A 57,671-nucleotide genomic window follows, 5' to 3' on the forward strand; every position below is an offset into this window, starting at 1 on the left:
ATATAGCTTCCGAGTAAACTCCCAAGAGGCGCGGCAATCGTTGCTGCGATGGCGTTCCCGGCGTTGAGCATCGCAAGGCCCTTGGGGACTGAGTCTGTTGGAACGAGCCGCATCACGATTGACGTCGACATCGACCAGAAGCCGCCGATCGCGATACCCAATAGAGCTCTGCCGATCATCAGCACGAGATAGTTGGGGGCAAATGTGACGATCGTTCCGGATACCAACAGGATCAATGAGAACGACAAAAGTACCAGACGTCTGTCCAATCGACGGGTCAACCCCGCCACGAAGATGCTGGTGAGGACCGCGAATACGCCCGAGATAGAGATAGCCTGCCCAGCGCGACCCTCCGTGACCCCCAGTTCAGTGGCGATCGGCGAGAGAAGGCTCACGGGCATGAACTCGGAAGCTATAAGGACGGCAACACAGAGGGCCATCGATATGACCGCGCCCCAGGCTGCGATTGGGACCGCGGGATCTGTGGCTTTCGCGCTTGAGGTTTTGATGCCGTCGGCGCCGGCGCGGGAGCGTGTGAGAACTTGCTGGGTCATGACGGCAATATAGGCCAAACGCAGTTCCCGCATTAGTCATTGCAATTCGTTTGGACTTATCGATTTATGACATCAATGAGTCATTTCTGGAGACGAGCATGAAGAGGGAAGATCTTAACGACATGCTTTGGTTTCTGGCGGTCGCGGAGGAACGAAGTTTCACCAAGGCGGCCGCTAAACTCGGCACGTCACAATCGACGATCAGCCATACCATCAAGAAGCTCGAAGCGAGGATGGGATTGCGCCTTTTGACGCGCACTACTCGCAGCGTCGTTCCGACCGAGGCGGGTGAGAGGCTGATCCGTTCACTGGCACCTCGCATAGAAGAGATCGAGACCGAGATCGACGCGCTTATGGAGATTAGGGACAAGCCATCTGGCTATGTGCGGATAACGCTCTCTGATCACGCTTTGCAGAGCGTCGTTTGGCCGAAACTACGCACGGTGCTCAAAAACTACCCCGATATCACGGTCGAGCTCAACAGCGATAACGGCTTCCGGAATATCGTTGAAGAAAAGTTCGATGCAGGCGTGCGGCTTGGCGAAAGTGTCGACAAGGACATGATAGCGGTCCGCATTGGGCCCGATTGGCGACTAGTCGCCGTGGGATCTCAAAAATATTTTGCCACCAAACCTATTCCCCAAACGCCGCAGGATCTCGTCGGTCATGATTGTATCAACCACCGGCAGTCCCACCTGGGCGGGCTATACGCTTGGGAGTTCGAGAAGGACGGCAGGGAGCTACGGGTTCGTGTTGAAGGGCAGCTCACCTTCAATACATCATACGCCATGATCGACGCAACCTTGGAGGGCTACGGCATTGCTTACGTTCCCGAAAACCTCGTGGAGTCGTTGGTCGCAGCCGGAGAGCTGGTGCAGGTTCTTGAGGACTGGACGCCGTTTTTCCCGGGATATTACCTCTATTATCCAAGCCGAAGACAAAATTCACCGGCCTTCAAAGTGGTAGTAGATGCACTACGCGTATAACCCGAGGACAATCCCTGCGCTTCTGTCGTTACAGCGCCGAAAGTCTCGCCTTCTGAAGCTTATCCTTAGGCCAGCCGCGTCTCGCAGCGCCGCGAAGGTAGGACCCGACGACAACTCACCTGCGTTGCGGCGGTGAATTGAAACTGAAGGACGCGATCTACGGGTGGAATTCATGGGGTAGGCAACGATAGCGGTTGAAAATAGCGGTTGAAAGATGAGCAACAGCTCCATGTTGCGTGGCGGCATGCGCATCGCTGCACTGCGAACTCAGCGCTGGCGGTCAAGGCTGTCTCAGGTATTTTAAGCCCCACGAAGCAATGCACCTCCTCCCAGAGGGAAGCCTGACAGAACAGCGGCACTCCTCCTTCCAGCCGTCGTACAATATTTCGAAAAGCCTGGCGCACCTCCTCCCGCGGCAGGCTTTTTCGTTTGAAATCCAATTTCGCCAGCCTTAGGACGCGGACTCATTAGCTGAAGCGATCCATATCCTCGTTGCGGCGAGTTTGAGGCCGGGAAGGTAGTTGTCCGCACGTCTGTCGTATCGTGTTGCCAGACCACGCATCTGTTTGATGCGATTGAAGAAACGCTCCACCAGATTGCGCTGGCGATAGACCCAACGGCTGAAGCTGAAGGTCTGTTTGCGGTTGGCCTTGGCGGGGATGTTTGCCCAGCACTTGCGTTGCTTGGCAAAGTTACGGATCGCGTCGGTGTCATAGGCCTTGTCTGCAAGGAGTGTCGATCCGGGCTGCATATCGCTCAGCAACTTTTCGGCCATGGGAGCACGGCGGCTTGACCCGCGCTCGGTTCCAGCCGAACAGGCAAGCCATCAGCATCGACGAGCGCGTGGATCTTTGTTGTCAGGCCGCCACGCGAACGTCCCATGCAAGGATCGGCAGATCCCCCTTTTTTGCATTGGCACCATGTTGGTGAACGCGGACGCAGGAGGAATCGATCATCACTATGTCGCCGGCATAACGTTTTGAAACAGCAGCCAGAAGGCGATCCCAGACGCCCGCTTTACGCCAGCGCGAGAACCGATTGTAAAGCGTTGTGCGTGGACCATAGCGCTCCGGCACATCACGCCAGGATGAGCCAGTCCGCAAGCGCCATAGGATACCATTGATCACCCGGCGGTCATCTACGCGCTCAATTCCACGGCTGTTGGTCGGCAGCAACGGCGCGATAACCGCCCATTCCTCGTCGGTCAATTCATGACGGCGCATGGCAATCTCCTTTTCTGGAGATTGAATCACACACCAGCACCAACATGAACCCCGTTATGGGGACACGGCCTAGTCCGGCGTCAAAGCAGAGTGCCCTGTTCCACCGGCTCGCCAGATTTCGAAACGATCGTCGATCCATATGGTTCGCGTGAAGAAATGATAAGCGCGTCTTTCGGAAGTGGTCGAGCGAGATGCTTTGCCTCGTCCCACGGCGCCCGCATCCAGACTTCAGTTTCTTCCTTCGTCCGCAGCAGGACCGGCATGGCCTTTTCATGTATCGGTTTCACGAGATCGTTGGCGTCGGTAGTCAGAAAGCCATAGAGGTCGTCGGTCGTGAGTCCGTCCCGAACCTTCCGGACGCTTTTCCATTGCGGCACGTGGATGCCGGCAAAGAACATCAGCGACTTTGCTTCATCGCGGGCAAACCAGGCGTTGGGTACATTGCCACCTTCCTGTTTGCTCGCCGGATCCGGTTCGGCAAAGCTGGTGACAGGGACAAGGCATCGATGCTCCACACCAAACCACCGTTTCCAATGGGGAAGATTAAGGTTCCGAACATTGGTTGTGCCGCGATCGGCCTCCATGCGGATCAGTTCCTCAAGATCGAAGGGCTTGCCCTTGGCCGCGAGTTTCTCGGCCTTGGCCTTGGCGCCTTTCTCAAGCGCGAAGCGGGGGGAGGGCAGTCCCCATCGCGCATGCACCAGCTGCTTCTTGCCGTCAGCTGTGTTGCGGACGATCGGCCCCATCTGGTCGGGGTTCATCTGATAGGCCGGCATTAGATTGATCAGGCTTTCGGCATCCTGGGCCCATTTCGAGACCCAATCCTTGTCTTCCATCCGATAAAGATTACACATGCCGCGCCATCCCCTTCGCTCAGACCGCGGAAACAATCTAGCGGATGCCACTGATTTCGCTAGTCGAGCTTGTAAACATCGGCATTGTCCTGCCGTTCCCGCAAGCCCTTGTAGGAAGCGTGCCGCAATTTGCCGTCTCCGGTCCACGCCCGAAACTCGATCTCGGCGATCAGCGTTGGCTCGACCCAGACGATATCTGCCTTTCCGGCATAGGGCACCGGCGGCAGTTTTCGTTTCCAACGCAGCTTGTCCAGTACCGTACGCAGCCTGATCATCTCGGCCTCTTTGAAGCCTGTGCCGACGTTGCCGACATGGACGAGGTCGTCACCGCGGTATGCGGCAAGCAACAGCGAAGCGAAGCCGGAAGGCGACGCTGTCGATGGCTCATAGCCGACCACCATGAAGGCTTCGCTCTGGACACATTTGACCTTCACCCAATCGCCGGTGCGGCCGGAGCGATAGGGCTGATCGAGGTGCTTGCCGACAATGCCTTCCAGACCGAGGCGGCAGACGTTGTCAAGCAAGGCATTGGGTTCGGCGTCGAGTGTTTCTGACAGACGGATGGCGCCGTCTTTGCCATCGAGCGTGTCCTCGAGAAGATGCCGACGCGATCGGTATTCGACATTTCGCAGGTCATGGCCATCGAGATAGACAAGGTCGAAGGCGTAGAGGATCGCATCAGAAGCTCGATTGCCAGCCGTCTTGCCGCTGGCTCCCAACGACTGCTGCAGCAGCCCGAAATCCGGCCGTCCTTTTTCGTCGAGCACCACCGCCTCGCCATCGATGATCATCGTCGCCGGCCCGAGCGCTCGAGCGGCCTGTTCGATCGCCGGAAACCGATGCGTCCAGTCATGGCCGCCACGCGTGAGGATCCGGATGCCCGTTGGCTCGATGTGGACAGCCAGTCGATAGCCATCCCATTTCAGCTCCCAGCTCCATTGGTCACCGCTTGGCGGACGCGCTTTCAATTGTGCGAGGGCCGGCTCAACGCGATCAGGCATGGGGTCGAACAGAAGCTGCGGCTGCGCCGGGTTGCGCTTCCGACGTGGCTTCGAGCGGATCGGGGCTTCGGTATCGCGAAGAAGCGGCTTTGATCTCGGGGGCTTCGTCATGCCGAGAGTTCAGCACAAAAACCTTAAGAATAGTGTGACGCTGAACGTCTATCCCCGCTATCCACCACTGCGGCGCAACGGGAAGAGGGAACCGATAAAAATCTTGCCTTCGGTTACGTCCTTGAATCCTCTTCGAATCTTCGGCTTTGCTAATGCTGGGATAATATTCCTCAACTCTGTGGTGCTTGACTCTTTCAAGGCATAAGAACAAACAATGAACATATAGCCCGTGCGACATGATGTCGAAACCTTTGAACACGACCTCGAAGGGAGCCGTGAACGATGACTGCTGCCCGCCAGAGGGTGATCTGCGACCTGCGCGACCGCATCGCCTCCATGGAGGGCGGATCCGCGAAGCGGGCCGGAACACTCGCCTTCGGTGTTCCCGAGATCGATGCGGCGCTGCCTGGCGGCGGCCTTGCCTATGGCGCGCTGCATGAGTTCGCCGGCGGTGGCTCGGGCACTGTCGATGGCGCGGCTGCCGCCCTCTGTGTCGCCGGCATTGCCGCGCGAACCAAAGGGCCCGTCGTCTGGTGCCTGACGCGACCTGATCTGTTCTTTCCGGCTCTGGCGCAGGTTGGCCTCCATCCCGACCGTGTGATCTTCGTGGAATCCGATCGGGAAGAGGATGTGCTCGCCAATATGGAGGAGGGGCTGTCCTTCGGCGGTCTCGGCGCTGTCGTCGGCGAGCTCGTTCGCCTGCCGATGGTCAGTTCCCGTCGGCTGCAGTTGGCGGCCGAGCGAACCGGCACGATGGCGCTCGCGGTCCGACGATGGCGGCGACAGACGGAGGCGAATGATTTTGGCCAGCCCACGGCCTCGACGACAAGATGGCGGGTGAGCGTTATGCCATCAGAAGAGCTGCCGGTACCCGGAGTGGGAAGGGCTCAATGGTTTCTGGAATTGATGCGCGTGAAAGCGGGTGAGTGTGCTGAGTTTCTCGTGAGGGCGTGCGATGACAAGGGTCGTCTCGATCTATCTTCCGGATCTGCCGACGGATCGCATTCGTCGCGCCGATCCGTCTATTCCGCCTGAACAGCCGATCGCCGTGATCGCGAAAAGCGGATCGAAGCGATGGGTGTCGGCCGCCGACCCGACTGCAAAAAAGGCGGGTGTCCACGTCGGCATGCCGGCCGCAAAGGCGCAGTCGCTGTTTCGCGGCCTGATGCTCATCGATGCCGATCCTGCAGCGGACGCCGCGGCCCTTGAACGCATCACGCTCTGGGCGCTGACGATCTATTCGCCAATCGTTGCGGTGGACGGAAGCGACGGCATCGTCATGGATACCGAAGGTGCCGACCATCTGCAGGGCGGCGAGCTTCCCATGGTGACGAAAATCGCCAACCAGTTCCTGGCAAGAAAACTGACCGCCCGTGTGGCGGTCGCCGACAGCTGGGGAGCTGCCCACGCTTGCGCCCGCGCGGTCAATCGTGAGACGATCGTCATTCTACCCGGCGAGACCGTGCGTGCCGTCGAAAAGCTGCCGATATCGCTGCTGCGCCTGCCGGCAAAGACTGTCTCTGACCTGCGAATCCTCGGTTTCCAAACGATCGGCGAGGTTGCCAACGCGCCACGCGCGCCGTTGACGCTTCGTTTCGGTCCGGAGGTCGGCCGCCGCCTTGACCAGATGCTCTGTCGTGTTGCCGAGCCGATCGAGCCGATCCGCACGCCTGAGCTGGTTGAAGTCGCCAAAGCCTTTGCCGAACCGATCGGCGCGGCCGAGACGATCAACAAATATGTCGGCCGCCTTGTTGTCCAGCTGGTTGATGAGCTCCAGAAGCGCGGGCTGGGCGTGCGCCGAGCCGATCTCGTTGTTGAGACAGTCGACGGCACGAGACAGGCGATCCGCGCGGGAACAGCCAAACCTGCCCGCGATGTTGCCTGGCTGAAAAAACTGTTTCGGGACCGGACAGAAAAGATCGAGCCGGGCTTCGGGATCGAAAAGCTCACGCTCGTCGCGGTCATGGCCGAGCCATTGGAGCAGGCGCAGAAAGCGTCCGCTCTGGTCGAGGATGACGTTACCGACGTCACGCCGCTCATCGATATCTATGGAAATCGCGGCCAGCGTGTTTATCGGGTCGCACCGGTTGCCTCCGACGTACCGGAACGCTCCGTCCAGAGGATCAGTCCTGCTGCCGATCCGGTCGCAGTGACCTGGGTCAGTCATTGGCGCCGGCCAGTCCGGCTGCTGGCCCGGCCGGAAGTGATCGAGGCGATTGCGCTGATGCCGGACCGGCCGCCGGTTTCGATCGTCTGGCGTGGCAAGCGCCGCAAGATCAAGCGTGCTGATGGCCCGGAACGTATTTTTGGAGAATGGTGGCAGCGCGACGCCGAAATGGAGGCGGTGCGCGACTACTTTGTCATCGAGGATGCGGCGGGCGAGCGCCTCTGGGTTTTTCGCTCCGGCGATGGCGTCGATCCGGATACCGGTTCCCACCGCTGGTTCTGCCATGGGATTTTCGCATGAGTTACGCCGAGCTGCAGGTTACGACGCATTTTTCTTTCCTGCGCGGGGCATCGTCGGCGCAGGAACTGTTCGAAACCGCAAAGGCTCTGGGTATCCAGGCGCTTGGCATTGTCGATCGCAATTCACTGGCGGGGATCGTCCGGGCGCTCGAAGCATCCCGCGCCACCGGTCTGCGCCTGGTCGTCGGCTGCCGGCTCGATCTCGCGGATGGAATGTCCGTGCTGGTCTATCCGATGGATCGAGCCGCCTATTCGCGTCTGACGCGGCTGATCACGCTTGGCAAATCGCGTGGCGGCAAGAACAACTGCATCCTGCACTGGGACGACGTTATCGCATACGCGGAAGGGATGATCGGCGTTCTCGTGCCGGATCTTCCGGACGATACTTGCGCGGTGCAGCTGCGCAAGATGGCGCATGTTTTCGGCGACCGCGCCTATGTGTCGCTGTGCCTGCGCCGGCGACCCAACGACCAGATGCGGCTGCATGAGATCTCCAACATGGCGGCACGCTTCAAGGTGAAGACCGTCGTCACCAACGACGTTCTGTTTCATGAGCCTGGCCGGCGCCAGTTGCAGGACATCGTTACCTGCATCAGGCACAACACCACGATCGACGATGTCGGCTTCGAGCGTGAACGCCATGCCGATCGGTATCTGAAGCCGCCGGAAGAAATGGAACGCCTGTTTCCGCGATATCCGGAAGCGCTGGCCCGGACCACGGAGATCGTGCGCCGGTGCAAATTTTCGCTGGAGGAGCTGACCTACCAATATCCGGAGGAGGCGATTGTGCCGGGCAAGGATGCCCAGGCGTCGCTTGAGCATTACGTCTGGGAGTGCGTACCCGATCGCTATCCGGAAGGACTGCCCCCGGATGTCTTGAAGATCGTGCGCCACGAACTCGATCTCATCCGCACCATGAAATACGCCCCTTACTTCCTGACGGTGTTTTCGATCGTCCGCTTCGCCCGGAGCCAGGGCATCCTCTGCCAAGGCAGGGGATCGGCGGCCAACAGCGCCGTCTGCTATATCCTCGGCATCACCTCGATCGATCCGTCGACCAATGATCTCCTGTTCGAGCGCTTCGTCAGCCAGGAGCGTGACGAACCGCCGGATATCGACGTCGATTTCGAACACGAGCGGCGGGAAGAGGTGATCCAATGGATCTACCAGACCTACACGAGAGACAAGGCCGCTCTTTGCGCGACCGTCACCCGCTACCGCGCCAAGGGTGCGATCCGCGATGTCGGCAAGGCGCTCGGCGTGCCGGAAGACGTGATCAAGGCGCTGTCGTCGGGCATGTGGTCCTGGTCGGAGGAAGTCCCTGATCGCAACATCCGAGAACTTAATCTTAATCCTGACGACCGGCGTCTGGCGCTCACCCTGAAACTGGCGCAGCAGCTGATGGGCGCCCCGCGCCACCTCGGTCAGCATCCAGGGGGCTTTGTCCTCACCCATGACCGGCTGGACGATCTCGTGCCGATCGAGCCGGCGACGATGAAGGACCGGCAGATCATCGAATGGGACAAGGACGATGTCGAGGCGCTGAAGTTCATGAAGGTGGATGTGCTGGCATTGGGCATGCTGACCTGCATGGCAAAGGCTTTCGATCTTATCCGCGAACACAAGGATGAGGATCTCGATCTGTCGAAGATCGAGCAGGAGGATGCCGCGACATACGCCATGATCCGCAAGGCTGACACGCTCGGCACCTTCCAGATTGAAAGCCGGGCGCAGATGGCGATGCTGCCGCGCCTGAAACCCCGCACCTTCTATGATCTGGTCGTGCAGGTGGCGATCGTGCGGCCCGGACCGATCCAGGGCGACATGGTGCATCCCTATCTTCGCCGCCGTGAAGGGAAAGAGCCGGTAGAGTATCCGACGCCTGAGCTTGAGGCGGTGCTCGGCAAGACGCTCGGCGTGCCGCTGTTTCAGGAGAGCGCCATGCGGGTGGCGATGGTCTGTGCCGGTTTTACCGGCGGTGAGGCCGACCAGTTGCGCAAGTCGATGGCCACCTTCAAGTTCACCGGCGGCGTTTCACGCTTCAAGGACAAGCTGGTGTCGGGCATGGTGAGGAATGGCTACTCGCCTGAGTTTGCCGAGAAAACGTTCTCACAGCTCGAAGGTTTTGGCTCCTACGGCTTTCCGGAAAGCCATGCAGCCTCCTTCGCGCTGATCGCCTACGCCTCGAACTACATCAAGTGCCATTACCCGGATGTCTTTTGCGCTGCGCTTTTGAACAGTCAGCCCATGGGCTTTTATGCTCCAGCCCAGATCGTCGGCGATGCGATCAAGCATAGCGTCGAGGTACGGCCGGTCTGTGTCAACCACTCGCGCTGGGACTGTACGCTGGAGCAGATCGGCAGCAGCGATCGGCATGCTGTCCGGCTCGGTTTTCGGCAGATCAAGGGACTGGCGGTCGCGGATGCGGCCCGGGTCGTGACGGCTCGGATGAACAGCCCTTTCGCGTCGGTCGATGACATGTGGCGCCGGTCCAATGTTCCGACGGAAGCACTTGTTCAGCTTGCAGAGGCCGATGCGTTCCTGCCATCGCTCAAACTCGAACGGCGCGATGCCCTCTGGGCCATCAAGGCGCTTCGCGATGAGCCATTGCCCTTGTTTGCAGCCGCGGCCGAACGCGAGATGGCGGCTATTGCTGAGCAGCAAGAGCCGGAGGTGGCGCTGCGGCAAATGACGGACGGGCACAATGTCATCGAGGATTACAGCCATACTGGGCTGACGCTGAGACAGCATCCGGTTGGCTTCCTGCGCAAGGATCTGTCGGAGCGCAATATCATAACCTGTGCCGAGGCGATGAATTCTAGGGACGGGCGGTGGGTCTATACGGCCGGGCTTGTCCTGGTGCGGCAAAAGCCCGGATCGGCCAAGGGCGTCATGTTCATCACCATCGAGGACGAAACGGGTCCGGCCAATCTCGTCGTCTGGCCGTCATTGTTTGAGAAGCGTCGGCGGGTCGTGCTGGGATCCTCGATGATGGCGATCCACGGCCGGATCCAGCGGGAAGGGGAGGTCGTGCATCTCGTGGCACAGCAACTGTTCGACCTTTCAGCGGACCTCGTCGATCTGGCTGATCGGGATAGCGAGTTCAAGCTTCCAACCGGGCGCGGCGACGAGTTTGCACACGGCGGCGGGCCGGATTCACGCGACAGGCCAAAGCCGATTGTCCCCCGCGACATGTTCACACCTGATCTTCATATCGATACGCTGAAGGTGAAGAGCCGGAATTTTCAATGAGTTTGACTGTTCAGACGGGGCTGCTGCTTCACACCTTTTGTAAGTGCGAGGCTGAGGCCGACAGCGCTTAGGCGCAAGGGGACCCTGGAACGGACATGTCCTTCAATCATCGCAGCGAGTGCCGATGCGGGAAATATGCGTGAAGAAATCTTCTGCGGCAGACATGCGAGCCGGTCAACAAGCGCTGGAGACGACGGCTAAGCATTTATGGACCATCGCTTCGTCACTTGGCTGGTTTGGATCGAAAGAACGAGTCAGAATGATCGCCCTTGCGAATAACTCAAAAATTACAGTGTTCGCAGCGGCCATAATTATCAGAAAAGCGAAGCGTCTATAGCTTCAATGTCCGGTGCTTTAGTGCGTCCGTGATCTCAATTCTTGCCACCCCGATCAGGGCTTCCATCGCAGCGCGAGCCGCTTCGGGATTTCTCAGGCGGATTGCATCGAGCACCGCATGATGTTTCTCCAGCGCTTGTTCGTGCGATTGGCTCGCTCGATTGGTAAGGCGGAAGCTGGCTAGGAGCGCTGCTCGGATTGCACTTCCGAATTGCCGGTAGACCCAGTTGCCGCTCGCATTGATAATCGCTGTATGAAAGTCCAGATCGGCGCGGCTCCATTCTTCATTATCCCGGGCATTGGCCTCGACCATGTCTTCATAGGCTTGAGCGATACGCGCGAGTTGTTTGGCAGTCGCTTTTGTCGCCGCGTGCGCAGCAGCGGCCGGCTCCAATAACTGTCTCGCGTCAATCAGCGATGAGTAGAAATTCTCGTCGCCGCCGACTGACAACATTACGTCCAAGACGAGCGGATCCAGATAATTCCAATTCTCTCGCGACAATACGACCGTTCCTGCTCTCGTGCGTGATCTTATCATGCCAAGGGCAGCCAGGTACTGCATTGTTTCGCGCAGACTGGTGCGACTGACACCGAATTTATCTGTCAAATCTGCTTCGTTCGGAAGTGTGGATCCCTCGGGGATTTCACCAGACACGATCTGCTCGACGAACTTCGAAAGCAGCGCCTCGCGAACGGTCCGTTTGCCGCGTCCGGCAATTTCGTCACTGCTTTCGGACAGTCTCCGTTCGCTTCTCATCAGTCCTCCGAAGTCCCCAATCAAGCCGTTCTGTCTGTGCTCTAAATAAATTTCCGATTGTTGTCAGGAGATATGTATGTCCACTTTTTAGCACGAACTCCAGCAAAAACACATTTATGGGAAAATAAATCGTATTTATATTGACATTGATATGACAGTGCATATGCTTTTGGTAGCTGGATGCGATATCTCGTGTCTTCGAAATCAACGGTTAATGGGAGGAGGGAGCAATGAAGCTCATCAAATATGCAGCTATTATTGCGTTGAGTACATTCAGTACAACGTTCGTCACGCCAACATTTGCTCAGGATAAAGACCTCAAGGTCGGCGCCATCTACATGGACGCCCAAGGTTTTTACGCTGGCGTTCGCAAGGGCATCCAAGATGGCGCGTCCGATGCGGGCCGCAAACTCGATGTTGTGGAGACGAACGCACAGGGCGACGCCAGCAAGGAATCCTCCTTTATCGATACGTTGATTTCATCCGGCGTCCAGGCAATCATCGTCTCGCCGGTGTCAGCCGACGGGTCTTCGCGTGCAATCCGCCGTGCACATGACGCAGGCATTCCGGTCGTCTGCTACAACACATGTCTTAACGACGCTGACATGAAGGAATACATTTCCGCATACGCCGTCGGCGACCCCTATGATTTCGGCCACAAGCTCGGTGACGCCGCGGCAGACTACTTCGTCGCGGCAAAAATCGAGGCGCCGAAGATCGGTGTGTTGAACTGCGAGTTTGTTGAAGTCTGCGTCACGCGTCGTAAGGGCTTCGAGGAAGCACTGAAGGCAAAGGTGCCCGGCGCTCACATCGTTGCGAACCAGGAGGGCGCGACGCTCGACAAGGCCGTTTCGGTCGCTGCCACGATGCTGACCTCCAACCCTGAGATCAACGCGTTCTTCGGCGAGGCCGGAGGCGCGACACTCGGTGCTGCTCGTGCGGTCAAGAGCCAAGGCAAGACCGGGAAAGTTGTCGTGTTCGGTGGCGATATGACGACCGAAATCGCGCAGGAGCTGGCTGACTTCAGCGTTATCAAGGCTGTCGTCGACATCTCCGGTCAGGGTCTTGGAAGGCTTGCTCTCGCGCAGGCGATCAAGTCTATCGACGGCCAGCCACCTAAAGGTATTAAGGTGGCTTACGACATTGACCTCTACAAATCTTCCGATGACGGCAAGGCATGGCTTAAAGCACATGCTGACGGCATTCCGTGACGTCTCCTCCCGATGACGAAAACCGAGGCCGCCGGGAAACCGGCGGCATCTTTTCGAAGGTGGAAAAAGAATGACACAAATATTGCGTGCAGGAGAGCTTCCGTCATGGTCGGTCGCGTTCGTTGAAGGCTGCACTCGCCAGTACCCGGGGGTTCTTGCTCTTGACAACGCGACCTTTAAAGTCGCGGCCGGCGAGGTGAGGGCACTTCTCGGTAAGAACGGCGCGGGGAAGTCGACGTTGATCCGGCTCCTGACAGGCGCGGAAATCCCCGATAGCGGTACCGTTAAGATCGATGGCGAGGAGTTGCGGCATTCCGGCTCCAGCCGCGCACAGGATGCCTTCCAGAAAGGCGTCCGCGTTGTCTACCAAGAACTCAGCCTCGTCCCGGGCATGACGCTGGCTGAAAACCTTTTCCTGGGCCGCTGGCCTCGAAAAAACGGTGTTCTCCATTATTCACAGATGGAAGCCGAGGCATCCGCAGCCATGGGGCGTCTCGGTCTTGATCGCGCTCCCAATGCACTGGTGGCGAGCCTTAGCCCAGCCGAGCGGCAGCTCCTGGAGATCGCCCGCGTCCTCCTTGGCAAGCCCAAGCTTGTGATCCTTGATGAACCGACCAGCTCGTTGGCTGCCGCCGAGGCCGAGAGGGTAATGGCCGCCGTGACGCGCATCGCTTCCGAGGGCATCGCGGTTATCTATGTTAGCCACCGAATGAACGAGATCCGCCAGATTGCCCATTCTGCGACGATCATGCGAGACGGCCGCATTATCGATACTGTCGACGTGAAGGGTGCCGACACCCGGGAGATTGTCCGACTAATGCTCGGAGTGGAAGGGTCGAAGGCGGCGACACTCGAAAACCGGACGCGGGATAAGACGGTCCTGGAGGTTCGCGAGGTGGCTCTGGCTCCGAAGCTCAATTCCGTTTCCTTTCAGTTGAAGGCAGGGGAGGTTCTTGGTATCGCCGGCCTCCTTGGCTCAGGGCGCACGGAACTGCTTCAGGCCATTATGGGCGTACGCACGCCAGATCTTGGCGAAGTCCAGGTCGATGGACGTGCAGTTAAGCCGGGCGCGTACAAGCAGATGATTTCCAGGGGTTTTGGCTACACGCCTGAAAGCCGAAAGGAAGAGGGCATTGTTCCACTTCTTGGGGTGGACGAAAACACGCTTTCGACCAACTTTGCCGGCGTGAGCAAGCGCGGCATCCTGTCGTCGAAAATGATGGCGGATGCGACGCGCAAGATTGTGCAGCGCTTGCATATCAAAACAGCTGAGACGAGCACCCCGATCGGCACCCTGTCGGGTGGCAATCAGCAAAAAGTTGTCATTGGCCGGTGGGTCTATGCAAACAGCCGCGTTCTCCTGCTCGACGAACCGACGCGCGGCGTCGACGTCGAAGCCAAGGCACAGATCTACGCAATTATTCGCCAGCTTGCCGCGGAAGGGCGTAGCATCATCTTCGTATCAAGCGAGATCGAGGAGCTGCCGCTTGTCTGTGACAGGGTTCTCGTTCTCCGCGACGGCACCCTCCACGAAGAATTCAAATCACCAAACATCGATCAGGACGCCTTGATGGCAGCCTGCATCGCCGGTCACTGAGGGAGACAGCAGATGTCGCTCGATCACGCTGCTAAGCCAGCATCCACTGCAGGGACCCGGTCCCGGTTTTCATTCACACAGCACATGAACGAGCTGAGCCTTTTTGTTGCTATCATCGTGCTCTACGTTGTTTTCACATCGACCGCGAATGGCTTCCTGTCCTTTAACAACCAGATCAATATTCTTCGGGATGCGGCTACCATTGGTATTGCCGCGTGGGCCGCAACGCTCATCATCATTGCCGGTGAGATCGACGTTAGCGTCGGACCGATGGTCGCTTTCATTTCAGTCATTCTTGCTTTCTTCCTCCAGTGGGGATTGCCAACGCCCATAGCCTTTGCCCTGGCAATTGTCGTCGGCGCTCTTCTGGGATCCATTGCCGGTGTACTCAGAGCTTACTGTGACGTGCCGTCTTTTGTTGCCACACTCGGGCTTTGGAGTGCTCTACGCGGCACTGCTCTGTTCGTTACCGACGCGCTGCCGGTGTCGATCGGTCGCAACGACGTCCTGGATGCCCTCGACCGCTCGTTCCTCGGAATCCCCCCTGCGGCGATCGTCATGCTCGTTTTCTTCGTGGTGTTCACCTTCATCAGTCGCAAGACGGCCTTCGGGCGGTCGGTGTTTGCGATCGGCGGTAATTCGCATGCAGCTTTTCTGAGCGGCATCAGCGTCTCCAAGATCCGCGTATCTCTCTTCGCGATTGCCGGAGCTATGGCTGCGATCTCAGGCATTTTGCTAGTCTCGCGCCTCGGTTCAGGTAATGCCACCGCTGCCACGGGCCTCGAATTCGACGTCATCGCCGCCGTTGTCGTGGGCGGCACGTCGTTGTCCGGCGGACGGGGATCGATGCTGGGAACACTTCTCGGCGTTCTTGTCATCACGCTCATTGGAAATGGCCTGGTGCTGCTCGGTATCAACCCGTTCTTCCAGCAAGTCGTAAGAGGCCTGATCATCGTGATCGCAGTGCTCGCCAACATCCAGGCGATCAAGCGCAGCATGTCACGCAATCGAGGCTGACGACATGGCGATCATCACGCTCGAAAAGAAAGATCTTATGCTCCGTGTCTCGACCCGGGGCGGTGTGATCTTGGCCTTTTCCTGGAACGCACACGGTCAGCCGGTTCCTCTACTGCGACCGTCTGCCAACGACGACGTCGATGCTCTCGGTTCTAGCTGCTATCCACTCGTACCCTTCGGCAACCGTGTCCGCGGCAACGAGTTTGAATTCGGCGGGAAAACGTACCGGTTCACAGCCAACACCTTATGGGATCCTCACTACCTGCACGGAGAGGGCTGGGATTCAAGGTGGACAGTGTCAAATTGGTCCGAGGACGAGCTCGAGATGAGCTTCGCCCACAAAGGTGGCCACACACCTTACATCTACCGGGCCGACCAGCACTTTCGCCTGGTTGACGGCGGAGTGGAGCTTCGCCTGACTGTCGAAAACACAGGGGAAGAGCCGCTTCCGTTTGGGCTTGGTTGGCACCCGTATTTCCCGGTGACGCCGGCAACAACCCTATTTGCGCCGGCACGGAAATTCTGGACGGAAGTGGAAGGTTGGCTGCCGGGCGAAGCGCAAGAGATACCTCCGGACCTGAACTTCGGTGAGCCTATCGGTCTTCCTGACCGATGGGTAAATAATGGCTTTCAGGATTGGTCGGGAGAGGCGGTCATCAGCTGGCCGGAGAGACAGACACAATTGCAGCTCACCGCTGACCCAGTATTCAAGCATGCTTTCGTTTTCGTGTCTGACACAACCTTCGACCCAGATTTCCAGCGGGATTACTTCTGCTTCGAGCCGATGACCCATCTCGCCAATGGTCATAACTTGCCCGATCTTGGCGACCTCAAAGTCCTGGCCCCAGGTCAGTCTCTATCCGGCAGCATTAGAATGCGCCCCAGCACCCTATAAACTGGAGTTCAGAATGTCTGCGAAAGACCGGTACGACTACATCATCGTCGGCGGAGGAAGTTCAGCCTGCGTCGTCGCGGCCAAGCTCGTCACGGGGGGCAAGGCGAGGGTGCTCTTGCTGGAGCGTGGGCCTGCCAAAGCCAATCCGATCATGAGCTTCCCAGCCGGATACATGAAGTTCCTGGCGAAGGACACCTATCTGGCAATGCACCAGACCAAACCGCAGCCCCAGCTAAACGGACGAGGGCCGATCGTGCCTCAAGGCAAGGTTCTTGGCGGCGGCAGTACCGTCAATGCAATGGTCTACATGCGCGGGCAGGCGGCGGACTTCGATCTCTGGAATGAGATCGCGACCTCGGAAGGTTTAAACGATCCAGCGTGGTCCTATGCAGACCTCCTGCCTCATTTTAAAGCCCAAGAGGACAATGACCATCTAGCTGGCGAATTCCACGGCGTCGGCGGACCGCTAAAGATCTCACATCTCGGTCACACGAGTCCTATGACACGGACTTTTGTGAAAACATTGCAAGAAATGGGAATTCCGTACAACCCCGATTTCAACGGGGCTCGACAGTTCGGTGTCGGCTTCATGCAGCATACCATCGACTGGAAAACCAGACGACGCTCTAGTGCCGTTGACGCGTTTCTCGCTCCAGTCATGAACAATCCGCTCCTGACGGTCGAGACCGGGGCAACCGTCGCCGCCATCAATATGGAGGGCGATCGCGCCGTCGGTGTCGCCTACGTTCAAAACGGCAATCGAAAGACAGCTAACGCTGGCGAAGTCATTCTCGCAGCAGGGGCGTATCAAACCCCAAAGCTGCTGATGATCTCCGGTATCGGTCCGGAAGATGAGCTGACCAAGCATGATATCGCGAAGAGGGTCGTCGTCGCTGGCGTTGGGAAGAACCTCCAGGATCACTATGAGTGCCCAGTGGTCGCCACCACCAAGGGCTCATATGGCTACTACGGCGCCGATCGTGGCTGGCCGATGATCAAGGCAGGCTTGCAGTACCTCGCCTTCGAATCCGGACCGGTATCGACCACGGGCGTGGAGACATGCGCATTCTACGATCCGGACGGAAACAACGACCGTCCGACGATCCAGATGTTCTGCGTGCCCACGGTCTATCTGGACCGTGATGTCATGGGCACCGAACCCGGCGATGGCGTAACCATCAATTCACTCCTGCTTCGTCCCAAGGCGAGAGGCTCAGTAACGTTGGCATCGAAAGATCCTTTCGAAAACCCGATCGTCGACACGCAGATTTTCGGGCACCCGGATGACCTTCGACTGACGATGGCGGGCTTCCGCTTCGCACGCACGGTCCTCGAAGCATCGCCATTATGTGAGCTCATCGACAAGGAGATATTTCCCGGCGCTGACGTCACCGGCGATGAGGCTATCGCCGCGCATTGCAAGCGCACGGTGAAGACGGGCTACCATCCGGTCGGTACCTGTAAGCTGGGGCGCGACAGCGATCCGGAGGCCGTCCTCGATACAAGCCTTCGTGTTCGCGGGACGCGAGGGCTGCGCGTCGTCGACGCGTCGCTCATGCCAACAATCGTCAGCGGCAATACCAACGCCGCCGTCATGGCTGCAGCGAGCAAAGCCGCTGATCTCATTCTCGCATAAAGGATGTGTCCCATGAAGATCACCAAGCTAACGACCTACATCGTTCCGCCGCGCTGGCTGTTTCTGAAAGTCGAGACGGACGAGGGAGTGGTCGGCTGGGGCGAGCCGGTCGTGGAGGGTAGGGCGCTGACGGTGGAAGCTGCGGTCCATGAACTCGCTGATTATTTGGTCGGCAAAGACCCTTTTCTTATCGAAGACCATTGGACTGTGATGTATCGCGGCGGTTTCTACCGAGGCGGCGCCATCCACATGTCCGCTCTCTCAGGGATCGACCAGGCGCTTTGGGACATCAAGGGCAAAGCACTTGGCCAGCCTGTTCACTCGCTACTTGGCGGCCAAGTTCGTGACCGCATCAAGGTCTATAGCTGGATCGGCGGCGACCGCCCGTCCGATGTAGCAGCGAATGCGAAAGACGTTGTTGCCAAAGGCTTCAAAGCCGTCAAGATGAACGGAGCCGAAGAGCTTCAGATCGTCGATTCCCACGCGAAGATCGATGCGATCCTCGCGAATGTCGCCGCTGTCCGGGAAGCCGTCGGTCCGCACATCGGGATCGGCACCGATTTTCATGGTCGAGTGCATCGGCCGATGGCGAAGGTTTTGGCAAAGGAGCTTGAAGCATTCAAACTGATGTTCATCGAGGAGCCTGTGCTTTCCGAAAACCGGGAAGCGCTGAAGGAGATCGCGAACCATTCTTCGACCCCGATCGCGCTCGGGGAGCGCTTATATTCCAGGTGGGAGTTCAAGTCGGTGCTGGCCGATGGATATGTGGACATCATACAACCGGACCTCAGCCACGCGGGCGGCCTAACCGAGTGCCGGAAGATTGCAAGCATGGCGGAAGCGTATGACGTCGCTCTCGCTCCCCATTGTCCTCTTGGTCCGATTGCGCTCGCCGCTTGCCTCCAAATCGATGCTGTCAGCTATAATGCGTTCATTCAAGAACAGAGCCTCGGCATTCATTACAACGAAAGCAGTGACATCCTGGACTATATCTCCAATAAGGAGGTCTTCAAATATGCCGATGGTTTTGTGGCAATCCCTCAAGGTCCCGGTCTTGGGGTCGAGGTGGACGAGGTTTACGTCAAGCAACGAGCTACTGAAGGGCATCGCTGGCGCAATCCCGTTTGGCGTCATGAAGACGGAAGTTTGGCGGAGTGGTGAGCATGGTTAGACTGAAGGGCAAGCGCGCGTTCATTACCGGTGCGGCACAGGGCATCGGGCTGGCAATCGCCGAGGCTTTTGTTCGCGAAGCGGCTGCCGTTTTTCTTATCGACATGGATGGCGATCTACTTGCCGCCGTGGCCAGAAGGCTTCAGGCACAAGGCGCGATTGTCGGTCATATGACGGCTGACATCACCGACGCGAGGGCGATCAGCGAAGCAGTTGCTCAAGCCGAACGTGAGATTGGGCGGATCAACGCACTGGTCAACAATGCCGGGGTCAACGTCTTTGCCGAGCCGCTGGAAACCAGCGACGAGGAATGGAATCGCTGCTTCGATATCAATCTGAAGGGTGCCTGGAACTGCTCGAAGGCCATCCTGCCAGGACTGATCGGAGAGGGCGGCGGTGCTATCCTGAACATCGCTTCGACCCATGCCTTCACCATTATCCCGCATACCTTTCCCTATCCGCTCGCCAAGCACGCGCTTCTCGGAATGACCAAATCCCTCGGCCTCGAATACGCGTCCAAGAATGTTCGCGTGAATGCGCTGGCGCCGGGCTATGTCGCGACGCAGAAGGTCATCGATTACTGGAACGGTTTTGCCGATCCGGAGGCGGCCAAGGCGGAGACGATGAAGCTGCACCCGGGTGGACGGATCGCCATGCCACAGGAAATCGCGATGGCGGCTGTGTTCATGATCTCCGACGAGTGTCCATTCATCAATGCCACCTGCCTGACGGTCGATGGCGGTCTTAGTGTCCAGCAGCATCCGGCCTGACGGGAGGAAGGGCACTTTGTTGAATCGTGGAGAGCAGAGGCGTTCCCGCAAGGATCCGGTCGTAGGCCGAGGAGCATCGTCGTGCGCCGGTCGCCGAAATTGCGATTGCCACGATACCAGAGGGGAAGCCCCGATGATACCGTTGTGCACGCCAGGCTCGGAGGGACGATGATCTATATCACGCATGACTGGTCGAGGCGATGACCATGGCTGACAAGATCGTCGTGCTGAATAACGGCAAGATCGAACAGATCGGCTCACGGATGACGCTCTACAACCACCTGGCAAATCCCTTCGTGGCGGGATTTATCGGCTCGGCCGAGATGAACCTCTTCGGAGGTGAATTCGCCGAACGCGAGGCATGCAGAACTTATGGTATCCGACCGGAAGACCTCGCACTCTCCAATTCGTTGGGCGCGACGTTGATGGAAGGCTGCATTGTTGAAATGAGGCCCAGCAGAGCGATCGATGAATAAGGAGTCAGACGAAGTTCGTCCAGTCGACACTTAGAGCTATGCTGATCCGACGGACTTTAAGTTCGTCAGTCTCCACGCCGGACTCAATCTGATCGATTTCAAGGGTCGTAAGGCCGCATGTCACAGCGAGATCATCGACACTGTATCCAACGTTCTCACGCGCCTGTTTGAGCGCCTGGCCGATTGTAGTCCCATTCGCAACGCCTATGATCTCGTGGTTTTGCATACCCATTTTCCATCCTCTCGTTGCTGGACGCGGAACGTTTCCGAGTCACTTAGAAGCGCCAAAATTTCCCTCGTCGTTCCGATAGAGTTTTAGCCCATTACTCCGATTGAACGCAACCAATTTATTTGGTAATTACATACGCCTTTGTATAAATCGAACTTCATGTTTATAATTTGGCGACGCCATCTTGGAGGAAGTTATGATTGTTCGCATGGGACTTTTTCGCCGTAAGCCGGAACTCAGCGTACAGGAGTTCAAGAGCTATTGGCGCGGGAAGCACGGCACTCTCGTGAAAAATTCACTCAAGACCCTCGAAGCATATGTACAAAATATAATCACTGACCGTTCGCAAAAGGGCATTGATTATGACCGCGGCAGCCTTGAACTTGACGGTATGTCCCAGTTGTTCTTTCCAACGCTTGCCGCGATGCGGCGGAGCATAGACACGGACACTCTCCAGAAGCTGATGGCTGATGAAGACAACTTCCTGAAGGACCTAATCGTGGTTACGGCCCTGCAAAACACTATCCTTCCAGTCGAAAGGTCCGCCAATAGGGTGAAGCGAATGTCTTTGCTAAAGCGCAGGTCGGGGATCACCGCAGAGGAATTTCAAGATCAGTGGTTCAACCATCACACGCCGCTTGTTAAACGCCTTCCCGGTTTATTAGGCTACCGTCAGAACCTCGTTATTGATTGGCAGGCGGATCGGTTCTCCGACGCGACCATTTCTGACGCAATAGGTTTGGATGGCATCGTTGAGCTCTGGTTTGAGGACGAGGCATCCATCGAGCACGCATTTCAATCGGCCCAGGGAAGAACGGCAATGATGCACGCGAAGGAGTTTATTGGTGAAATTTCGACGTTCGTCGTTGAACCTTTCGAGATCATTCCAGAGCGTGAGATTTCCCGGCACAAGGCGGCCTGACTCGAAAGCGCCTTCGCAATGTATTGGGGTGGAATCCGCTTTGGGAAATTTGAACGACAGCAAATAGCTTCGTTGCCTGATTTCGCTACGGTGAGCCCCTAGGTGGGAATCATTTAGCCTATCAGTTAGTTTGGGACCAAGGAGTTAAATATGACAAGCCTATTTCAACCCTACGACCTATCGGGGATGTCCCTTCCGAACCGTATAGTAATGGCACCTATGACAAGGTCGCGCGCGGCAAATTTGATACCCGATGCGGCGACCGCCCTCTACTATGCTCAACGAGCAAGTGCAGGGTTGATTATTTCTGAGGGCACTCAGATATCACAGGAAGGGCGAGGTTATTTGTTCACACCGGGTATCCATGATGCTGCTCAGATAGACGGGTGGCGATTGGTCACCGATGCTGTTCATATGGCCAAGGGACGCATCTTCGCTCAACTTTGGCATGTGGGGCGCATTTCCCATTTCTCACTCCAGCCGGAACAGGGGCAACCCGTTTCGTCGGCATCTATAGTTGCTGCTAATTCCACCGCGTTCGCGTACGATGAAAATGGAGTTGCGGGTAAACAGGCGTGCTCTGCACCGCGCGCACTTGGGACCGACGAAGTCTCGCGTATTGTGCAGGATTTTGTCCAAGCAGCATTGAATGCAGTGGAAGCCGGTTTCGACGGTGTCGAATTGCATGGCGCGAATGGCTACATTTTCGAACAATTCCTTAGTGGAGCGCTGAATGATCGAACAGACAAATATGGTGGATCGATTGAGAACAGGCTTCGCTTCACCCTGGAAGTCATCGATGCTACGATCGACGCCATTGGCGACCACCGTGTCGGGTTGCGTATCTCACCTTTCGGCCGACTTCACGACATGAGGCCATACGATACGGAAGCAGAGACTTGGTTGGCGCTAATCGGCGAACTGAACCAACGAGCGCTCGCCTACCTACACCTGAGTGACCAGCACACCATTGGAACGTCTGGTCTGCCTGGTATTCCGGCCGATTTCCTAAAACTGATCCGAAAAATGTATGCGGGCACGCTCATAGCTGCCGGTGGCTTTGACAAAGCGACGGGACAGGAAGCGCTGGACGCCGGTCTCCTGGATTTGATCGCCATAGGGCGGCCGTTCATTTCCAATCCAGACTTGGTCGAAAGGCTGGCAAATGACTGGCCGACAACTCCAGCGGAGCGAGAAGCCTATTACGGCACCGGCGTCGAGGGGTATATTGACTATCCGCGTTACAGGCGGGCCTGATGATCTTTGCCGGTGCCGTCCTGGGCGCATCCGAAAGCTTCGGGTCCGCATGACGCGTTCTTTCTATGGCTTTCGCAGCGATTTCGAACTCGAATATCCCAATTGAAATGAGAGCTGACGCGTAGTTTCGAGAAGCATTGGAATATATTCGCTATCAGGTGAATTACTCATAACCGTGTCCAATCCGATCGCGGTTATGGCGCATTGCATCTGGCCCATGTGATCGAAAACGGGAGCTGACAAAGCGTTGATGCCCGGAACCGGAGGTTCATCAATTGTTGCATATCCTGCGGTACGTATGGCTTCAATCTCTGAGCGTGACAAAAACTTCGACTTTCCAACACGTCCCGAGCCCGGTTCGTCTTTGCGTTCGGATCGAATAGCTTCGCGCACCATCCCTTCAGGCATAAATGCTGCGAATGCCCTACCACTTGCTGTTCCCGTCAGTGAGTAGACGGTTCCAACGCGCGTGTTCATGTTCAGTTGGCTGCCGCTCTCCTGAACCTGAATGACTGTCGGACCAAATGAGCCCCAAACTACAAGGGCAACGTTCAGACCGCTTTTTAGTGAAAGATCGGTGGCGGCTTCCCGTGCCATCCTCATGGGGTCGACCGTACGCATGCGAGTTATGCCAAGTTCTAGAGCGAAGGGACCGAGACGATAACGTCCAGCAGCCTCTTCTTGTTCGATGAGTCCGAGTTTCCGGTAGCTGACAAGATAGGCGTGAGCCTGGGCGGGAGCGATCCCTGCTAGGCGAGCCAAATCCTTTAGCATCATTGGCTCTTCCTCCTCGACGAGAACGTTCAGAAGTCTTGCACCGACCTCAATGGACTGGATGCCTCTAGCTTCACTTTTATCTGAAGCATTTACTCGAACGTTCATCTTTGATCCCCGGGTCAAGGCAAATAGATTAAGCGGAGGCAGCGTTGGCTTCGCCCACACTAGAGGTGTTTTCAGACAGTCCCGTCGTAACGGAGAGCAATTTAGTGACCGCAACCGATCCCTCGTCGACAGGCATGTCTTCCGTGCGGCCTATGAGAGTGATAACCAACTCTAGCTTTGATTGCCGGTTGAAGACCGGAGCTGAAACAGCATTAATCCCTGGAATTGGCGTACCGACCGTTTCCGAATAGCCGTATTCCTGAGCTTTTTTTACAGCGAGTTCATACGTCTTTCGAGGCGGAATTTTTCCGAGAGAATGGCTTCTTGTTTGACCGTTCAGTTCCGAATCTACAATTCGGTCCATTCCTTCAGGATTGCTGAACGCGCCAAAGACGATGCCACTTGCTGTTCCCGTCACCGAAAAGAGCGTTCCTTGACGAATGTTCAGAGTCAGAGGCGACCTGCCCTCACTTACTTGCACGATGGTCGGACCGTGCGGTCCCCAGACCACCATCAACACCATGAAACCAAGTTCTTCTGAGAGATGATATATGGCTTGGGACGCAGAATTCAGCAATCCGACTCCACGAATGCGGCCGATACCAAGCCTCAGTGCGAAGTGGCCAAGCTGGTAAAATCCTGACCTGCTGTCCTGCTCGACCAAGCCGATATTCTTGTAACTCGTCAGGTAACCATGACATTGAGCGGGTGCGAGATTGGCCGCTGATGCCAAATCTCTAAGCATCATGGGACCACTCGCGTGCATCAGGGCACTGAGAATTCGTCCGCCAACTTCTATGGATTGAATTCCGCGTGCGTCTCGTGCCACATTGTCCTCCCAGTTGCGACTCTACAAGCTGCCTTGTCCAAAATAATTCAGGTGCTAGTCGCATACCATCACTATCACATTACATATGAACGGAGCGCTTTGGCAATGTTAGATGCCAAGCCACTTTTCGGCGTGACCTTGGGGGGTCGGTGCGATCAACTCGGCATCGGCAGCGACGCCAACAAAAGTTACCACGGTAGGGCGATTGCAGGGGCTTAGCCCAGGCTTAGCGATGTCGACATTCTGATGCTGCTGACGTCAACTTATCGATCTGCGGTATTGCTGCGGCTATCGCTAATGCTTGTTGGGAGCGTTTGACATAGGCGGCCTACGACAGTTTGTCATTAAATTTCAATCCTCACATGGGCGACAGGATTGGCGCCCTAAATCGTCGCTGACTTGGTATCGCGAGAAATTTGTTATTGACAAAAATATTCGGCGATGAATAATCGCCGTTAAGCATTGGGAGGTGCCGAACGATTTTTGCGGCCTTAAGCTGCTGTATCGGCATCGTTTCGGGAGGATTGAAATGACTGACTACATCATCGTTGGCGCTGGCTCTGCGGGTGCGGTACTGGCGAACCGACTGTCCGCCGACCCAGCCGTTGAAGTGACGCTTCTTGAAGCCGGCGACTGGGATAAAAGCCCCTTCATTCATATGCCTGCTGGCTATTTTCGCCTTATGCAGACGCTCCAGCTTGACTGGGGTTACTATACAGTCCCTCAGAAGCATGTGAACAACCGCATTATGCTGGTTCCTCGCGCCAAGAGCGTCGGCGGGTGTACGACGGTGAACGGTATGATTTATACGCGCGGCGATCACACGGACTATGATGGTTGGGCGCAACTTGGCAATCGCGGCTGGGATTACGACAGCATTCTTCCGTACTTTAAGAAAGCTGAAGGCTGGTGCGGGGGTGGCGACCCCAATGTTCACGGTTACGACGGTCCGCTGAAGACGTCTCGTGCCGCTATTTCCAACCCGATCTCTAAGGCCTGGCTCGAAGCTGGCAAGCAGGCTGGGTACAAGTACAACGACGATTTGAACTCGGGCAATCAGGAAGGATTCGGGCCGTGTGATGGCACGCTAGCTGACGGTATCCGATCGAGCGTCTCGCGGTGCTATATCACTCCGATCAAAGATCGTAAGAACCTTACCGTAATTACGAGAGCGCTGGCCTCCAAGATTATTCTTAAGAATGGTCGGGCGGTTGGCGTTGAGTATCTTCAAGGCCGCGAAGTCAAGTCGATTTATGCTGACAAGGAAGTTATTGTATCGGGTGGGGCATTTAATTCTCCCCATCTCCTCCAGATTTCGGGGATCGGCGATCCCGAGCACCTCAAGAAAATCGGCGTCAAAGCCGAACACTCGCTTCCTGGCGTCGGCCAGAACCTCCAAGATCACGTCGGTTGCGGCCTCAAGGTCCGCATTACCAAGCCGCTCTCGGTTCTCAAGTATCTCAAATTCCACCGCCAGGTTCTTGGCGTCGCTCAGTATTTTCTTACAGGAGCTGGCGCGGCCGCTGCGCATGGCGTCGAGGTTATGTCGTTCTTGAAGACTCGTCCAGAAGTCATCGCTCCAGATGTTCAGTGGCACCTGAACATGTGTATGTACAACGATCATGGCCGTGAGATCATCTGGGAAGAGGGCTTTATGCCATACTTCAACCTCTCGCGCCCACAGAGCCGGGGAACCGTCCTCGCCAAGTCGTCTAACCCGCGTGAACTTCCGGCTCTCGACCCGAATTTCTTCTCAGTACCAGACGATCTGCGTGTAATGCGCGATGCGCTTCGCATGTCGCGCGAGATCGTCAATCAAAAAGCGTTCGATGATATCCGAGGCACTGAGTATGCCCCTGGTGCCGATGTTACGAGTGACGAGGGCCTCAACGAATACATCAAAACCCGTTGTGAAAGCGTCTATCACCCTGTCGGCACCTGCAAGATGGGTTCGGACCCGATGGCTGTCGTGGATGACAAGCTTCGCGTTCGGGGTATCGATGGACTTCGCGTCGTCGACGCCTCGGTTATGCCCACCCTTACGAGCGGGAACACCAACGCCCCGACCATCATGATCGGCGAGAAGGCTGCTGACATGATCCGTGCCGCAGCTTCAGGAGCGTCTGCGGAACGCCAGCTGGAGAACGCACACTAATGAGCATGATGACCTCGAAATTGGCACTTTTCTCAGCCGTTTTCGCACTTGCCGCATCGGCGGCGTCCGGAAGCTACGCTCAGTCCGCTCGTGTCGATCAGGGCGCCGACATCAAACCATTGTGCGGCACCAAGCCGATCCGGATCGCGCTGATCGACGGGTACGGTGGCGACACTTGGCGCAAAATCACGCTTGCCGAACTTAAAGACGAAGCGGGCAAGTGCACCAATATCACCGGCATTCAGTACACTGATGCCGGTGGGGACCCTCAGGCGTACAATTCGGCGATCAACTCTTACTCGGCACAAGGCTTCGATATTATCTTGGCCTTCACCGATTTCGGAGACGCCGCGATTCCGGCCTATCGCTCGGCACTCCAAGCCGGGGTAACGATGGTCCCATTCTTCGGCGTTCTCAAGGGAAAGCCGGGCGTCGATTTCGCGGTAAACCCCTATCAGGACTCCATCGCCATCGGTAAGTCATTTGCAGAGTGGGTCGGGAAAGCGCTCAACGGCAAGGGCAACGTTCTGATGCTCGGCGGACCGGCTGGCGCGTCTTCTTCGGCCGACTTCTTAAAGGGCTACAAAGAAGGGTTGAAGGCGTTTCCGGACCTGAAGCTGCTTGACCAAAATTATATCACCACGAACTGGAATCCGGCTGATGCCCAGAAGGCTGCCGCAGGTCTGATCGCAAAGTATTCGCAGATCGACGCAATTGCCTCCGATTTCGGAGTGACGTCTCTTGCAACGATCAAGGCATTCGAACAGGCCGGTGTGAAGGTGCCCGCAATCGCGGCAATCGCGACTAACAATGAGATGAACTGCAAGTACCTTAGTGAGCTGAAGGACGGAAAGGCTTGGCCCTACCTCGCGCTTGACGGTTCGAACGGTGATATTCGGTTCGCTCTTCGCCAAGCACTGGCGTATCACAACAAGATCCAGACGAAGGAGCCGCTAGGCGTAGTCCCTTATGTGTTCGCAGATAGCACACAAGGCGTAAAGCCAAAGTGCAGCGACACCGCGCCTCCCGACGCTGACCTGTCCTCCCTGCTCCCACCGGAGAAGCTGGAAGCGCTCTTCAAGTAATAGATCAGGCTAACGTCTCTCCCGAGACGCCCAATATCCAGATAATAGAAAGGCTGCGTCATGAACTCCATGTTCAAGATTTCCGACCCACTCGCTAGCGTCAGCCAGGAGACAAAGTCGTTTCTGAAGCGCCGCCACCAGCTGTTTTACGGTGGCCAGTTCCATGATCCGAAGGAAGGTCGGCGCCGCGATGTTGTCGACCCAGCTACCGGGAAGGTGATTGCCAACGTTGCCGATGCGGGTAAAGAGGACGTCAACGCGGCCGTCAAGTCGGCACGCGAGGCGTTTGAAAACGGTCCGTGGCGCACGATGAAGCCGAAAGAGCGGGCGAAAATTCTCTACCGTGTAGGCGAGCTCATCGATAAGTATTCGCAGGAACTCGCTGAACTCGACGTTCTCGATGAAGGGTCGCCATTCGGGGTCGTTAAAAACTTCTACATTGCTCTTGCCGCGGATCACTTCCGTTATTTCGCGGGTTGGGCTGATAAGGTCGGTGGCGAAACGCTCAGTGTGAACATGGCTGGCGATTGGCATGCCTATACCCTCCGTGAACCGGTAGGTGTGGTCGGCCAAATTCTTCCATGGAACGTGCCCTTCCTCATGGCAGCCTGGAAGCTTTCGCCCGCCCTTGCAGCCGGCTGCACGGTTATCGTCAAGCCTGCGGAAGACACTCCGCTGTCGGCTCTACGCCTGGCAGAAATCTGCATTGAAGCTGGCATCCCTGAAGGTGTTGTCAACATCGTCACTGGTGACGGCTCGATTGGTGCGGCCATGGTCGATCACCATGACATTGACAAGATCGGCTTTACGGGCAGCACAGCGACCGGCAAGGCCATTGTTCGGGTTGCTGCCGGTAACCTGAAGCGCGTCAGCCTTGAGCTTGGCGGCAAAAGCCCTGTCTTCGTCTTCCCTGATGCCGACATCGAAGCAGCTATCCCAGGTGTAGCAGAGGCCGTGTTCTTGAACAGCGGACAGGCATGCACGGCTGGGTCACGTCTTTACATACATGAAGATGTCTTTGATCGGGTGGTCGAAGGTGTAGCTCGATACGCAGAAGGTCTAAAGCTGGGTCATGGTCTCGACGCTTCAACAAACCTTGGACCGATCATCTCGCAGAAGCAGTATAGCCGCGTAACTAGCTTGCTTCAGAAGGGCATCGATGAAGGCGCGAATATTGTTACCGGTGGCCCGCTTGGAGGGGAGGGCTACTTCGTCAAGCCGACTTTGCTGACGAATATCAATCCCGAGATGACGGTTTATCGTGAAGAAATCTTTGGCCCGGTTATCAGCGCTATGAAGATCACGTCGGATAATATCGATGCGCTCGCTCGCGAGGCCAATAATACGAACTACGGTCTTGGCGCCAGCGTTTGGACAAGGGACTTGGCACGAGCACACAAACTCGCAGCGAAGATCAAGGCGGGTATCGTCTGGATCAACACCCACAATCAGAGCGACGCCAACATGCCTTGGGGCGGCTACAAGGAGTCGGGCTGGGGCCGGGAAATGGGCAAGCCTGCACTCGACCTCTACACCGAGGTAAAGTCGGTCGCGGCCTTCTTGGGCTAACAGCGGCTAGGTTCATTTTTTGGCGTTGAAAATCAATCCCCCGCTCCGCATGGCCAAACATGCGGGGTGGGTTCGTGCGCCCATGTCGTGGCCGCGTGGCGCATTTTCCAACTGGCCTTGGGAGGAGTGATCATGAAGATTAATGGGGTAACGAGGAAGATCGTTCTTGCGGCCGCATCGACGGCGCTTGCTGCAATCGCAGCGGAGACCGCGCTGGCCGATGATTTCGTCTACGTAAATAAGCATGCCGATATCACCAAACTTTGCGGTACGAAACCGTTGCGCGTCGCGCTGGTGGACGGGTATGGGGGCAATTCTTGGCGCAAGACAGCTCTGGCCGAGTTGAAGGACGAGGCTTCGAAGTGCTCCAACATCACCGAGGTCCAGTACACGGACGCGGGAGGCGACGCTCAAACTTACAATTCCGCTATTAACGGCTACACCGCCCAAGGTTTCGATATCATCGTGACTTACACGGACTTCGGCGACGCTGCCCTGCCCGCTTATCGCGCAGCCACGCAGGCAGGTGTCACCATGGCGCCGTACTTCATCAACTTGAAGGGCAAGGTCGGCGTCGATTACTCGGTTAATCCATACGAAGACGCCTTCCGAGCGGGAAAGATGTTTGGCGAATGGGTGGGCAAGTCTGTGGGTGAGGGAAACACGGTCTTCCTTGGTGGTCTCGCAGGATCGGCGTCATCCGTCACCTTTCTGAATGGTTACAAGGAAGGCCTTAAGGACTACCCAAAAATCAAGCTATTGGACGAGAAGTTCATTGTCACCAATTGGAACCCGGCAGATGCGCAGAAGGCGGTATCTGGCTTGATCGCAAAATACCCGAAGATCGATGCAATCGCGTCGGATTACGGTGTGACGAGCCTCGCGGCTGTCAAGGCATATCAAGCAGCTGGTCTGCCGATTCCCGCAATGGCGTTTATTGCGACGAACAACGAGTATTCGTGCGTTTACATGGATGCAAAATCCAGTGGCAAAGCGTGGAAGCAGTTGGCTCTCAGCGGGACTACAGCCGACACGCGGTTCGCTCTCCGCGCTGCGCTTGCTAAGTTGAATGGCATCGCGAACACGGAGCCACGCGCTCTTGTTGCGTTCCCGTTTGCCGACAGTGAGCAGGGTAAGGACCCAGCGTGCAATAAAGACCTGCCGCCGGACGCCGACCTTGGTTCGTCTCTGCCGCAGGATAAGCTGAAGGCGCTTTTCGCGCAGTGATCGTCCCGTCGCTGGTTCTTGGGCCGCCCTAGTCGATTGGGGCGGCCTCCTATAGGTAGCCGCCTGATTGTTCGAAGCTGCGACTGACGGTCACGCTAGATCTCAGCCTTCTTAGTTTCCCCACCTCGCCATTACTCCAGGTGCAGCTCTTGTCTGCCCCTTCGGGCGGGCACTTTGAGTTAGGTGGTCGAGGCGATGCGGTCACGGAAGCTTCTATTGGAAGAAGTGAAGCAGCTTTTGATGCTGGGAAGGATATTCAAAAACCCGCCCAGAGCAGTTAAGCAACCGTGGCTTTTCGGTAGCCACAAAAAAAAGGAACTAGTGCAGTTTCCACCGATCTGCATCAGCCGCTCAGACCTTGAGCGATTAGAGCGAGGCTTACACCGATCAGCATCGTGATAATCAGCAAATTGAACTTTTCGACGCTGACGTATCTCACCAGTTTGCCCCCGGCCCAGCTGGAGATCATTGCGATGGGGATGAACATCGCGATGAGAGGAAGTTCGGACGCGTGAAATTGCCCGAGCGCGACGAACACCGGTAGTTTCATGACGTTAAGGATCGCGAAGAAATAGACACTGGTCCCCACGTACTCGTCGCGACCAAGCCGCAACGGCATTGTATAAAACTGGAATGGCGGCGAGCCTGCATGCGCGATGGTGCTCGTGAAACCAGCGCCAGCGCCGCAGGCAATTCCCAAAGTCGGATTTCCCCTGACTTCCTTGTCAGCAACCATCGGCGCGCCTCTTAAAGTCACAACAAGCTGCCACAGGGCGAATAGGAGGGAAACAACTCCTAGAACTAGCTCGACCACCCACTCGGCAACAGTGGAAGCGAGTAGGTAGGCGGCTATGACACCAACTACGGCCCCTGGCAAAAGCACCGCCAACGATCTTTTATTAAAAATCCGGTGGTACATAAAAACGGCGATAGCGTCCTGGCTTAGCATCACCGGCAACATGAAACTTGCGGCCTCAAGGGGACCCATCACCAACGCCAACATTGGAGTACTGATCATGCCGACGCCAGCGAAACCGCCCTTAGAAAGACCCAAGATGACAATCGCCGTGGTCGCGATGATGTAAAACGACAGGTCTGGATACACGTTACCACGCCCTTCAAGGAAAACTCTAGGAGGGATTGATCGCCTTAGAGGTCGATTGGATCGACCGTGTAGGTAGTGATCTCACCAATGAACTCTTTCGCGTGGGTCATCGTGGTGATGCCCTTGTCCGACCGGAACGCTCTTTCGATTGCCTCGGCGCTTTCGAACCACAACTCGACAATGCCATGAAGCGGCGTCCGGTCGCCACGGGGAGGAGCATCAACGATGAAGTTCTGTCGATAACCCAAGATGCCGGACATACGATTTAGAAGGACCGCGTGGAGACCGAACCATTCACTTCGGAATTGCTCAAGATCTACATCGGTCCTCTTGGTGAGCAGAGACATAAGTTTCACGTATTTGCCTGTGGTTGGCGGCTCGATAACGGTGTTCCTAAAGGCAGTCAGCACGAAAATGTCCGTAAGCTCTCCTTGCGATAGGCCAGCGCCGACATCCATTTCGCCCAGTTCCGCAGCCGTGAAGGCAGCAGACACATCCGCGACCTTGAACTGGGAGATGGCGTCGACTTCCAGGCTTCCGCGCTGGCAACTGATGCCGAGCTGACCACGGCTAGTCGCCAAGTTCACCACTGAACCCGGCAATTGCGGTCTCTCAGCGATTCTTGCGGCAACGGTGTCCTTTGCTTCAGCTGTGGAGTAACCCTCGTTAAAGCGCATCAGACCAAAGACTGAGATCATCTTAGATTCCGTATCAGAAGGTAGTTGCGGTTGAGGTCAGGACCTCAGCACACTCAAAGCGTTCGGAATGTAGCGGATCGTTACGGCGATGATGATCGAGAGTGCCTGAACCAGAAGCTGGACAGCCGTGTCCGCACCCAAGGCGAGAACCATCTGACCTAGCTGCACCATGAAGAGGGCCGCTATGCCGCTTGCGACCACGCTTCCCCTACCACCCGTAAACGGCGTCCCCCCGACAACAACTGCCGCGATGGCAGGCAGAAGATAGTCATTTCCTGCGGTTTGGGAAGCTGAACCGATGAAGCCCGTATATAACATTCCGGCGACGGCAAAGCAGATCGCAGCAATCGCATAGGTTCCAATTTGATAGGGAAGGACAGAGATGCCACCCGCCGCAGCGGCCGCTGGGTTTGCACCGACGGCAACGAAGCGCCGTCCATATACTGTTCGTCTGGTGGCCACGCTGATGAAGATGATGAACACCAGCGCCAAGATGAGGGTCATGGGAACGCCGAGCACCTGATAATGTGAAAACGCTGCCAGCTCCGGCGGCGCAGACATCGGACTGCCGCCTGAAATAGTGCGCACTGCCCCGAGCAGGATCGCATTGACCGCAAGGGTCGTAACGATGGGGGTGATGTTAACCTTGGCAACCAACAAGCCATTCAGAATACCGAACAGGCAAGCGCAGATCAGCGTTAGTGGAACGGCCAGCAACAGTGATCCCGTCATGAAACCGAATTTTGCCAGCAGTAAACCAGAAAGGGTCATGATGCCTGCCAGCGACATGTCGAGACCTCGCTGTTGGATCACGATGGTCTGGCCTACCGCTGCAATTGCGAGAATTGCAGCAAACGGCAACATTGAAGATATTGAGGCAAGGCGAATAGTGCCGGGTGCCACAATCGCGCTAACGATGAAAATCAGGGCTGTTCCACCCCAAATCCAAGTGAATTCATTGAAGGACGTTCTGCGTACGCGCTCGCCGACAGTGATCAACGTCATGGAGTTCTTCTCACGAATAGCTGCCTGGGTCATGCCTGCACCACTTTCTGGCGGCTCTTCGAGTAGAGCGACACTGCTGCAAGAATAAGGAAGCCGAGCAGATAAGACTGCCAAGCCTGATCAAGGCTGAGAAACGATGTAACAGAGTTGACCTGAGTGATGAAGACCGCTCCAAGGAATGCACCAATGAACGAGCCGCGACCACCGAAAAGGCTTGCACCACCAATGACAACGGCGGCGATTGATCCCAGGGTATATCCAATGCCTGCTCGCGGATCACCGATTCCCACCTGAGGCATCATCGAGATCGACGCGATACCAGCGAGGATAGAGCATCCGACATAGGCAAGCAGTCGTGTGGTTGCTGGCCTGATACCGGCAGTTCGAGCTGCTTCCTGGCGAGAACCAAGGCCTCGCAGCGATAGACCAAGAGTTCGGCGATATAGGACAAACTCCAAGATCACTGCTATGACTAAAGCAACAATGAATATAACAGGGAAAATGCCGATCCTCGTTCCAAGGCTCATCATGATGTCGGAGTCTATCATGCCGTCTGGTACGGGGCGAAGGATAAGCGAAACTGCCTGCACTGCCATGAAAGTGGCGAGCGTCACGACCATTGGATGCAATCCCAATGGCTCAACGAGCAGCCAATTGATCAAGCCGACGATCAGCGCAACGAGCAGCAGCAAAGCCCAGCCAATCAAGTGAGATTCCGGACCAAGTTCCTCCAACAGGTAGAAAGATGCGACCACCTGGCATAGGCCCATTAACGGTCCGACCGAGAGGTCGATCCCTCCGACAAGGAGGAGCAACTGTTGTCCGTAGGCGACAAGCGCCAAGGTCGCGACCATCATCATCATTCCCGTCAGACTGCGCGGCGAGATATAAAACGGGTTGTACGAGGCGGCAGCGGCGCCAAGAAATAGAATTGCGGCTGCCACCATTATGAGGGGCGCGCTATTGCCGGCAGCCCATCTCCAGATAGCGCCTACATTTTTATGGTGTCTGTCTCTCTGGCCCGTAGCCTTGAGAACCGATGCAGTGATGTTGTCCTCTGTGACCCTTTCGGCAGAGAGTGTCTCCACGACCCGCCCACGGGAGAAGATCGCCACTTTGTCGCTGAGACCAGCGACTTCTTGTTGATCAGACGAAACGAGAATGATGGCGATGCCTTTAGCGGCAACCTCTCTCAACGTCTTGTAGATTTCCGCGCGTGCGCCAACGTCTACGCCTTGCGTCGGCTCGTCTACGAGCAGAACTTTTGGGTTGGACGCGAGGACGCCTGCGAGCACGACCTTCTGTTGGTTGCCGCCGGACAGAGACCGGATCGGTGTGTCAATATCAGGCGTTTTGACGTTGAAACGCTTGACGGCCTCATTGGCGCGGCGTTCTTCCGAGGAAGCACTAATCAAACCACCGCGTATGTCTTGCCTTGGACTGCGGATCGAGAAGTTCTCGCGCACGGCGAGGTCAGCAAAGATGCCTTCGCGGTGACGATCTCCAGGCAGGTAGGATATCCCGAGATGCATCGCAACTTTGGACGAGGGGATGCGGATTTCCTGACCATTGATGACGATCTTTCCGCTGCCTCGATTGATGCCTGCGAGTGCTCGCATGAACTCGCGCTGACCGTTGGCATCGATACCTGCCAGACCAACGATCTCACCCGCCCGCACCTTTAGCGTGACATCCGCGAAACCAGGTCCAGAAAACTTGTTGGTCTCAAGAATGACCCGACCGTCATGCCACGTCGACTTGGGCGGGAAGGTTCTGTCGAGTGAAGTACCGACGATTAGCGAGACAATCTGGTCTTCGGACAGAGATGAGGCATCGTATGAGCCTTGTCCTTCGCCATCGCGCAGAACGGTGAGGCGATCGGCAATTGCCTGCACTTCTCGGATCCGATGAGAGATGTAGATGACAGATGCCCCGCGAGCCGTCACTTCTCGAATTCGTGTGAACAGGCGTTCGACGTCTTCGGTGGCGAGATGCTCAGTCGGCTCATCGAGAACCAGCAGTTTAGGTTCGCACGCCAAAGCCTTGACGATCTCGACGATGAAGCGCTGCTCTGGATTAAGTGTTGTGATGGGTGCTCGAACGTCGATGGCGACATTGGTGCTCCAGCGCTGGAGTAAGTTCCTAGCCCAGGGATTCAAGTTCGACAGGCGCGGTCTGCGAGCTTCAGGCAGACCCAGAAAGAGGTTCTCCGCAACCGAAAGATCAGGCATCAAGGCGGGCTCTTGACGAACAATCGCTAGACCAAGGTTTCTTGCCTTCTGAGGATCGCCGCGAACCTCTTCGCCGGATATCCAGACGTTTCCGTCTGTTGCCGCAAGAGCGCCGGATGCGATACCCATCAGGGTCGACTTACCCGCGCCGTTCTCGCCGACCAAACCGTGGACTTCGCCGGCGCGAACATCAAACGTAATGCCTTGTAGCGCTCGGACTGCTCCGAAGTGCTTCGCTACATTCTTCATCTGCAAAATGGCGGCGTTGTTGTTCATGATCGCACCTCATTGAAGCCTGTGGCGCACGGGATGGCGACTTCGCGCCCTTTTAGGGTGGAATGGAGCTTCATGAGTTCCTCCCGAATCTCTCCGACGTCCGGTCGTATTCCACGACCGCCTGGCCACGACGTGTGACCATCCTCCGATTTTCATTCTCTAATAATGAAGTAATTTGTCAATATGATATTTCTCGGCGCAGAAGCGATGAGGCCGAGAGGGCTATGGCGACGTAATAAGATGGTGGATTGGTGGCGGCCCAGGTCCCTTGCTACCGTGGGATTGCGCCGTCATTCAATCGCTGAGCTTACAAACACTTAGCGCGATTTCGCGACAGTGATTCGAATGAAGTTGCGGCTTTCTCGATCTCCCGACATTTCCCAGCGCACTTTCACCAGAGAAACGAAGGCGTTGTCGCGCGGGGCCTAACCCTCGATGAATCGCCATTTCTGAGCAATCAGAGACCTGGGATATCTCATTCGGTATTGGCAAAGTCGTTTTATTGTATATAATCAAAAGCGTTCGTGAATATCGAATTTGCGCCGCTGCCACTTAAAATTGCTGGGCGAGGGAGGGAAATATGCTTGATATTCAGGGAGCGGTTGCCGTTGTCACGGGAGCCGCTCAGGGCAACGGTCGAGCTATTGCAATCGGCCTCGCAGCTGCCGGGGCTAAGGTCGCTTGTTGCGACATTCAGGACGACGCTGTCCAGGCGGTGGCCAACGAGATTAAAGCGCAAGATGGCCAAGCAATTGCGGTCTCCTTGGATGTGACTAAAGCGGATAGCTGCGCCGCCGCCGCCGCCAAGATCAACAAAGCTTTTGATCAGCCAGTCAGCGTATTGGTCAACAACGCTGGCATCATTCGTCGAACCGCACCCGACTCGGAGACATTTGTTAGTGACTGGGACGCCGTATTAGCCGTGAATGCGACGGGGGTCATGCACATGGTCCTAGCATTCCTGCCTCAACTCAAACAGACGCGCGGTAGGATAGTAAATCTAGCTTCGATCATGTCCGTTTCGGCAGGCCCGGGACTTACAGCCTACGCTGCTTCGAAGGGTGCTGTCCTGCAGCTAACGAAAGCACTCGCCCACGACCTTTCCAAAGATGGCATACGTGTCAATGCAATTGCGCCAGGCGTCATCGAAACGCCTATGACTGTGACAACTCGCGAAAATCCGGAATCCATCGGCCGGTTCATGGCTCACACGCCCCTTGGCCGTCCGGGTAAGCCGGAAGAGCTGGTGGGGCCGGTATTGTTCTTATCGTCGGCCGCGTCGAGTTACGTGACGGGTGCATTACTGCCTGTCGACGGCGGCTATCTTGCATCTTGATGGAGTATTAAAATGAAGCGTCACGAAGTTGATGTCTTGGTCGTGGGATCGGGGGCTGGTGGCCTCTCCACGGCTGTCGCAGCCGCTCATCGCAGGCTCACCGTCGTTGTAGCAGAAAAAGAGCCTGTATTCGGCGGGACGACTGCCCGGTCAGGTGGCTGGATGTGGATTCCCTGCAATGCGCCAGCACAGCGGGCAGGAGTCCAAGACTCGTTTGACCGCGCTAAGACCTATCTCAAGCACGAAACCGGTGAGTTCTTTGATGAGCGAAAGGTGGATGCTTTTCTGGAGAGCGGCCCGAAGGCCGTCGATTTCTTCGAGAAGGATACGAGCCTGGAGTTCGATCTTGGGCCGACGTTTGCTGACTATCATCCAACCGCTCCAGGCGGTATCGACGGTGGGCGGTCCATTGTGGCGCGTCCCTTTGATGCCCGGCAGCTTGGCAAGAACGTCCAGTACCTGCGGCCGCCGCTTGCGGAAATCACCATCCTTGGCATGATGATCGGCTCGGGGAAAGAATTGCTCCACTTCTTTAACGTCATGAAGTCGCCGATCTCCGCCTTCTACGTCGGTAAGTTGTTTGCAAAATTCCTGCGCGACGTAGCGTTCTATGGCAGGCCCATGCGGCTTACGAACGGCAACGCGTTGATCGGACGCCTTGCGAAGTCGGCGTTCGACAAGGATGTGCCTATCTGGACATCGTCGCCGGTGAAGGAACTTATCCGCGATACCAAAGGACGCGTGATCGGCGCAATCGTGAATCGACCCGACGGTCCCGTTGAGGTGATCGCGCGCAAAGGGGTCGTCCTCGCGGCTGGGGGATTTCCGCAAGACCCTATTCGCCGAAAGCAGCTGATGCCTCATTCGCCATCCGGCTACGAGCACGTATCGCCAGCGCCTCCCGGTAACACCGGCGACGGTCTCCGCATGGGCGAGTCCGTTGGGGCGACCGTTCAAATCGACCTGCCGTTCTCCTCGGCACTCGTACCGATTTCTCGGCCGCTGAAGAGTGACGGGACTCTTGGAACTTTTCCCCACTTCGTTGACCGCTCAAAGCCTGGCGTCATCGCTGTCACCCGATCCGGTAAGCGCTTCGTCAACGAGGCGAACAGCTACCATGACTTTTGCCAAGCAATGATTAAGCGCTGCAGAGAAGAAGGCGGCGAGGGCGCTGAGAATGCGGCGTGGTTCATTGCAGATCATCGGACTTTTAGAAAATATGGACTCGGGTTTGCCAAGCCTGCTCCTGTGCCTTACAAAAAGCTGATAAAGCAGGGCTATCTCCTTTGTGGCAAAACTATCGCCGACCTCGCTCGCCAAATCGGCGCGGACCCGGCCGCGCTGGAAACGACTGTCGCGACCTTTAACACCCACGCTCGGCAGGGCAACGACCCTCAGTTTGGCAAGGGTTCTACCAGCTATAACAGATCGCTAGGTGATCCTCAGCACAAGCCCAACCCCTGCGTTGCGCCCATAGAGAAGGGACCGTTCTACGCTGTCCGCCTCTATGTAGGCGACCTTGGAACGTTTGCTGGACTCAAGACCAATGAGAACGCTCAAGTTCTTGACGATGTTGGAAGGCCTATCGAAGGCCTGTATTCGGCGGGCAACGACGCCGCGTCCATCATGGGTGGCAATTATCCGGGCGGTGGCATCACGCTCGGCCCGGCTCTGACCTTCGGCTATATCGCCGCGCGTCACATGTCGGGCGCAAACTCCTGATCAAAAAGGGAGCATTCCTCGAAAGGAGGGACTCCCAGCATTTTCACGGAAAAGCTACTCTAACGAGGGCATTTGCTGTGCGGATTGGCTTTTAAAGCTTCCGGACGAAACATCAATTATCTGGCTCGCCTCGTCGTCCGCTTCCTTTTGTAGCTCACCGTTTTGATCCGTTCACAGCCTGGATTCATGCAGTTTTCACAGATTACGCCACTGCCGCTTACGCTATGGGCGCTCGTCGCTGACGACGCACGTAGGTGCGACGCGTTGAGGCCGGAGGTGGCCTTTCGGAGGGGTCTGCGCAAATTTTTAGAACCCTCTTGTCTTTCTGCTTCTGCTGTCGCCGGTTAACGCTCACGTCGGCGAGACCAGTTTGCAGCCCGCCGACAGCGACACAAGCGGCGTTGCGATGTTCGCCAGCATTTCAGCGGAGAGCATCTCCAGGCCGCTGCCTCTAAAGAGGGTTCGCGAGGCCACTTTGAGTGAAGCGCCACTGTCGACGGCATAGAGCAGGACAATGATGCAGCTTAGATAACTTTTGATGCCACTTTTCAATCACAGGCAGGTGGCGGTGGTGTGCCGGCGTAATGGTTTTCGTTGAAAGTCAATTCAATAGGCTTTTTTAGCTACATCAACCCCGTGACGCGAGGACATCAGGCCTTTCACCCCTTCCCGAGGCGCATCTGAGACCATGGGTGGTACGTCAGGAATCTTGTCACCCGACAAAAGAAACCCGCTCGCGAACCTCAGTCACGAGCGGCTCAGCTGTTAAGCTCTTGCCCACAGGGACGCCTATCTATTTACAGACTTGAGTTAGCCAGCTTTAGACGATTTTCGCCTGTGTGCTTTTGCGGAGATCTTCCAGCGTTACGCGGGGTGCAAGCTCGATGAGCTTCAGTCCTCCATCGACAACATCAAGCACCGCAAGGTTCGTGATAATCCGGTCGACGACCCCTTTCCCAGTCAATGGCAGGGAACAGTCCTTTAGAACCTTCGGCTCGCCGGTCTTGCTCGTGTGATCCATGACAACTACAACCTTGCGAACACCGGCCACTAGGTCCATGGCGCCGCCCATTCCTTTGACGAGCTTACCCGGAATAAGCCAGTTGGCCAGATCGCCGGTCTCGGACACCTCCATTGCACCAAGGATCGCCATGTCGATCTTGCCGCCTCGGATCATTGCGAAGGAAGTGGCGCTGTCGAAGAACGCTGAGTGAGGCAGTTCAGTGATCGTCTGCTTACCAGCGTTGATCAAATCGGCATCTTCCTCGCCCTCAATGGGAAACGGTCCCATGCCGAGCATACCATTCTCGGACTGCAGCGTTACATGAATGTCTTCGGGAATATAGTTCGCCACGAGCGTCGGAATACCAATCCCGAGGTTAACATACATGCCGTCTTCCAATTCCTTGGAAGCCCGCTGTGCCATCTCATTGCGATCCCAGGCCATCACGCAGCTTCCTTCTGTCTGGTTGTCCGCTGTTCAATCCGCTTCTCGTGAGCGCCCTGGATGAGCCGATGAACATAAATGCCCGGAAGATGAATCTCGTCTGCAGCAAGCTGGCCAACTGGAACGATCTCCTCGACCTCGGCAATGCAGACCTTTCCGCACGTTGCTGCCGGGACGTTAAAGTTGCGAGCTGTCTTCCTGAAGACGAGGTTCCCGGTGGTGTCGGCCTTCCATGCCTTCACGATAGCAAGATCAGCGACAATGCCCCGTTCCAGAATATATGTCTGACCATCGAATTCCTTGTGCTCTTTACCCTCGGCCACGAGCGTGCCAACGCCGGTCTTTGTATAGAACCCAGGGATACCGGCACCTCCGGCACGCATCCGTTCTGCGAGCGTACCTTGCGGGTTGAATTCGATCTCCAGGATGCCGCTTAGATATTGCCGCATAAACTCGGCGTTTTCTCCGACATAGGATGAAATCATTTTCTTCACCTGAAGGTTCTGCAGAAGCAAGCCCAGGCCAAAATTGTCCACGCCGGCATTGTTGGATGCAATCGTGAGATTTTTGACCCCACTTTTCGCCAATGCCGAAATCAACAACTCCGGGATACCACAGAGGCCGAAGCCTCCGGCGGCGATGGTCATGCCGTCGGTGAGCAGTCCTTGGACCGCGCTGTCGGCGTCGGGATGTATCTTCTTCATCTATCCTCCTCCGATGCCGGGATTAGCCTTGCAGGGCTTCCCACATCTCCATGTCGCGCTTCGCCGTCCAGATACGGGGCGTGTCGATGCCACGGGCCTCGTCGTAGGCACGGGAAACGTTGAAAGGCAGGCAGTGCTCGTAGATCGCATAGTCCTTGAACTTCGGATCGCATTCCTCACGGATCGCATTCCAAGCATCCTTCAAGGTGCCATTGCGGGCCGCCACGCGCTTTGCTGGTTGGTAGGTGGACTCGATAAAGTCCTTAGTCCTGTCTATTGCTTCATTCACTGATTCGTGGCCAATGAGCGCGCCACCGCGACCCGGGGCGATTGCGTGCAGATTGAAATCGCGGATTGTTTCGAGAGTGCCGCTCCAGTCAGCGAAGTGACCATCGCCACAGTAGCAGGCCGAATGCGCTTCAACGATGTCGCCGGTGAACATTACATCTTCATCTGGGACATGGATGACGGTATCCCCAGCCGTGTGAGCCCGACCAAGCTGCATGATGTCGACGCGTCGGTCACCAAGGAAGACAGTCATCTTGCCATTGAAGGTCGTCGTTGGCCAAGTAAGCCCGGGAATGCTCTCATGGCCTTCGAAAAGGCGTGGAAAGCGCTGAAACTCGCTAGCCCAATCTTCCAGGCCACGTTCGACCACCATCGAGCGAGCCCTCTCGCTCATGATGACCTGGGGAGCTCGGAACGCGGACGCTCCAAGGACGCGAACTGCGTGATAATGGGTCAGTACGACGTGACTGATCGGCTTGTCAGTAACCGTGCGCACGCAGTCTATTACCTTCTGCGCGAGGCGAGGGGTCGCCTGAGCTTCCACGATCATGACGCTATCGTCGCCGACAATTACGCCCGAATTCGGATCGCCTTCGGCGGTGAAGGCATAAAGACCTTCACCGATCTCCGTGAAACTGATGTTCTTTTCCGTCATATCGCCTTGCGAAGCAAATGCCTTAGCCATTCCTGGTTCCTTTCAAGATGCGTAGGGATCGTTGAGGGCGGGGGTTACGGTGCCAATGCATTCGCCAAAGCCGATGGTGAAGCCATCACCTTGCGATGAGCCTCGAAGGACAAGCGTGTCGTAATCTTCGATGAAAGTTCTTATTGTGCCGTCCTGGAGTTCGATTGGTTCTCTACCCCCCCAGCTCAGCTCCAGCAGGCTACCACGACTTTCTTTTGTTGGTCCTGAAATGGTTCCTGATCCCAAAAGGTCGCCGGTCCGCATGGAACAGCCACAAGTCGTGTGATGCGCGAGCTGCTGTGGCGCGGAGTAGTACATCTCACGGTAGTTCGTGCGAGAGATCACGGACTCTCCGCCATCCTTCGGCCGGAGGCCGACCTCCAGATCGATATTGTAGAGCAGGGGGCGAGGCTCATTCAGGTAAGATAGCAGCGGCACTTCGCGCTCTGGCGTCGACACACGGAACGGCTCCAGAGCGGCCTTCATCACGATCCAGGGTGAGATCGTGGTGGCCGTCGCCTTAGCCTGAAATGGACCAAGCGGTTGATACTCCCAAGCCTGGATATCGCGAGCCGACCAATCGTTCAAAAGCACATAGCCGAAAATCATTGCATCGGCTTGTTCAACAGAAACTGGCCTGCCGTACTCTGACGGAAGACCAACGATCGCGCCAAGCTCAAGCTCAATGTCGAAACGCTCGGACGGAGCGAATTTCGGCTCGCTGTCGTTGGGTCCCTTGATCTGACCCCATGGCCGGCGAACTTCCGTCCCTGACACGACCACCGACGACGCCCGGCCATTGTAGCCAATTGGAATATGAAGCCAGTTCGGTGGAAGTGCATTTTCCGGGCCACGGAACATAGTGCCGACGTTAAAGGCATGATGCCGTCCCGCATAGAAGTCGGTGTATTCGACGACCTGAAACGGCAGATGCAACCGCACGTCCGCCAAATCATGCAGGAGCGGGCGGACCGCTAACGCCCACTTCGAGCCTTCGAGAAGCAGATCGACCAAAATTTCCCGAAATTTGCGCCAGTTCTCAGGCCCGGACGCCATGAGGGCATTATAGCTCGGCTTGTCGAAGAGCGGTATCTCACCGAGCCTTAGGAGACCGAAAGCTTCGAGAGCAGTGACGTCCAGAACTTTGCAGCCGATGGCGACACCACAATGCGGCGCCCGGTCGTCTTTAGAGAAAACGCCGCAGGGCAGGTTATTGAGTGGAAAAGGGCATGACGCAGAATTGGCGCTATCTACCCAAGACCGTAGTAAAGGCATTCAGGCCTTCCTCCCTTTTTTGATCACTAGGCAATCGTTCGAATGTGAATGCCGAGACGCGACCATTCATGTGTGAGGGTGGGGTCGCATCCCTCAACAAATGAATTTGATATTATCGAATTTATTTGTTAGGGATAGTTGAATGCGCAGCTATGTCAAGCTAAATGTCGCGCCATCGAAAAGCGGGAGGTTTTGATGACTCCGGAAGTCAAGCTGTACGGATACTGGAGGTCATCTTCCACGTATCGGGTCAGGATCGCGCTAGCTCTGGCCAGCATTCCGTACGAGACCATAAAAGTCGATCTGCTAAGCGGAGAGCAGGATGGCAATGATAATTTGTCGCGAAATCCACTGGGGCTCGTGCCTTCTTTGGAGATCGACGGACGCGTGCTAACCCAGTCGTTGTCGATCATCGAATACTTGGATGAGACGCGAAAAATGGGCCTTCTTCCCGGAGGGCCCGAAGAGAGGTCGCGAGTTAGAGCGCTTGCTCACGCGATTGCGATGGACATTGCTCCCATATGCAATCAGCGCGTCGCGAAGTTCGCGAATGACCAATCGAATTCGTCAATTGCAACGGCCGATTGGATGAAGCATTTTATCGCCCTTGGTTTGCGCGGGTTTGAAAGAATGTTGGAGCAAAGGCCGCCCAGCCGTTATTGCGCCGGAGACGCTGTGACAATCGCTGACCTCTGCCTCGTGCCCCAGCTCTACAACGCCGCACGGTGGAGTGTCGATCTAGCAGCCTGCCCGCTGGCGAATTCGATCAACTCGCGTCTGCTTGAACTTGAGGCATTTAGAGCTGCTCACCCGGACGTGGCAAACTTAGCCGCAGCCTGACCGGCCTGTATCAAAGCGAGCGCCTAAGGTTAAGCATGCCATTCGAACGGCTTCGACCACTTGATAGCGCCTGTAAAAGGGGAGAACATCATGACTACTCCATCAATCGTCATAGCCAGCGCTGCACGCACACCGGTTGGCACATTCAACGGCGCGTTCGCGAGCATTCCGGCCCATGAATTGGGAGCAACGGCAATCAGAGCGGCTATCAAGCGAGCGGGAATCGATCCTCTCGACGTAAACGAGGTTATCTTTGGGCAGGTTTTGCAAGCCGGAGAGGGGCAAAATCCCGTGCGACAAGCGGCGATAAAGGCCGGCATTCCGAAGGAGGCAACGGCCCTTAGCGTCAACCAAGTCTGCGGCTCTGGCCTTCGGTCGGTTGCTCTGGGAATGCAGCAGATTTTTACCGGAGACGCTGCAATTGTGGTCGCTGGCGGGCAGGAATCAATGTCACTTGCACCACATGTTGCCCATCTCCGGGTAGGCACGAAGATGGGAGACCTGAAACTCGTCGATACTATGATCCAGGATGGGCTGACTGACGCTTTCAACGCCTACCACATGGGCATCACCGCCGAGAATGTCGCTAGACAATTCGACATTTCTCGTCTGGTACAGGATGAGTTCGCGGTATCGTCTCAGAATAAGGCCGAGGCTGCCCAGATGTCCGGACGCTTTAAAGATGAGATAGTTTCCGTTGTCGTTTCTGGCAGGAAGGGCGACACGATTGTAGATAGTGACGAGTACATTCGTCATGGAGCAACACTGGAAAGCGTTACCAAGCTCCGTCCGGCTTTCGATAAAGAGGGAACCGTTACAGCCGCCAACTCGTCGGGGCTCAATGACGGTGCTGCCGCGCTCGTTCTAATGACCGAAGCCGAAGCGGCGCGAAGGGGCATCACTCCACTCGCTCGAATTGCGTCATGGGCAACCGCTGGTGTCGATCCTTCTATCATGGGCATTGGTCCTGCTCCGGCCTCCAGGAAGGCATTGCAAAAAGCAGGTTGGCGTATTGCCGACCTCGATCTCATCGAAGCAAACGAAGCGTTCGCCGCACAAGCCTGTGCTGTTGGAAAGGAGCTTGGTTGGGACACGTCGGTGGTGAACGTCAATGGAGGGGCTATCGCGATTGGCCACCCAATCGGCGCGTCCGGAGCCAGGATCGCCAACACACTTCTTTTCGAAATGAAGCGTCGTGGGTCAAAGAAGGGGCTCGCGACCCTGTGCATTGGCGGTGGAATGGGAATCGCAATGTGCTTTGAAGCGCTACGCTAAACAGTCAGATCTTGGCGCATGGTAGGGTAGCTATTCATTACACATAGTAGGCGGAAAAAAGCCGCGCTCGCCACGCGGCTTTTCATTCACAATGGCTTGCTCATTCCTCATGCTGCCAAATGACGTCCAGTTGCGTGTGGTAGATTTTCCATTTTCCGTTCTCCCTTCGATACTTGTCGGAATACAGGCCGAGCAGAAGGACGGGATGGCCCTTTTCGCGTCCGGTGACCCAATCGAGAAGGTAGCAAAGTCCCTCTGCCTCGGATGAGGAGGTGATGGTCACTGCGTGGTTGGTAACCGCATGCAAGAACGGGTAGTTTCGTGCCTTGCGATAATCGAACGTCTCGTAGGCTTCCGCCAGGCCAGTCTTGATCGCTTCAATGCCCTCCATCTTACCGACTGTTACAGCCACAACGGCGTCGTCCGCGAAAACATTATGAAAGCCTTCGACCTTGCCGCTATCCAAAACGTGACTGTAGCGGATACGCAAAGATCGAATTTCCTCAATGTCGAGGAGGCGTTGAAGCTGATCGGCTATGTTTTGGTCAGTCACGTCATTATCCTTTCGGAAGTAAGATTGGGCTGAAGCCCTTGTGTTGCTGGTCGCGCGTCACATCACGACGTACCGCTGTCCGCAGAGATCGAGAGGACCTTGTTGTCACCGGGTGTTGCTTGGGGGCGAGTTGATCGCCCCCTCACGAGTGAAGTGTTCAGGGCGCCGGGGGATAATCGACGTAACCTTCGAGCCCGGGCGTGTACCAGGAGGCCTCGTTGCTGCCCACAATCGGGATATTCTCCCGGACCCGACGGACGAGGTCGGGATTGCCGACATAGAATCGGCCAAATGCGACAACGTCTATCTCGCCGCCCTGTAGCGCCTTCTCGGCCGATTCCGGCGTGTATCCAGCAGCTCCGATGATCGGACCTTTGTAGATACGACGAGCGGTTTCTATCACTTCGGCGTCGCGCGAGCTGGCTTGAAGCTCGATGTTGCCGCTGACAACCGGGCGGATTACGTGAGCGTATCCCACGCCCAGTTTTTGAGCTACGCCAAGCATCCCTTCATACTTGGCATTGGGATCTTCATCATCAATGTCGTTGAACGTGCTGTACGGGGACAGCCGGACACCGACATATTCCTTCCCGTAAACGCTAATCATGGCATTGAGGACCTCTTCCATGAAGCGTAGACGCTTTTCCAAGGAGCCGCCCCATTTATCCGTTCTCTGGTTGCTGTTCGTCGATGCGAACTGATCCACCAAGTAGCCGTTGGCGCCGTGCAACTCAACGCCGTCGAATCCAGCTTTCTTCGCATTCGCGCAGGCGGACCTGTAAGACTCGATGACGCCGAGAATGTCCTCTTCGGTCATTTCGCGCGGTACCGGGTTCTCAACGAGGCCGTTTGCTGTGTCTGTCCAGATCAGAGGCTTTGGTTGAACGGCAGATGGACCAATTGGAAAGCAGCCCGGCGGCTGATTGTCTGGGTGAGCAATTCGACCACAATGCCACAGCTGAATAACAGCTTTCGCTCCACCTTTATGAATGTTGTCGACAACGTCCTTCCACTTGGCTGTCTGCTTTTCCGTCCAGATGCCGGGGGTGCGTGGGTAGCCTGTTGCTTCCGGGCTAACCTGTGTCGCTTCGCAGATTACGAGACCAGCCGTGTTGCGCTGGCCATAGTATTCCGCCGCCATCTCGTTAGGGCTCCAGTCGGCTTCCGCGCGATTGCGGGTGAGCGGTGGCATCACGATATGATTTGCCAGCTCCCACGCACCGAACTTTGCCGGTGAAAGTAGTTTTTCGTACATGTTTTCCTCCTAACTCCGCCCTGTGGGCGTCCAGTTGAGTGAGAGCACCAAAGCAACGAGAGCCGGTGCTGTCACGAAATTGACTCGTCTAGGACGAGCGAAAAGACCTCCTTCTGCGACTGCCAGGATGTCAAAACAAAGCGGGCAATCCTGCCGTCTCGCCGCCATCAGCGACGAATTCCGAACCGGTACAGAAGGAGCTGGCATCGCTGGCAAGGAACATTGCCAACTTGCTAATCTCGCTTGGCCGCGCGGCGCGGTTCATGGGAACGTGCTTGTACTCGTGATAGAGTCCCTCAATCATTGGCGTCTCGACGTTGCCAGGATGAATGGAGTTCACACGGATATTGAAAGGTGCGAGATCGAGAGCTGCGGCTTTGGTAAGACCTCTCACGCCAAACTTTGAGGTAACATAGGCTGGAACGCTGCCAAACGCTTTGATACCCGCTGTCGACGAGATATTAATGATCGATCCCGCACCCACCGACTTCATGATTGGCGCAATCGCGCGAATGCCTTTGAATGTGCCGGTCAGGTTGATCGATGTTACCTGCTCCCACTCTTCGTCAGAACATTGATCTACGGGCGTGAAGCGGAGGATGCCTGCGTTATTTATCAACACGTCGATGCGGCCGAAGTGGTCGGAAGCAATCTTCACAGCCCGCGCCCAGTTGTCGGTGTCGCGAACGTCGAGGTGAACCGCTAGGGCCTTATCACTACCAATCTGTGCCACGAGCGCCTGGACGTTTTCGTCGGCGAGATCGGCCAGCACGACCTTGGCACCTGCCGAAGCGAAGGCAACTGCTTCGTCAGCACCCATGCCTTGACCGGCGCCCGTGATCATCACAACCCTGCCATTTACATCCATGGAAATCCCTCCGAATACCTTTGCGACGCGTGGCGTATCTCGCTCACTTGATTGTCCACCCGCCGTCGGCCAAATAGACGGCTCCATGGACGAAGCTTGCTTCGTCACTTGCTAGGAAGAGGATCACATTGGCGAGTTCATGTGGTTGGGCGTGTCGACCCGCTGGCGCAGCACGCAACGCCTGATTCACAGGAAGGTCTTCGTTGTTGAATATGTTCGCCGTCATCCCAGTCTCGACCGCTCCAGGCGCGACCGCGTTAACACGGACCCCTTGGTGAGCGAAGTCGAAGGCGAGCTGGCGGGTGAAGCCTACTACGCCATGCTTTGCGGTCGTATACGCAATGCCGCCGCCACCCGCGATGAAAGCTGAAATGGACGCGACATTGACGATTGCTCCGCCGCCCGCTTCGATCATTGAAGGCAGGATGGCTCGCGAAACTAGCCACATGCCTTTCAGGTTGACTCCCATGATGCGGTCCCAGAGCGCCTCATCGGTCTTTAGCGCGTCGGCGTAGTCGTCAAGTATTGCGGCGTTGTTCAGAAGTACACGCACTGGGCCAAGCGCTGAAACTGTGCCAGAGGCCGCCGCTGCGATGCTCTCAGAGTTTGCGATGTCGACAACAAAGCCTTGGGCGGTCCCCCCGAAGCCGCGTATCTCCGATACTGTTTGTTCGACCCGCTCCTTGATGACGTCCCAGACAGCGACCTTCGCACCCTCTCTAGCGAAACGGTGCGCGGTTGCGCGACCGATCCCCGATCCCGCGCCAGTTATCACGGCGGTCCGACCAGCCAGCTTGTCAGAGTAAGTTATCGATCCTTGACCCACTTCGGTCATAAGTTACTCCATTTCTCTGCAGTGATTGAAAGGATTGCCGAGGGATCAGCCTGGGCGTATCTGAGCAGCCTTGGGGTTCCGGCGTATGCTCAAGCGATGGAGCCCAGTCGCGATTGGAGTTTTGCCGTTGGTCAGGTCGACGGTGAGGAATGCCAGGAGGACGATGCCGGTGGCCAGGTTTGCAGTCCAATTTGGGGTGCCAAGCATCTGGAGTCCGCTCAATAGTATCTGAAGCGTCAGCACGCCAAGGAAGACACCAGTCATATTCCCCCGACCGCCATAGACGCTGACCCCACCAATGAGAGCTGCCGCAACGGCGGAAAGAAGCAGTGCCTCGTGGCTGCCCGGCGTTGCACTACCCCCACGCAGAGCGGCAAGGGCCCCTGCCAAAGCGGCAAGTGAGGCAGAGCAGGTGAAGGCGAGGACGAGGGGCCGAGTTTGGGGGACACCAGCAGCCCGCGACTCCTTGCGGGCACCACCTATGGCATACACTTCGCGGCCATATCGGGTGTAGCGGAGGAAGAGCCCAACAGCGATCAAGACGAGGATCATCAGGATGCTGAACGGGGAGAAGATGACAACGCGCTCCCGCAACATCGAGGCCAATTTCAGGTTCGTCATCGCAAGCGTTAACGTCCTCTCATTCGAGATGATGTACGCGACGCCTCGCATGCCGATGAATGTGCCAAGTGTGAAAACCAGGGAGGACATCTGCAATCGCGCAATCGCAAAGCCTTGCGCCATGCCGTAGACGATAGCCGGTACCACCGCGCAAAATACGGCGACCGCAATTCCGTAATCCGACATCATAATCGCGATTAGGCCAGCACATGCTGCGACCGAGCCAATGGATAGGTCGAACTCACCGGCCAGCATGGTCACGCCCAGACCAGCAGCGACAATTCCAAGGATGGCACACGCCTCCAGCAGCGAGTACACGTTGCCGCTCGATGCGAAGTTCGGCGATGCTACAGAGAAAGCAGCGAACAAGACGCACACTAGGACGATGCGTTTGAGACTTGGCAGTTGGAGGAAGTTCGACATGATCATTATCCTTTCCGGCGGCCAAATACATGGAAACCGACAACGATCAGCAGGATGAACGCCCCCGTGACACCCATGCGGACACCGGATGGCCACGCAAGAAGCAGCATGTAATTTTGAAGCGTTGCGATAAATACGGCGCCGATAGCGGTCTGAAGCGGCGACCCGCGTCCGCCTTGGATTGCTGTACCGGCGATCAGCACGGCAGCGACGACATCAAAATCGACCGAACTGAAGCCCATAACTCGCGCCTTGCTGAACTGGGCGGCTTCGAAGATGCCCATAATGGCGGCAGCCACAGTGGCAATGATGAAGACGGAGATCGTGACGCGAGGCACCGAAATGCCGGATGAATGCGCCGTTGCCTGGTTTGCTCCGAGCAGGATCGTCTCGCGCCCGAACCTGGTTTTGCTTACAACGAACCAAGCGACCGCGACTGAAATCAGGAACGCTATCGTCTGTGTCGGTACCCCAAGAATGCGGCCGTTGCCGATCCATTCGACCGCAACGCTCTCGATAGGGATGTTCTTCCCGCCCGTGACCAACCCAGCGAGACCGGCCATCAGGGCTCCAGCTCCAAGGGTGGTGATAATCGGGTTCGCGCCCATTGCTATGACGCCGCCTTGGAGAAAGCCCAGCAGAATAGCGATCACGAGAGTAGCGATCAGCGCTATAGGGAACGGGATGCCATACGACATCATCACTGCCAGACAGACGCCGGAGAACATCGCTGATTGACCCAGCGCCAGCGAGAAAAACCGGCCAGAAAGTGTGATGAATGTCGCGCCCATCGCAACGATCCCGGACATCGCAGCTGCCCTGAGAATTACCAATGCGTTCTGGGGGCTCAAGAATGCGGGGTTGTAGATGCCTCCAGCCGCGATCAACGCGAAGACAATCGCTCCAAGCACTGCATAGCGAACTAAGCGGCGAGTGCTTTTGTCGCCAGGCATGCCTATTTCTGTGGTCGCGGTGTTCACTGCGCAAGCTCCTCTACAGGGTGCGTGATGTCGCGGATAAGTTCTTGGCTGTTGGTCCGTGAAGCGGGAACGGTTCGCACCTGCTGGCCCCGGTACATTGGGATCACAGTGTCAGCGAGACCTTGGACCTCGTCGATATCGGAGGAGGCGAAGATAATCGCCATGCCATCGTCCGCGAGTTTTCGAAGGTGTCGATAAATTTCAGCTCTAGCGCCCACATCAACGCCACGGGTAGGCTCGGAAACCAAGAGAACCCGTGGTTCGATCCCAAGCCATTTTCCCAGTGCAATTTTCTGCTGGTTGCCTCCACTTAAAGCCCCAACCTTGTATTCGGCGCGTTTGACGTCTACTGCCATTTGACGGCAGATCCCCGTGGCCAAGGTGCGAACCCGACCGCGACTGAAGAGGCCGCCAGGCGAAACCTTACGCATGGAACAAGATGCAAGATTTGTTGAGACAGGAAGATCTGCGAAGATCCCATCGAGCTTACGGTCGCTTGAACAGTAACCAATGCCTTCGCTGATTGCTGTCGACAGACCATGAGCAGGCGGCAGAGTGACTTTGCCAACCCTGATGCTACCGGTCTCCACGACATCGGCGCCCGCGATAGCCCGAAGGAGGGCTTCCGATCCAGACCCGACCTGACCGGCGATACCGACAATTTCCCCTGCGCGGACGCGTAGCGATTGAGGGATCTTCAAAGAAGTGGATGTCACGCCCTCGACATTGAGCAACTGTTCGCCGAAGCCAGCCGAGCGCGTGGGGAACATCTCTTCAAGAGGCCGCCCAACAATTCTTTCAATGACCTTGTCGAGCGTCATTTCGGATACGTTGACTGGGGGGAAGCTCTGGCCGCTGCGAAGGGTAATGATCCGGTCCGCGATCTCAAATACTTCGCCAAGTCGATGGGTCACGTAAATGATGCTGCGGCCTGATTTTGCGAGGCGAAGCACCATCTCCTTGATCCGCTCGATATCAGCGTCATTGAGTGCCGCTGTTGGCTCATCAAGGATCAGAATACGTGCGTCAGTCGCCAGGAGTCGCGCGATTTCAATGAGCTGCCTTTCAGCTACTGAGAGCGTTTCAACTGGTACAGCTGGGTTCAGGTATCCAAGCCCCACAGCTTCCAGGTACTCTTTAGCTCGTCGTGCGAGGCGGGCCTTGGTCCATAGACCTCCGACTTCCACGCCGCCAAGAAAGATGTTTTCCGCTGCACTCAGCGGCCCGATGACGCTCAGCTCCTGCTCCGCAACGGCAATGCCAGCTGCGTGGGATAGCTTCGCGCTTCCTATCGGAAAGCTCTTTCCGTCGATCTTAATCGATCCAGCGTCGGGCGCATGATGACCTCCCAACACTTTGACCAGTGTGCTCTTACCTGCGCCGTTCTCGCCAAGTAATGCCATCACCTCGCCACGGCGAAGCTGGAAATTCACGCCGTTCAGCGCTTTGACGGCACCGAACGATTTGACAATACTTGTCAGTTCGAGAACCAAGGGGTTCTCGTCTACCTTGATCGCAACCATCATGAATTCCTGAACTGTGTCTGTGAGGCAACTGTCGCAAGACGGTTGCCGCTCCAAAGATACCGTCAGTCAATTAGTTGTAATTGCAGAGTTCCTGGGCTGTCTTTCCCCAGATCACGGTGTCAGTGTAAGACTTCTCTGAACCGTCCAGCATGGAGTTCGGCATGTAGTTCCACTTGTGCGGTGGAGTGTCGATCGACATGGGGGTGTCTGGAGAGAGGTTCTGTTCGCCGTCAATGACTTTTCCGGTATTCAAGTAGGCCACCAGCGCATACATGGCTGCGGCGCCCTCGATGTATGGTGCTTGGACGGACGTTCCGACAAGCTCGCCCTTCTTTACGGCGGCGTTTGTTGTCGAGTTCATGCAGGTTCCACCCACGAAAAGGACGTCCTTACCCGGCTGAATGCCGCTTTCCTTCGCTGCCCGCAGCGCCCCGTAGGCAAGTGCATCGTTTACGCCGTACACCCAGTTGAACTTGCCCTTGTTCGCTGGAATAATCTGAGAGCCGATGTTGTAACCCTCATTCTCCAGATATCCGCCGGAATTGACGTTCGCGAGGACTTGCGAACTTGAGGGAAATGCTTTCTTCATTTCGTCTTCGAAACCCGCAACGCGTTGCTGCGCGGCCGTGTGACCCGCCACCGTATTGACGATCAGGCCGTTGCCTAGTTCAACCCTTGCCTTCTTCGCGCCAGCGATCAGCAGCTGGGCGGCATTCTGTCCGCTGAGATAGTCGTTCACGCCGCCGTAGGCGACGAACAGGTCAGCCTGCCCAGGCGCAGGAACCTGATTGAGGATGACAACGGGGATGCCAGCATCCTTGAGCGCCATCTCTGAAGCAATGGCGGCAGCTCCGGAGACCGGGTTTAGTACGACCCCAATCGGCTTGTCGCCTGTCGAAAGCATCTGCTGGATGGCCGAGTCCTGCTGTTCCTGCGAAGAGGCCTCGACGTATGAGAACGTCCAGCCTTGCTTCTTCGCGATGTCCTGGACGGCGACCGCATTTTGGCCGAAATAGGGATTTTCCCGAGACTGGCCAAACATGATGATGGCGCCAGATTTCGGCAACTCAGCATGAAGGGTACCGGCAAACAAAAGACCACCCATTATCGTGGTAGCCATTAGTTTCATTCGAGTAACTGCATAGCGCTTTCGGTTCATTTCCATAAGTCTTCTCCTCCTGACTTAAGGTGGCGGGGCCTCCACCCCGGAATTACTTGGTCTCCCAAACCACGCGGATACGAGTTAACGTAAGCGACGCGATCCTCCACTGACCGCCGACGAGCCGGTATTGTTCGTCGTAGTGCCCGTACCCGTGCATGATCTCACCGCCATACTCGAGCCGGTCGTACAGCGTCCAACGGCCGCTAGCAGTTTCCGGTGTATGGATTTCGATCTGGGGGTCATGACCTTGATGCACGGCAACGATGCCGCCAACAGCACCTTCGATGACCTTAGCGGTCGCATCGCCGCCGATGACAACCCAGTCAGCCGGATTGATGCTATCTTCAGTGACACCATGATGCCCAACGTGGTGCTGGCACTCGCCACTAAAGTCGACCCGTGCATCGTCGGTGAACATGGAAGAGATTGCCTGCCAGTCCTTTGTATCGACCGCAGAAAAGTAGCGAGACTTCAGCTGACGGATATCCTCACTCGCGACGAGGCGGGCGAGCGCATCCACCCCGACGCTCGTACGCGGGGCAGGGTTCGTATTCATGATTTCTCCTCCATATCAACGATCAGCGGGGGTTCCTCAATGCCGGCTGCCGTTGCTGAGTGGATACTACAATCGATAATCTGTTAGTCAATAGCGAATTACCGTTCGCACTTTGACGCTTTGGCTTAAGCTGACGAGTAACTGCCTCAAGAGGGCAATTGAGATTTACCGCGAGGGGCGGGTCTTTGGGCCTGTCCGCTTCGAGATTCGGACGGTTTCAATAGAGTTAGTTGGCGCTTACCGTGTCCTCGAAGGAAATATGCACTTCCGTTGGATAGGAATAGCTTCGGGGGACAGGTGGGAATTTGCATGAGACCTGACGAACTTTATGTAGTGTACTGCTCTGCCACAATGCCTGCGGGATTGACCTCCCATAAACAGTTTTGTTAATGACGAACTTGCTCTTTAGTGGCGATTTTCGAATGACGTGACGTAGGTCGGCCATGAAATCGAAATAGCGCGTCCAAAATCTGGAAGGAATTGCCGTGGATGATAAGTTTTTCAACGTGGGGCTGGGGATTCGACGCGCGGTGATGGGCGATAGCCGGGTGGACAAATCGCTTGTGCAGGCGGATGACTTCAGCAGACCGGTTCAGGAATTGACGACTTCTTTTGCGTGGGGACAAGTTTGGGGTCGTGAGGCGGAACTTGACCGTCGGACAAGATCGTTGCTTACGATAGGGATGTTGATCGCTCTGAACAGGCAGGCGGAGCTTCAGGCACATATCGTGGGCGGCCTGCGTAACGGGCTGACGGAGGCCGATATACGGGAAGTGGTGATCCATTCTGTGGTGTATTGCGGCTTTCCTGCCGCGCTGGAAGCTACACGGTCGGCACAGGCCGCTCTTCAATTGGCTGGAGAAAATGAAAGTCAGCCTTGATTGATAGATTCACAATTGGGCTACCAACCACTAATGAGCGAAGTTTGGCTCGCCAATAAATTGCAGGCGGCCCCTGGGGTAATCCGTCGGTCAGTCGCTAAGTCGCGGAAAAATGTTCGAAGGATCAAAACACGTCGTCCGCGAAGCCATCAAAAATTTGCTCCCGACATTGCTTTAAAAATGGTGTGCTAAATGCAGCGTCCGCGCCAACCCTCGGTGAAGCAGAATGTTAGCGCATTCTAAACATCATGGACAACATGACTCACGTCCTGGAGCGCGGTCCGGACGTCTTGGAGGATAATGGACGAGGAGGCTCCCGTAACTCCCCTCGTGGGCAACTCAACAGTCAGCAAAGGTTATGCGACCGGTGAGACTTTCTACGAGATTTGCAAAACAGGTAACCTCGTCCAGATCGAAGATCTGCAACGTTTTCATCGCCGAATGCAAAACCTGGAAGGGGCCAGGCGGCACTGTCTACGGCAGTTGGTGGCGAGAAGAAGCACCCGTTTTAGAAATCCGGTCCAAAAGCAAGCGCTGACAGGAGCTTCCGCTACGTCATGTGCAGCAAAAATGATCCTGAGAGAGATGTGATCATGACGTTATGTACTACGACATCCCGAGCGACTAGCGCAGGGCATCAGCGCCGCCTCTCGAACCAAGCGCAGCATTTGAGCCGCTATCACAAATCTTGTACCAAAGCCACGGAAATCGAGAGTATCGTCAGCGGATCGCCAATGGATCGCATATGTAGGCAGATGCCTGACGGGCCAAGCTCGTGATGGCGCAATGAAGATCGCTGCCGCGCGCGAAGGCTGCGCGCGCCTGCTCCTGTGAGCCGAACCAAACTACCATGATCACGTCGGGCGTCACCGGCTCCGACCAGAGGCGGGGTCGCGAGTGGCTGCTCGTGACGGTGTTGAGGGCAACTTGGCTTGCAAAGGAGCTTATAGCTGCATCTCGGAGAGTACCTTTGGCCGCGTTAGCCGCGATCTTGCCGCTCAGTGCAATCGGGACCATTATCTTCAAACCGGCGTGGTCATGCGGATCGGAAGTCTCGACAATATTCAGGGACCATCCCTTGAGGAATAAAAGCTCGTCATCCGGTATCTTCGAGGCGCCAGTGTCAGATGCCTGAGCAGCCTTCATCGTTTTTGCGTCCACGAAAAACAGCTCAACTATGCCATCAGCGCTGAAGGCACCGGCTTCGGGATAGGTCAGCAAGACCTCTTGGCATCGGTTTTGTGTGTATTTGCAAACCCCGGGTAGGGAAAGCGCGAGCTGGGCGTGTCCGCCCGCCCAATGGTCTTGGAACTCCCCGATGCTCATATCCTTCCGCTTTGATAACAGCGTCATTCTCTTCAACATGATTTCCTCCGCTACCACATTCCCGGGCAGCTCTGGATAGCAAATAAACCCTCCGACAGCCATAGGATTTGCCATCAACAAATGTCTTTGTTTCTATTAAATATACATCAAGGTCGTAAGCGAGTGGCTTCAACCTACCACGGGGAGCGGTGGGTACGCGACTCCTAGCAGTCGCGCACTGTGTAGTTCGTTAGAACAGCGATATGAAGGATTTCTCCGCGTGAATCGTTTGTGATGGCCAGCAGCTTTCTGCCGTGTCAGCAGTTGCTCCACGATCCCTAGGTGCGAGCGACCTATCTGGGAGTGGCTCACGACTCCGCTTAATCGCCGAGAGACTCGTCGAAGGACCTTTCGAGTCGGTCTAACAGCGCAAGCAGATGGCTGGCGTCCTTGCCAAGACTGTCCAAGAGACTCTGTTCGAAGGCGATCGCGCGGGGTACGATGCTATTATAGTATCTTCGTCCGGCGTTTGTTAGACTTAGTATCTCTTCCCGTCGGTCTTGCTGATTGCCTTCTCGGTGTAACCACCTGCGTTCTTCCAAAGCCCTGACGGCCCGACTAACTTTCGTCTTATGCATCGAAGAATGGATGCCGATCTCTCGCGCACTCATGCGTTCAAATTGACCTAACGTCGCAAGGACGCGCCATTCAGGGATGAGAAGATCGTAGTCAGGGCCGTATATGCTACGGAACTCCTTTGAGACGAGTGAAGCAATCTTGTTCAGCCGGTACGGCAGGAAATTTTCGAGATTTAGTTTGGTCACGATTGATGGTTACAAAATTGACAGTTACGTTTGCAACTGATTTCTTTAGGAGGACCGTTATGAATATCCAAAATCAGGTGCCTACAGATGCAAATGCCCAGGCCCCGTCCGCGATCCAGCCAGGCTATATGTCCGGATTCGGAAATGGCTTTGAAACCGAGGCGCTACCTGGGGCTCTCCCCATCGGTCGCAACTCCCCGCAGAAATGTGCTTACGGCCTCTATGCCGAGCAACTGAGCGGCTCGCCGTTTACCGCGCCGCGGACAACAAACGAGCGGTCTTGGCTCTATCGAATCCGACCGACAGTGGCCAACTGGGGCAAGTTTGAAAAGGCTGACATCCGTTTCTGGCGGACTGCCCCCGCCCACGAGCTTGATTCTCCAATTGCCCCTATGCGTTGGGACCCAATCCCGCTTCCCGAAGAAAAACTGAGCTTCATTGAAGGCATCCGCACCATCACCACCGCCGGTGACGCAGGAAGCCAAGCAGGAATGGGCGCGCACGTCTACCTTGCAACTCGCTCGATGG

At 56.4% G+C, this 57,671-nt stretch carries 50 protein-coding genes and 2 pseudogenes (1 of these 52 running past the window's edge); 25 read left to right on the top strand and 27 right to left on the bottom strand.

What is annotated here, in order from left to right; genetic code table 11:
- Window positions 1-572 (bottom strand): MFS transporter (locus FHT73_RS23885; RefSeq protein WP_246712215.1); only part of this gene is annotated, 572 nt, incomplete at its 3' end.
- Between the two features lie 80 nt (window positions 573-652).
- On the opposite strand from FHT73_RS23885, the gene FHT73_RS23890 reads away from it, so the two are divergent.
- Entirely contained in the window at window positions 653-1,540 is an 888-nt protein-coding gene (locus tag FHT73_RS23890; RefSeq protein WP_183715256.1) for a LysR family transcriptional regulator, read from the top strand.
- Between the two features lie 451 nt (window positions 1,541-1,991).
- Here the strand turns inward: FHT73_RS23890 and FHT73_RS23895 are convergent.
- The 3 genes and pseudogenes from FHT73_RS23895 to ligD form a co-directional block, all read right to left on the bottom strand.
- Window positions 1,992-2,769: pseudogene (locus FHT73_RS23895) on the bottom strand (IS5 family transposase).
- A gap of 74 nt (window positions 2,770-2,843) precedes the next feature.
- Window positions 2,844-3,617, bottom strand: a complete 774-nt coding sequence (locus FHT73_RS23900; protein ID WP_183715258.1) for an SOS response-associated peptidase — start codon at window positions 3,615-3,617, stop codon at window positions 2,844-2,846.
- 59 nt (window positions 3,618-3,676) lie between these two features.
- Window positions 3,677-4,729 carry a non-homologous end-joining DNA ligase gene (gene ligD / locus FHT73_RS23905; protein ID WP_183715260.1) on the bottom strand — a complete coding sequence of 351 codons (1,053 nt, stop codon included), beginning with the start codon at window positions 4,727-4,729 and terminating at the stop codon, window positions 3,677-3,679.
- 282 nt (window positions 4,730-5,011) lie between these two features.
- Between ligD and FHT73_RS23910 the strand changes: the two genes are divergently transcribed.
- The 4 genes from FHT73_RS23910 to FHT73_RS23925 all read left to right on the top strand — a co-directional run bounded on the left by FHT73_RS23910 (window position 5,012) and on the right by FHT73_RS23925 (window position 10,784).
- Complete coding sequence (locus tag FHT73_RS23910) at window positions 5,012-5,764, top strand: ImuA family protein (protein WP_183715262.1); 753 nt, start codon at window positions 5,012-5,014, stop codon at window positions 5,762-5,764.
- On the top strand, window positions 5,685-7,196 hold the full coding sequence (locus FHT73_RS23915) for a DNA polymerase Y family protein (protein ID WP_183715264.1): 1,512 nt from the start codon (window positions 5,685-5,687) through the stop codon (window positions 7,194-7,196). Before FHT73_RS23910 ends, FHT73_RS23915 begins: the two co-directional genes overlap by 80 nt.
- Entirely contained in the window at window positions 7,193-10,447 is a 3,255-nt protein-coding gene (locus tag FHT73_RS23920; RefSeq protein ID WP_183715265.1) for an error-prone DNA polymerase, read from the top strand. Before FHT73_RS23915 ends, FHT73_RS23920 begins: the two co-directional genes overlap by 4 nt.
- Window positions 10,448-10,586: 139 nt before the next feature.
- Window positions 10,587-10,784: a hypothetical protein gene (locus FHT73_RS23925; RefSeq protein WP_183715267.1), complete on the top strand. Its 198-nt coding sequence runs from the start codon at window positions 10,587-10,589 to the stop codon at window positions 10,782-10,784.
- On the opposite strand, the gene FHT73_RS23930 is transcribed toward FHT73_RS23925, so the two are convergent.
- Window positions 10,779-11,540: a FadR/GntR family transcriptional regulator gene (locus FHT73_RS23930; protein WP_183715269.1), complete on the bottom strand. Its 762-nt coding sequence runs from the start codon at window positions 11,538-11,540 to the stop codon at window positions 10,779-10,781. The two genes, FHT73_RS23925 and FHT73_RS23930, sit on opposite strands and share 6 nt — an antisense overlap.
- 230 nt (window positions 11,541-11,770) lie before the next feature.
- On the opposite strand from FHT73_RS23930, the gene FHT73_RS23935 reads away from it, so the two are divergent.
- The 8 genes and pseudogenes from FHT73_RS23935 to FHT73_RS23970 form a co-directional block, all read left to right on the top strand.
- A complete protein-coding gene (locus tag FHT73_RS23935) occupies window positions 11,771-12,751 on the top strand; it encodes a substrate-binding domain-containing protein (RefSeq protein ID WP_183715272.1) in 981 nt (326 codons plus the stop codon).
- A gap of 70 nt (window positions 12,752-12,821) precedes the next feature.
- Window positions 12,822-14,348: a sugar ABC transporter ATP-binding protein gene (locus FHT73_RS23940; RefSeq protein ID WP_183715273.1), complete on the top strand. Its 1,527-nt coding sequence runs from the start codon at window positions 12,822-12,824 to the stop codon at window positions 14,346-14,348.
- Window positions 14,349-14,360: 12 nt separating this feature from the next.
- On the top strand, window positions 14,361-15,365 hold the full coding sequence (locus FHT73_RS23945) for an ABC transporter permease (protein WP_183715275.1): 1,005 nt from the start codon (window positions 14,361-14,363) through the stop codon (window positions 15,363-15,365).
- 4 nt (window positions 15,366-15,369) lie between these two features.
- The gene (locus FHT73_RS23950; protein WP_183715277.1) at window positions 15,370-16,260 is read left to right on the top strand and encodes an aldose 1-epimerase; all 891 of its coding nucleotides are present in this window, start codon (window positions 15,370-15,372) and stop codon (window positions 16,258-16,260) included.
- A gap of 13 nt (window positions 16,261-16,273) precedes the next feature.
- Window positions 16,274-17,896: a GMC family oxidoreductase N-terminal domain-containing protein gene (locus tag FHT73_RS23955; protein ID WP_183715279.1), complete on the top strand. Its 1,623-nt coding sequence runs from the start codon at window positions 16,274-16,276 to the stop codon at window positions 17,894-17,896.
- Between the two features lie 12 nt (window positions 17,897-17,908).
- On the top strand, window positions 17,909-19,057 hold the full coding sequence (gene dgoD / locus FHT73_RS23960; protein ID WP_183715281.1) for a galactonate dehydratase: 1,149 nt from the start codon (window positions 17,909-17,911) through the stop codon (window positions 19,055-19,057).
- A gap of 2 nt (window positions 19,058-19,059) precedes the next feature.
- On the top strand, window positions 19,060-19,836 hold the full coding sequence (locus FHT73_RS23965) for an SDR family oxidoreductase (protein ID WP_183715282.1): 777 nt from the start codon (window positions 19,060-19,062) through the stop codon (window positions 19,834-19,836).
- A 144-nt stretch (window positions 19,837-19,980) separates the two neighbouring features.
- A pseudogene (locus FHT73_RS23970) lies at window positions 19,981-20,240 on the top strand (sugar ABC transporter ATP-binding protein); the annotation flags it as partial.
- A 76-nt stretch (window positions 20,241-20,316) separates the two neighbouring features.
- On the opposite strand, the gene FHT73_RS23975 reads toward FHT73_RS23970, so the two are convergent.
- Window positions 20,317-20,544, bottom strand: coding sequence for a helix-turn-helix domain-containing protein (locus FHT73_RS23975; RefSeq protein ID WP_183715284.1), 228 nt, complete (start codon window positions 20,542-20,544; stop codon window positions 20,317-20,319).
- A 193-nt stretch (window positions 20,545-20,737) separates the two neighbouring features.
- Here FHT73_RS23975 and FHT73_RS23980 point away from each other — a divergent pair, with 193 nt between their 5' ends.
- Entirely contained in the window at window positions 20,738-21,463 is a 726-nt protein-coding gene (locus tag FHT73_RS23980; RefSeq protein ID WP_183715286.1) for an EthD domain-containing protein, read from the top strand.
- A gap of 150 nt (window positions 21,464-21,613) precedes the next feature.
- The gene (locus tag FHT73_RS23985) at window positions 21,614-22,720 is read left to right on the top strand and encodes an alkene reductase (RefSeq protein WP_183715287.1); all 1,107 of its coding nucleotides are present in this window, start codon (window positions 21,614-21,616) and stop codon (window positions 22,718-22,720) included.
- A 63-nt stretch (window positions 22,721-22,783) separates the two neighbouring features.
- Here FHT73_RS23985 and FHT73_RS23990 read toward each other — a convergent pair whose 3' ends face one another.
- Window positions 22,784-23,602, bottom strand: coding sequence for an IclR family transcriptional regulator (locus FHT73_RS23990; protein WP_183715289.1), 819 nt, complete (start codon window positions 23,600-23,602; stop codon window positions 22,784-22,786).
- 28 nt (window positions 23,603-23,630) lie between these two features.
- Entirely contained in the window at window positions 23,631-24,431 is an 801-nt protein-coding gene (locus FHT73_RS23995) for a helix-turn-helix domain-containing protein (RefSeq protein WP_183715291.1), read from the bottom strand.
- 529 nt (window positions 24,432-24,960) lie between these two features.
- Between FHT73_RS23995 and FHT73_RS24000 the strand changes: the two genes are divergently transcribed.
- The 4 genes from FHT73_RS24000 (at window position 24,961) to FHT73_RS24015 (ending at window position 30,467) form a co-directional block, all read left to right on the top strand.
- Entirely contained in the window at window positions 24,961-26,586 is a 1,626-nt protein-coding gene (locus tag FHT73_RS24000) for a choline dehydrogenase (RefSeq protein WP_183715293.1), read from the top strand.
- Window positions 26,586-27,671 (top strand): substrate-binding domain-containing protein, encoded by a 1,086-nt coding sequence (locus tag FHT73_RS24005; RefSeq protein WP_183715295.1) that lies wholly within the window; start codon window positions 26,586-26,588, stop codon window positions 27,669-27,671. The genes FHT73_RS24000 and FHT73_RS24005 overlap by 1 nt, the downstream gene beginning before the upstream one ends.
- A gap of 60 nt (window positions 27,672-27,731) precedes the next feature.
- Window positions 27,732-29,240: an aldehyde dehydrogenase family protein gene (locus tag FHT73_RS24010; RefSeq protein ID WP_246699102.1), complete on the top strand. Its 1,509-nt coding sequence runs from the start codon at window positions 27,732-27,734 to the stop codon at window positions 29,238-29,240.
- 132 nt (window positions 29,241-29,372) lie between these two features.
- Complete coding sequence (locus FHT73_RS24015; RefSeq protein ID WP_183715297.1) at window positions 29,373-30,467, top strand: substrate-binding domain-containing protein; 1,095 nt, start codon at window positions 29,373-29,375, stop codon at window positions 30,465-30,467.
- 343 nt (window positions 30,468-30,810) lie between these two features.
- Here the strand turns inward: FHT73_RS24015 and FHT73_RS24020 are convergent, their stop codons facing one another.
- Genes FHT73_RS24020 through FHT73_RS24035 form a run of 4 tightly spaced genes read right to left on the bottom strand, consistent with a single transcriptional unit; the run spans window position 30,811 to window position 35,782 of the window.
- Entirely contained in the window at window positions 30,811-31,572 is a 762-nt protein-coding gene (locus FHT73_RS24020) for a sulfite exporter TauE/SafE family protein (protein WP_183715298.1), read from the bottom strand.
- Between the two features lie 44 nt (window positions 31,573-31,616).
- On the bottom strand, window positions 31,617-32,270 hold the full coding sequence (locus FHT73_RS24025; RefSeq protein ID WP_183715300.1) for an EthD family reductase: 654 nt from the start codon (window positions 32,268-32,270) through the stop codon (window positions 31,617-31,619).
- 36 nt (window positions 32,271-32,306) lie between these two features.
- Window positions 32,307-33,275, bottom strand: a complete 969-nt coding sequence (locus tag FHT73_RS24030; protein ID WP_210290472.1) for an ABC transporter permease — start codon at window positions 33,273-33,275, stop codon at window positions 32,307-32,309.
- A 29-nt stretch (window positions 33,276-33,304) separates the two neighbouring features.
- The gene (locus FHT73_RS24035) at window positions 33,305-35,782 is read right to left on the bottom strand and encodes an ATP-binding cassette domain-containing protein (RefSeq protein ID WP_183715304.1); all 2,478 of its coding nucleotides are present in this window, start codon (window positions 35,780-35,782) and stop codon (window positions 33,305-33,307) included.
- Between the two features lie 580 nt (window positions 35,783-36,362).
- Here FHT73_RS24035 and FHT73_RS24040 point away from each other — a divergent pair.
- Together FHT73_RS24040 and FHT73_RS24045 are read left to right on the top strand one after the other, a co-directional pair.
- On the top strand, window positions 36,363-37,118 hold the full coding sequence (locus FHT73_RS24040) for an SDR family NAD(P)-dependent oxidoreductase (protein ID WP_183715307.1): 756 nt from the start codon (window positions 36,363-36,365) through the stop codon (window positions 37,116-37,118).
- A gap of 12 nt (window positions 37,119-37,130) precedes the next feature.
- Entirely contained in the window at window positions 37,131-38,840 is a 1,710-nt protein-coding gene (locus FHT73_RS24045) for an FAD-dependent oxidoreductase (RefSeq protein WP_183715309.1), read from the top strand.
- 820 nt (window positions 38,841-39,660) lie between these two features.
- On the opposite strand, the gene FHT73_RS24050 is transcribed toward FHT73_RS24045, so the two are convergent.
- The 4 genes from FHT73_RS24050 to fahA are packed head-to-tail and all read right to left on the bottom strand — an operon-like array spanning window position 39,661 to window position 43,239.
- Window positions 39,661-40,287, bottom strand: coding sequence for a 3-oxoacid CoA-transferase subunit B (locus FHT73_RS24050; RefSeq protein WP_183715311.1), 627 nt, complete (start codon window positions 40,285-40,287; stop codon window positions 39,661-39,663).
- The gene (locus FHT73_RS24055; protein WP_183715313.1) at window positions 40,287-40,991 is read right to left on the bottom strand and encodes a CoA transferase subunit A; all 705 of its coding nucleotides are present in this window, start codon (window positions 40,989-40,991) and stop codon (window positions 40,287-40,289) included. Before FHT73_RS24055 ends, FHT73_RS24050 begins: the two co-directional genes overlap by 1 nt.
- A gap of 22 nt (window positions 40,992-41,013) precedes the next feature.
- Window positions 41,014-41,964: an MBL fold metallo-hydrolase gene (locus tag FHT73_RS24060; protein ID WP_183715315.1), complete on the bottom strand. Its 951-nt coding sequence runs from the start codon at window positions 41,962-41,964 to the stop codon at window positions 41,014-41,016.
- Window positions 41,965-41,976: 12 nt separating this feature from the next.
- Window positions 41,977-43,239, bottom strand: coding sequence for a fumarylacetoacetase (fahA, locus tag FHT73_RS24065; RefSeq protein WP_183715317.1), 1,263 nt, complete (start codon window positions 43,237-43,239; stop codon window positions 41,977-41,979).
- Between the two features lie 195 nt (window positions 43,240-43,434).
- Here fahA and maiA point away from each other — a divergent pair, with 195 nt between their 5' ends.
- Both maiA and FHT73_RS24075 read left to right on the top strand, forming a co-directional pair.
- Entirely contained in the window at window positions 43,435-44,079 is a 645-nt protein-coding gene (gene maiA, locus FHT73_RS24070) for a maleylacetoacetate isomerase (RefSeq protein ID WP_183715319.1), read from the top strand.
- Window positions 44,080-44,169: 90 nt separating this feature from the next.
- Window positions 44,170-45,354, top strand: coding sequence for an acetyl-CoA C-acetyltransferase (locus tag FHT73_RS24075; RefSeq protein WP_183715321.1), 1,185 nt, complete (start codon window positions 44,170-44,172; stop codon window positions 45,352-45,354).
- A 100-nt stretch (window positions 45,355-45,454) separates the two neighbouring features.
- Here FHT73_RS24075 and FHT73_RS24080 read toward each other — a convergent pair whose 3' ends face one another.
- The 9 genes from FHT73_RS24080 to FHT73_RS24120 form a co-directional block, all read right to left on the bottom strand.
- Entirely contained in the window at window positions 45,455-45,907 is a 453-nt protein-coding gene (locus tag FHT73_RS24080; protein WP_210290471.1) for a nuclear transport factor 2 family protein, read from the bottom strand.
- A 157-nt stretch (window positions 45,908-46,064) separates the two neighbouring features.
- Window positions 46,065-47,162 carry an alkene reductase gene (locus FHT73_RS24085; protein ID WP_183715323.1) on the bottom strand — a complete coding sequence of 366 codons (1,098 nt, stop codon included), beginning with the start codon at window positions 47,160-47,162 and terminating at the stop codon, window positions 46,065-46,067.
- Between the two features lie 130 nt (window positions 47,163-47,292).
- Window positions 47,293-48,030 (bottom strand): glucose 1-dehydrogenase, encoded by a 738-nt coding sequence (locus FHT73_RS24090; protein WP_183715325.1) that lies wholly within the window; start codon window positions 48,028-48,030, stop codon window positions 47,293-47,295.
- A 43-nt stretch (window positions 48,031-48,073) separates the two neighbouring features.
- Window positions 48,074-48,865, bottom strand: coding sequence for a glucose 1-dehydrogenase (locus FHT73_RS24095; protein WP_183715326.1), 792 nt, complete (start codon window positions 48,863-48,865; stop codon window positions 48,074-48,076).
- 45 nt (window positions 48,866-48,910) lie between these two features.
- Complete coding sequence (locus FHT73_RS24100) at window positions 48,911-49,909, bottom strand: ABC transporter permease (protein ID WP_183715328.1); 999 nt, start codon at window positions 49,907-49,909, stop codon at window positions 48,911-48,913.
- 5 nt (window positions 49,910-49,914) lie between these two features.
- Window positions 49,915-50,889, bottom strand: coding sequence for an ABC transporter permease (locus FHT73_RS24105; protein ID WP_210290470.1), 975 nt, complete (start codon window positions 50,887-50,889; stop codon window positions 49,915-49,917).
- A complete protein-coding gene (locus FHT73_RS24110; RefSeq protein WP_210290469.1) occupies window positions 50,886-52,412 on the bottom strand; it encodes a sugar ABC transporter ATP-binding protein in 1,527 nt (508 codons plus the stop codon). The genes FHT73_RS24105 and FHT73_RS24110 overlap by 4 nt, the downstream gene beginning before the upstream one ends.
- A 73-nt stretch (window positions 52,413-52,485) precedes the next feature.
- Window positions 52,486-53,580, bottom strand: coding sequence for a sugar ABC transporter substrate-binding protein (locus FHT73_RS24115; protein ID WP_210290468.1), 1,095 nt, complete (start codon window positions 53,578-53,580; stop codon window positions 52,486-52,488).
- A 46-nt stretch (window positions 53,581-53,626) separates the two neighbouring features.
- Complete coding sequence (locus tag FHT73_RS24120; RefSeq protein ID WP_183715332.1) at window positions 53,627-54,133, bottom strand: nuclear transport factor 2 family protein; 507 nt, start codon at window positions 54,131-54,133, stop codon at window positions 53,627-53,629.
- Window positions 54,134-54,618: 485 nt separating this feature from the next.
- Here FHT73_RS24120 and FHT73_RS24125 point away from each other — a divergent pair, with 485 nt between their 5' ends.
- Window positions 54,619-55,014 (top strand): carboxymuconolactone decarboxylase family protein, encoded by a 396-nt coding sequence (locus tag FHT73_RS24125; protein WP_348648152.1) that lies wholly within the window; start codon window positions 54,619-54,621, stop codon window positions 55,012-55,014.
- A 720-nt stretch (window positions 55,015-55,734) separates the two neighbouring features.
- Here the strand turns inward: FHT73_RS24125 and FHT73_RS24130 are convergent.
- Together FHT73_RS24130 and FHT73_RS24135 are read right to left on the bottom strand one after the other, a co-directional pair.
- Window positions 55,735-56,379 (bottom strand): EthD domain-containing protein, encoded by a 645-nt coding sequence (locus FHT73_RS24130; protein WP_183715334.1) that lies wholly within the window; start codon window positions 56,377-56,379, stop codon window positions 55,735-55,737.
- Window positions 56,380-56,699: 320 nt separating this feature from the next.
- Window positions 56,700-57,143: a MarR family transcriptional regulator gene (locus FHT73_RS24135; RefSeq protein WP_183715336.1), complete on the bottom strand. Its 444-nt coding sequence runs from the start codon at window positions 57,141-57,143 to the stop codon at window positions 56,700-56,702.
- Window positions 57,144-57,202: 59 nt separating this feature from the next.
- On the opposite strand from FHT73_RS24135, the gene hmgA reads away from it, so the two are divergent.
- Window positions 57,203-57,671 carry the beginning of a homogentisate 1,2-dioxygenase gene (hmgA, locus tag FHT73_RS24140; RefSeq protein ID WP_183715338.1) on the top strand. It continues 887 nt past the right edge of the window, so only the first 469 of its 1,356 coding nucleotides appear in the window; the start codon lies at window positions 57,203-57,205; its stop codon lies off the right edge, out of view.

Origin of the sequence: Rhizobium sp. BK098 (assembly GCF_014193155.1) — a bacterium.
Taxonomy (GTDB): domain Bacteria; phylum Pseudomonadota; class Alphaproteobacteria; order Rhizobiales; family Rhizobiaceae; genus Rhizobium.

What these genes read in the sequence shown, in the direction of transcription:
- FHT73_RS23980 (WP_183715286.1), top strand. Translation starts at nt 20,738, where the DNA reads ATGATTGTTCGCATGGGACTTTTTCGCCGTAAGCCGGAACTCAGCGTA.
- ligD (WP_183715260.1), bottom strand. Translation starts at nt 4,729, where the DNA reads ATGACGAAGCCCCCGAGATCAAAGCCGCTTCTTCGCGATACCGAAGCC.
- FHT73_RS23945 (WP_183715275.1), top strand. Translation starts at nt 14,361, where the DNA reads ATGTCGCTCGATCACGCTGCTAAGCCAGCATCCACTGCAGGGACCCGG.
- FHT73_RS24060 (WP_183715315.1), bottom strand. Translation starts at nt 41,964, where the DNA reads ATGGCTAAGGCATTTGCTTCGCAAGGCGATATGACGGAAAAGAACATC.
- FHT73_RS24095 (WP_183715326.1), bottom strand. Translation starts at nt 48,865, where the DNA reads ATGACCGAAGTGGGTCAAGGATCGATAACTTACTCTGACAAGCTGGCT.
- FHT73_RS23955 (WP_183715279.1), top strand. Translation starts at nt 16,274, where the DNA reads ATGTCTGCGAAAGACCGGTACGACTACATCATCGTCGGCGGAGGAAGT.
- FHT73_RS24055 (WP_183715313.1), bottom strand. Translation starts at nt 40,991, where the DNA reads ATGAAGAAGATACATCCCGACGCCGACAGCGCGGTCCAAGGACTGCTC.
- FHT73_RS24085 (WP_183715323.1), bottom strand. Translation starts at nt 47,162, where the DNA reads ATGTACGAAAAACTACTTTCACCGGCAAAGTTCGGTGCGTGGGAGCTG.
- FHT73_RS24045 (WP_183715309.1), top strand. Translation starts at nt 37,131, where the DNA reads ATGAAGCGTCACGAAGTTGATGTCTTGGTCGTGGGATCGGGGGCTGGT.
- FHT73_RS23975 (WP_183715284.1), bottom strand. Translation starts at nt 20,544, where the DNA reads ATGGGTATGCAAAACCACGAGATCATAGGCGTTGCGAATGGGACTACA.
- FHT73_RS23990 (WP_183715289.1), bottom strand. Translation starts at nt 23,602, where the DNA reads ATGAACGTTCGAGTAAATGCTTCAGATAAAAGTGAAGCTAGAGGCATC.
- FHT73_RS23965 (WP_183715282.1), top strand. Translation starts at nt 19,060, where the DNA reads ATGGTTAGACTGAAGGGCAAGCGCGCGTTCATTACCGGTGCGGCACAG.
- maiA (WP_183715319.1), top strand. Translation starts at nt 43,435, where the DNA reads ATGACTCCGGAAGTCAAGCTGTACGGATACTGGAGGTCATCTTCCACG.
- FHT73_RS24030 (WP_210290472.1), bottom strand. Translation starts at nt 33,275, where the DNA reads ATGACGTTGATCACTGTCGGCGAGCGCGTACGCAGAACGTCCTTCAAT.
- FHT73_RS24110 (WP_210290469.1), bottom strand. Translation starts at nt 52,412, where the DNA reads ATGGTTGCGATCAAGGTAGACGAGAACCCCTTGGTTCTCGAACTGACA.
- FHT73_RS24115 (WP_210290468.1), bottom strand. Translation starts at nt 53,580, where the DNA reads ATGGAAATGAACCGAAAGCGCTATGCAGTTACTCGAATGAAACTAATG.
- FHT73_RS23930 (WP_183715269.1), bottom strand. Translation starts at nt 11,540, where the DNA reads ATGAGAAGCGAACGGAGACTGTCCGAAAGCAGTGACGAAATTGCCGGA.
- FHT73_RS24100 (WP_183715328.1), bottom strand. Translation starts at nt 49,909, where the DNA reads ATGTCGAACTTCCTCCAACTGCCAAGTCTCAAACGCATCGTCCTAGTG.
- FHT73_RS23985 (WP_183715287.1), top strand. Translation starts at nt 21,614, where the DNA reads ATGACAAGCCTATTTCAACCCTACGACCTATCGGGGATGTCCCTTCCG.
- FHT73_RS23910 (WP_183715262.1), top strand. Translation starts at nt 5,012, where the DNA reads ATGACTGCTGCCCGCCAGAGGGTGATCTGCGACCTGCGCGACCGCATC.
- FHT73_RS24040 (WP_183715307.1), top strand. Translation starts at nt 36,363, where the DNA reads ATGCTTGATATTCAGGGAGCGGTTGCCGTTGTCACGGGAGCCGCTCAG.
- FHT73_RS24000 (WP_183715293.1), top strand. Translation starts at nt 24,961, where the DNA reads ATGACTGACTACATCATCGTTGGCGCTGGCTCTGCGGGTGCGGTACTG.
- FHT73_RS24050 (WP_183715311.1), bottom strand. Translation starts at nt 40,287, where the DNA reads ATGGCCTGGGATCGCAATGAGATGGCACAGCGGGCTTCCAAGGAATTG.
- FHT73_RS23915 (WP_183715264.1), top strand. Translation starts at nt 5,685, where the DNA reads ATGACAAGGGTCGTCTCGATCTATCTTCCGGATCTGCCGACGGATCGC.
- FHT73_RS23920 (WP_183715265.1), top strand. Translation starts at nt 7,193, where the DNA reads ATGAGTTACGCCGAGCTGCAGGTTACGACGCATTTTTCTTTCCTGCGC.
- FHT73_RS24010 (WP_246699102.1), top strand. Translation starts at nt 27,732, where the DNA reads ATGAACTCCATGTTCAAGATTTCCGACCCACTCGCTAGCGTCAGCCAG.
- FHT73_RS24005 (WP_183715295.1), top strand. Translation starts at nt 26,586, where the DNA reads ATGAGCATGATGACCTCGAAATTGGCACTTTTCTCAGCCGTTTTCGCA.
- FHT73_RS24025 (WP_183715300.1), bottom strand. Translation starts at nt 32,270, where the DNA reads ATGATCTCAGTCTTTGGTCTGATGCGCTTTAACGAGGGTTACTCCACA.
- FHT73_RS23940 (WP_183715273.1), top strand. Translation starts at nt 12,822, where the DNA reads ATGACACAAATATTGCGTGCAGGAGAGCTTCCGTCATGGTCGGTCGCG.
- FHT73_RS23935 (WP_183715272.1), top strand. Translation starts at nt 11,771, where the DNA reads ATGAAGCTCATCAAATATGCAGCTATTATTGCGTTGAGTACATTCAGT.
- FHT73_RS23890 (WP_183715256.1), top strand. Translation starts at nt 653, where the DNA reads ATGAAGAGGGAAGATCTTAACGACATGCTTTGGTTTCTGGCGGTCGCG.
- FHT73_RS24075 (WP_183715321.1), top strand. Translation starts at nt 44,170, where the DNA reads ATGACTACTCCATCAATCGTCATAGCCAGCGCTGCACGCACACCGGTT.
- FHT73_RS24130 (WP_183715334.1), bottom strand. Translation starts at nt 56,379, where the DNA reads ATGTTGAAGAGAATGACGCTGTTATCAAAGCGGAAGGATATGAGCATC.
- FHT73_RS24120 (WP_183715332.1), bottom strand. Translation starts at nt 54,133, where the DNA reads ATGAATACGAACCCTGCCCCGCGTACGAGCGTCGGGGTGGATGCGCTC.
- FHT73_RS24090 (WP_183715325.1), bottom strand. Translation starts at nt 48,030, where the DNA reads ATGGATGTAAATGGCAGGGTTGTGATGATCACGGGCGCCGGTCAAGGC.
- FHT73_RS23900 (WP_183715258.1), bottom strand. Translation starts at nt 3,617, where the DNA reads ATGTGTAATCTTTATCGGATGGAAGACAAGGATTGGGTCTCGAAATGG.
- dgoD (WP_183715281.1), top strand. Translation starts at nt 17,909, where the DNA reads ATGAAGATCACCAAGCTAACGACCTACATCGTTCCGCCGCGCTGGCTG.
- FHT73_RS23950 (WP_183715277.1), top strand. Translation starts at nt 15,370, where the DNA reads ATGGCGATCATCACGCTCGAAAAGAAAGATCTTATGCTCCGTGTCTCG.
- FHT73_RS24035 (WP_183715304.1), bottom strand. Translation starts at nt 35,782, where the DNA reads ATGAACAACAACGCCGCCATTTTGCAGATGAAGAATGTAGCGAAGCAC.
- fahA (WP_183715317.1), bottom strand. Translation starts at nt 43,239, where the DNA reads ATGCCTTTACTACGGTCTTGGGTAGATAGCGCCAATTCTGCGTCATGC.
- FHT73_RS24015 (WP_183715297.1), top strand. Translation starts at nt 29,373, where the DNA reads ATGAAGATTAATGGGGTAACGAGGAAGATCGTTCTTGCGGCCGCATCG.